Annotated in this window: 52 protein-coding genes and 1 pseudogene (1 of these 53 cut by a window edge); 11 read left to right on the forward strand and 42 right to left on the reverse strand. The window is 72.6% G+C overall.

Annotated elements, in window-relative coordinates; genetic code table 11:
- The 3 genes in view from IEZ20_RS09545 to IEZ20_RS09555 are tightly spaced (each overlapping or abutting the next) and all read right to left on the reverse strand, a layout consistent with a single transcriptional unit that may run on beyond the window.
- Nucleotides 1–573, reverse strand: partial view of a TrmH family RNA methyltransferase gene (locus IEZ20_RS09545; protein WP_189296462.1) — the 5' portion only. 168 nt of this gene lie to the left of the window's left edge; the window shows 573 of its 741 coding nt (coding positions 1–573); the start codon lies at nt 571–573; its stop codon lies beyond the left edge, outside the window.
- Nucleotides 570–1,781: an HTTM domain-containing protein gene (locus IEZ20_RS09550; protein WP_189296464.1), complete on the reverse strand. Its 1,212-nt coding sequence runs from the start codon at nt 1,779–1,781 to the stop codon at nt 570–572. Before IEZ20_RS09550 ends, IEZ20_RS09545 begins: the two co-directional genes overlap by 4 nt.
- Nucleotides 1,778–2,602 (reverse strand): DUF5819 family protein, encoded by an 825-nt coding sequence (locus tag IEZ20_RS09555; protein WP_189297006.1) that lies wholly within the window; start codon nt 2,600–2,602, stop codon nt 1,778–1,780. Before IEZ20_RS09555 ends, IEZ20_RS09550 begins: the two co-directional genes overlap by 4 nt.
- A 410-nt stretch (nt 2,603–3,012) precedes the next feature.
- Between IEZ20_RS09555 and paaA the strand changes: the two genes are divergently transcribed.
- The 6 genes from paaA (at nt 3,013) to IEZ20_RS09585 (ending at nt 7,986) form a co-directional block, all read left to right on the forward strand.
- The gene (gene paaA, locus IEZ20_RS09560; RefSeq protein ID WP_189296466.1) at nt 3,013–4,029 is read left to right on the forward strand and encodes a 1,2-phenylacetyl-CoA epoxidase subunit PaaA; all 1,017 of its coding nucleotides are present in this window, start codon (nt 3,013–3,015) and stop codon (nt 4,027–4,029) included.
- Nucleotides 4,026–4,313: a 1,2-phenylacetyl-CoA epoxidase subunit PaaB gene (gene paaB, locus IEZ20_RS09565; RefSeq protein ID WP_014673816.1), complete on the forward strand. Its 288-nt coding sequence runs from the start codon at nt 4,026–4,028 to the stop codon at nt 4,311–4,313. Before paaA ends, paaB begins: the two co-directional genes overlap by 4 nt.
- A 47-nt stretch (nt 4,314–4,360) precedes the next feature.
- Complete coding sequence (paaC, locus tag IEZ20_RS09570) at nt 4,361–5,062, forward strand: 1,2-phenylacetyl-CoA epoxidase subunit PaaC (protein WP_189297008.1); 702 nt, start codon at nt 4,361–4,363, stop codon at nt 5,060–5,062.
- Entirely contained in the window at nt 5,056–5,589 is a 534-nt protein-coding gene (gene paaD / locus IEZ20_RS09575; RefSeq protein ID WP_189296468.1) for a 1,2-phenylacetyl-CoA epoxidase subunit PaaD, read from the forward strand. Before paaC ends, paaD begins: the two co-directional genes overlap by 7 nt.
- The gene (locus IEZ20_RS09580) at nt 5,589–6,653 is read left to right on the forward strand and encodes a 2Fe-2S iron-sulfur cluster-binding protein (protein ID WP_189296470.1); all 1,065 of its coding nucleotides are present in this window, start codon (nt 5,589–5,591) and stop codon (nt 6,651–6,653) included. Before paaD ends, IEZ20_RS09580 begins: the two co-directional genes overlap by 1 nt.
- Nucleotides 6,654–6,843: 190 nt before the next feature.
- Nucleotides 6,844–7,986 carry an acyl-CoA dehydrogenase family protein gene (locus IEZ20_RS09585; RefSeq protein ID WP_189296472.1) on the forward strand — a complete coding sequence of 381 codons (1,143 nt, stop codon included), beginning with the start codon at nt 6,844–6,846 and terminating at the stop codon, nt 7,984–7,986.
- A 19-nt stretch (nt 7,987–8,005) separates the two neighbouring features.
- Here the strand turns inward: IEZ20_RS09585 and IEZ20_RS09590 are convergent, their stop codons facing one another.
- The 22 genes from IEZ20_RS09590 to IEZ20_RS09695 form a co-directional block, all read right to left on the reverse strand.
- Complete coding sequence (locus IEZ20_RS09590; RefSeq protein ID WP_189297010.1) at nt 8,006–8,335, reverse strand: rhodanese-like domain-containing protein; 330 nt, start codon at nt 8,333–8,335, stop codon at nt 8,006–8,008.
- 48 nt (nt 8,336–8,383) lie between these two features.
- Nucleotides 8,384–9,196: a hypothetical protein gene (locus IEZ20_RS09595; protein ID WP_189296474.1), complete on the reverse strand. Its 813-nt coding sequence runs from the start codon at nt 9,194–9,196 to the stop codon at nt 8,384–8,386.
- Nucleotides 9,197–9,365: 169 nt separating this feature from the next.
- Nucleotides 9,366–10,862: a DUF2252 domain-containing protein gene (locus IEZ20_RS09600; RefSeq protein ID WP_373303917.1), complete on the reverse strand. Its 1,497-nt coding sequence runs from the start codon at nt 10,860–10,862 to the stop codon at nt 9,366–9,368.
- Nucleotides 10,863–10,998: 136 nt separating this feature from the next.
- Nucleotides 10,999–11,700: a 2-hydroxychromene-2-carboxylate isomerase gene (locus IEZ20_RS09605; RefSeq protein ID WP_189296484.1), complete on the reverse strand. Its 702-nt coding sequence runs from the start codon at nt 11,698–11,700 to the stop codon at nt 10,999–11,001.
- Between the two features lie 59 nt (nt 11,701–11,759).
- Nucleotides 11,760–12,503, reverse strand: coding sequence for a 3-oxoacyl-ACP reductase FabG (fabG, locus tag IEZ20_RS09610; protein ID WP_189296486.1), 744 nt, complete (start codon nt 12,501–12,503; stop codon nt 11,760–11,762).
- A complete protein-coding gene (locus IEZ20_RS09615; protein ID WP_189296488.1) occupies nt 12,500–13,441 on the reverse strand; it encodes a 3-hydroxyacyl-ACP dehydratase FabZ family protein in 942 nt (313 codons plus the stop codon). The genes fabG and IEZ20_RS09615 overlap by 4 nt, the downstream gene beginning before the upstream one ends.
- Nucleotides 13,441–13,698, reverse strand: a complete 258-nt coding sequence (locus IEZ20_RS09620) for an acyl carrier protein (protein ID WP_189296490.1) — start codon at nt 13,696–13,698, stop codon at nt 13,441–13,443. Before IEZ20_RS09620 ends, IEZ20_RS09615 begins: the two co-directional genes overlap by 1 nt.
- Nucleotides 13,699–13,773: 75 nt before the next feature.
- A complete protein-coding gene (locus tag IEZ20_RS09625) occupies nt 13,774–14,874 on the reverse strand; it encodes a beta-ketoacyl synthase N-terminal-like domain-containing protein (RefSeq protein WP_189296492.1) in 1,101 nt (366 codons plus the stop codon).
- Nucleotides 14,875–14,925: 51 nt separating this feature from the next.
- Nucleotides 14,926–15,321 carry a hypothetical protein gene (locus IEZ20_RS09630; protein WP_189296494.1) on the reverse strand — a complete coding sequence of 132 codons (396 nt, stop codon included), beginning with the start codon at nt 15,319–15,321 and terminating at the stop codon, nt 14,926–14,928.
- 3 nt (nt 15,322–15,324) lie between these two features.
- Nucleotides 15,325–15,732, reverse strand: coding sequence for a hypothetical protein (locus tag IEZ20_RS09635; protein WP_189296496.1), 408 nt, complete (start codon nt 15,730–15,732; stop codon nt 15,325–15,327).
- Nucleotides 15,732–16,055, reverse strand: a complete 324-nt coding sequence (locus IEZ20_RS09640; RefSeq protein WP_189296498.1) for a hypothetical protein — start codon at nt 16,053–16,055, stop codon at nt 15,732–15,734. The genes IEZ20_RS09635 and IEZ20_RS09640 overlap by 1 nt, the downstream gene beginning before the upstream one ends.
- Nucleotides 16,056–16,064: 9 nt before the next feature.
- Nucleotides 16,065–17,069, reverse strand: coding sequence for an acyl-CoA thioesterase family protein (locus tag IEZ20_RS09645; protein ID WP_189296500.1), 1,005 nt, complete (start codon nt 17,067–17,069; stop codon nt 16,065–16,067).
- Nucleotides 17,066–17,881 carry an alpha/beta fold hydrolase gene (locus IEZ20_RS09650; RefSeq protein ID WP_189296502.1) on the reverse strand — a complete coding sequence of 272 codons (816 nt, stop codon included), beginning with the start codon at nt 17,879–17,881 and terminating at the stop codon, nt 17,066–17,068. Before IEZ20_RS09650 ends, IEZ20_RS09645 begins: the two co-directional genes overlap by 4 nt.
- Nucleotides 17,878–18,876: a beta-ketoacyl synthase N-terminal-like domain-containing protein gene (locus IEZ20_RS09655; protein WP_189296503.1), complete on the reverse strand. Its 999-nt coding sequence runs from the start codon at nt 18,874–18,876 to the stop codon at nt 17,878–17,880. The genes IEZ20_RS09650 and IEZ20_RS09655 overlap by 4 nt, the downstream gene beginning before the upstream one ends.
- Nucleotides 18,876–20,051, reverse strand: coding sequence for a beta-ketoacyl-[acyl-carrier-protein] synthase family protein (locus IEZ20_RS09660; RefSeq protein WP_229895991.1), 1,176 nt, complete (start codon nt 20,049–20,051; stop codon nt 18,876–18,878). Before IEZ20_RS09660 ends, IEZ20_RS09655 begins: the two co-directional genes overlap by 1 nt.
- Complete coding sequence (locus IEZ20_RS09665) at nt 20,048–21,283, reverse strand: beta-ketoacyl-[acyl-carrier-protein] synthase family protein (RefSeq protein WP_189296505.1); 1,236 nt, start codon at nt 21,281–21,283, stop codon at nt 20,048–20,050. Before IEZ20_RS09665 ends, IEZ20_RS09660 begins: the two co-directional genes overlap by 4 nt.
- Before the next feature lie 33 nt (nt 21,284–21,316).
- A complete protein-coding gene (locus tag IEZ20_RS09670; protein ID WP_189296507.1) occupies nt 21,317–21,565 on the reverse strand; it encodes an acyl carrier protein in 249 nt (82 codons plus the stop codon).
- A gap of 133 nt (nt 21,566–21,698) precedes the next feature.
- Entirely contained in the window at nt 21,699–22,406 is a 708-nt protein-coding gene (locus IEZ20_RS09675) for a helix-turn-helix transcriptional regulator (protein WP_189296509.1), read from the reverse strand.
- A 231-nt stretch (nt 22,407–22,637) separates the two neighbouring features.
- A complete protein-coding gene (locus IEZ20_RS09680) occupies nt 22,638–24,131 on the reverse strand; it encodes a hypothetical protein (protein WP_189296511.1) in 1,494 nt (497 codons plus the stop codon).
- Between the two features lie 74 nt (nt 24,132–24,205).
- On the reverse strand, nt 24,206–27,937 hold the full coding sequence (locus IEZ20_RS09685; protein ID WP_229895992.1) for an ACP S-malonyltransferase: 3,732 nt from the start codon (nt 27,935–27,937) through the stop codon (nt 24,206–24,208).
- Between the two features lie 299 nt (nt 27,938–28,236).
- On the reverse strand, nt 28,237–28,863 hold the full coding sequence (locus IEZ20_RS09690; RefSeq protein ID WP_189296513.1) for a ScbR family autoregulator-binding transcription factor: 627 nt from the start codon (nt 28,861–28,863) through the stop codon (nt 28,237–28,239).
- 156 nt (nt 28,864–29,019) lie between these two features.
- Nucleotides 29,020–29,751: a response regulator transcription factor gene (locus IEZ20_RS09695; RefSeq protein WP_308434653.1), complete on the reverse strand. Its 732-nt coding sequence runs from the start codon at nt 29,749–29,751 to the stop codon at nt 29,020–29,022.
- Nucleotides 29,752–30,139: 388 nt separating this feature from the next.
- Here IEZ20_RS09695 and IEZ20_RS09700 point away from each other — a divergent pair, with 388 nt between their 5' ends.
- Nucleotides 30,140–31,099 (forward strand): ScbA/BarX family gamma-butyrolactone biosynthesis protein, encoded by a 960-nt coding sequence (locus tag IEZ20_RS09700; protein ID WP_189296515.1) that lies wholly within the window; start codon nt 30,140–30,142, stop codon nt 31,097–31,099.
- Nucleotides 31,100–31,148: 49 nt separating this feature from the next.
- Nucleotides 31,149–32,078, forward strand: coding sequence for an NAD-dependent epimerase/dehydratase family protein (locus IEZ20_RS09705; RefSeq protein ID WP_189296517.1), 930 nt, complete (start codon nt 31,149–31,151; stop codon nt 32,076–32,078).
- Between the two features lie 2 nt (nt 32,079–32,080).
- Here the strand turns inward: IEZ20_RS09705 and pqqE are convergent, their stop codons facing one another.
- The 7 genes from pqqE to IEZ20_RS09740 all read right to left on the reverse strand — a co-directional run bounded on the left by pqqE (nt 32,081) and on the right by IEZ20_RS09740 (nt 38,236).
- Nucleotides 32,081–33,259 carry a pyrroloquinoline quinone biosynthesis protein PqqE gene (pqqE, locus tag IEZ20_RS09710; protein ID WP_189296519.1) on the reverse strand — a complete coding sequence of 393 codons (1,179 nt, stop codon included), beginning with the start codon at nt 33,257–33,259 and terminating at the stop codon, nt 32,081–32,083.
- Nucleotides 33,256–33,534: a pyrroloquinoline quinone biosynthesis peptide chaperone PqqD gene (pqqD, locus tag IEZ20_RS09715; RefSeq protein WP_189296521.1), complete on the reverse strand. Its 279-nt coding sequence runs from the start codon at nt 33,532–33,534 to the stop codon at nt 33,256–33,258. The genes pqqE and pqqD overlap by 4 nt, the downstream gene beginning before the upstream one ends.
- Nucleotides 33,534–34,268, reverse strand: a complete 735-nt coding sequence (pqqC, locus tag IEZ20_RS09720) for a pyrroloquinoline-quinone synthase PqqC (protein ID WP_189296523.1) — start codon at nt 34,266–34,268, stop codon at nt 33,534–33,536. The genes pqqD and pqqC overlap by 1 nt, the downstream gene beginning before the upstream one ends.
- The gene (gene pqqB / locus IEZ20_RS09725) at nt 34,265–35,179 is read right to left on the reverse strand and encodes a pyrroloquinoline quinone biosynthesis protein PqqB (RefSeq protein ID WP_189296525.1); all 915 of its coding nucleotides are present in this window, start codon (nt 35,177–35,179) and stop codon (nt 34,265–34,267) included. The genes pqqC and pqqB overlap by 4 nt, the downstream gene beginning before the upstream one ends.
- Nucleotides 35,180–35,186: 7 nt before the next feature.
- Nucleotides 35,187–35,324: a pyrroloquinoline quinone precursor peptide PqqA gene (pqqA, locus tag IEZ20_RS09730; RefSeq protein ID WP_189296527.1), complete on the reverse strand. Its 138-nt coding sequence runs from the start codon at nt 35,322–35,324 to the stop codon at nt 35,187–35,189.
- A gap of 79 nt (nt 35,325–35,403) precedes the next feature.
- A complete protein-coding gene (locus IEZ20_RS09735) occupies nt 35,404–36,525 on the reverse strand; it encodes a PQQ-dependent sugar dehydrogenase (RefSeq protein WP_189296529.1) in 1,122 nt (373 codons plus the stop codon).
- Between the two features lie 172 nt (nt 36,526–36,697).
- A complete protein-coding gene (locus IEZ20_RS09740) occupies nt 36,698–38,236 on the reverse strand; it encodes a glycosyl hydrolase family 28-related protein (RefSeq protein WP_189296531.1) in 1,539 nt (512 codons plus the stop codon).
- Nucleotides 38,237–38,289: 53 nt separating this feature from the next.
- Between IEZ20_RS09740 and IEZ20_RS09745 the strand changes: the two genes are divergently transcribed.
- On the forward strand, nt 38,290–38,991 hold the full coding sequence (locus IEZ20_RS09745; protein ID WP_189296533.1) for a CDP-alcohol phosphatidyltransferase family protein: 702 nt from the start codon (nt 38,290–38,292) through the stop codon (nt 38,989–38,991).
- A 27-nt stretch (nt 38,992–39,018) separates the two neighbouring features.
- Here IEZ20_RS09745 and IEZ20_RS09750 read toward each other — a convergent pair.
- The 5 genes and pseudogenes from IEZ20_RS09750 to IEZ20_RS09770 form a co-directional block, all read right to left on the reverse strand.
- Nucleotides 39,019–39,429, reverse strand: a pseudogene (locus IEZ20_RS09750) (FAD synthase family protein); the annotation flags it as partial.
- Nucleotides 39,426–40,985 carry a fibronectin type III domain-containing protein gene (locus IEZ20_RS09755; protein ID WP_189296537.1) on the reverse strand — a complete coding sequence of 520 codons (1,560 nt, stop codon included), beginning with the start codon at nt 40,983–40,985 and terminating at the stop codon, nt 39,426–39,428. The gene IEZ20_RS09755 and the pseudogene IEZ20_RS09750, both read right to left, overlap by 4 nt.
- Before the next feature lie 85 nt (nt 40,986–41,070).
- Nucleotides 41,071–42,597 (reverse strand): oligosaccharide flippase family protein, encoded by a 1,527-nt coding sequence (locus tag IEZ20_RS09760; RefSeq protein ID WP_189296539.1) that lies wholly within the window; start codon nt 42,595–42,597, stop codon nt 41,071–41,073.
- A complete protein-coding gene (locus IEZ20_RS09765; RefSeq protein WP_189296541.1) occupies nt 42,594–44,189 on the reverse strand; it encodes a hypothetical protein in 1,596 nt (531 codons plus the stop codon). Before IEZ20_RS09765 ends, IEZ20_RS09760 begins: the two co-directional genes overlap by 4 nt.
- Nucleotides 44,186–45,712, reverse strand: a complete 1,527-nt coding sequence (locus tag IEZ20_RS09770) for a hypothetical protein (RefSeq protein WP_229895993.1) — start codon at nt 45,710–45,712, stop codon at nt 44,186–44,188. Before IEZ20_RS09770 ends, IEZ20_RS09765 begins: the two co-directional genes overlap by 4 nt.
- Before the next feature lie 164 nt (nt 45,713–45,876).
- On the opposite strand from IEZ20_RS09770, the gene IEZ20_RS09775 reads away from it, so the two are divergent.
- Nucleotides 45,877–46,857, forward strand: coding sequence for an NAD-dependent epimerase/dehydratase family protein (locus tag IEZ20_RS09775; protein WP_189296544.1), 981 nt, complete (start codon nt 45,877–45,879; stop codon nt 46,855–46,857).
- Nucleotides 46,858–46,862: 5 nt separating this feature from the next.
- Nucleotides 46,863–48,065, forward strand: a complete 1,203-nt coding sequence (locus IEZ20_RS09780) for a glycosyltransferase family 4 protein (RefSeq protein ID WP_189296546.1) — start codon at nt 46,863–46,865, stop codon at nt 48,063–48,065.
- Between the two features lie 113 nt (nt 48,066–48,178).
- Here the strand turns inward: IEZ20_RS09780 and IEZ20_RS09785 are convergent, their stop codons facing one another.
- The 5 genes from IEZ20_RS09785 to IEZ20_RS09805 form a co-directional block, all read right to left on the reverse strand.
- A complete protein-coding gene (locus tag IEZ20_RS09785; RefSeq protein ID WP_229895994.1) occupies nt 48,179–49,423 on the reverse strand; it encodes a glycosyltransferase in 1,245 nt (414 codons plus the stop codon).
- Nucleotides 49,420–49,980, reverse strand: a complete 561-nt coding sequence (locus IEZ20_RS09790; RefSeq protein WP_189296549.1) for a DapH/DapD/GlmU-related protein — start codon at nt 49,978–49,980, stop codon at nt 49,420–49,422. Before IEZ20_RS09790 ends, IEZ20_RS09785 begins: the two co-directional genes overlap by 4 nt.
- Before the next feature lie 188 nt (nt 49,981–50,168).
- Nucleotides 50,169–51,530 carry a sugar transferase gene (locus IEZ20_RS09795; RefSeq protein ID WP_189297019.1) on the reverse strand — a complete coding sequence of 454 codons (1,362 nt, stop codon included), beginning with the start codon at nt 51,528–51,530 and terminating at the stop codon, nt 50,169–50,171.
- Nucleotides 51,531–51,793: 263 nt separating this feature from the next.
- Entirely contained in the window at nt 51,794–52,813 is a 1,020-nt protein-coding gene (locus IEZ20_RS09800) for a hypothetical protein (RefSeq protein WP_189296550.1), read from the reverse strand.
- A gap of 4 nt (nt 52,814–52,817) precedes the next feature.
- Nucleotides 52,818–56,111: a hypothetical protein gene (locus IEZ20_RS09805; RefSeq protein ID WP_189296552.1), complete on the reverse strand. Its 3,294-nt coding sequence runs from the start codon at nt 56,109–56,111 to the stop codon at nt 52,818–52,820.
- Nucleotides 56,112–56,161 lie beyond the last annotated feature (50 nt).

A 56,161-nucleotide genomic window follows, 5' to 3' on the forward strand; every position in this document is an offset into this window, starting at 1 on the left:
GGGCAGCGTGGTCCCGCGGATGTCCTCACCCTCCGGATCGAGGGCGAACAGCGGGCCGGCGGGCAGCTCGTCGACGCCGAGGCGCTCCACCGCGGTCGCGAAGTGCAGGCCCGCGCCGCCGCGCAGCACCGTGGGGTGCCAGGGATCGAGGGTGCCCGTGGTGACCACACCGGTCACCCCGAAACCGGCGGCCAGCCGGATCACCGCACCCGCGTTGCCGAGGTTGCGGGGATGGTCCAGCACGACGACGGGCGCGGTGCGCGGCGTGCGGGCGAGCACGCGCAGGTTCTCCTCCCGGGACGGCCGTACCGCGAGGGCGGCCACACCGGTCGGATGGGGGCGCGGGACGAGCGAGGCGTACGCCGCCCGGGGAACCTCCGTCAGGAGGGCGTCCAGGGTGTCGCGTACGTCCTCGGCCAGTTCCCCGGCGAGGGCGAGCGCGGCCTCCCGGTCGGTGGTGACCGCGACCGGCACCTCGGCCCCGAAGCGCAGCGCGTGCTTCAGGGCGTGGAAGCCGTCGAGCAGTACGGCGGAGTCCGCGTGCTCACTCCAACGGCTCAGCGGATCGGTCATGCCGTGAACCCTACGCGGTCCGTCGGGCTCTCCTCGGGCGAGCGCTGGGCGGGCACCGTACGGCCGACGCGCCGGGCGAGCCGCCCGCGCGCGCGTGCGGCCAGGTCGCCCAGCCGGCGCAGGAAGGACGTCGGCAGGAAGACCGCGTCCGCGGTGATCATCGCCAGCGAGAAGAACGGCAGGCCGAGGACGACCGCGATCACCGCGTGCTCGACCATCATCAGCGCCAGCAGCACGTTCTTGACCCGCCGGTTGAACAGCGTGAACGGGAAGGCGACCTGCACCATGACCGTCCCGTAGGCCACGAGCATCAGGATCGTGCCGCTGGACGACATCAGGTCGGCCAGGGCGGGCCAGGGCGAGAAGTAGTCCAGGTGGAGCGGGTAGTACACGGCGGTGCCGTCCTGCCAGCGCGAGCCCTGGACCTTGTACCAGCCGGCCGTGGCGTAGATCAGGCAGGCCTCCGCCATGATCACGGCCAGGGCGCCGTTGTGCAGGATGTTCGCGATGACGTCGAGCAGGATCCGCGGCTGCTCCCAGGCCGCCCGGCGGCCGACGGCCCACCACAGGCCGAGTCCGGCCCAGGCCGTCCACAGCAGCGCCGGGATCAGCCAGCCGTTGTCGAACCGGCCGGTCAGCGTCGCCGCGCCGAGCGCCAGGCCGGACACCGCCCACAGCAGCGGTCCCGTCCGGTCGGCGGGCACCCGCTCCCCGCGCGCGCGTGCCGCCGCGCCGTGGGCCGCGCGCCGGGCGTCCAGGGACCACACCTGCCCGCAGCGCGTGAACACCAGGTAGATGGCCATCAGGTGCAGGACGTTGTCGCCGCCGTCACCGATGAAGACGCTGCGGTTCTGCAGCGACAGCACGCCCACCATGAACAGCACGGACGCGGTCCGGGTGCGCCAGCCGAGCAGCAGGGCGGCGCTGGCGAGGATCGCCAGCGCGTAGCAGCACTCGAACCACAGCCGGCCGTCGGACCACAGCAGTGCCGTGAAGGCGTGGTTGTCGGCGGTCAGCTCCTTGGCGAGGTTCCAGCCCCACGGCCCGGTGGGGCCGTACAGCTCCTGGCGGTGCGGGAACTCGCGCAGCAGGAACAGCATCCAGGTCCCCGCGAAGCCGATCCGGATCACGGCGCTCTGGTACGGCCCGAGAGCCGCCTCGGTGACCCGGGCGACACCCCGCGACAGGGTCAGGGAGAGACGGTTCACCGCACACCTCCCGCGGCCTCGTCGGACGACAGGGACCACCAGGGAAGCAGGCGGTAGACGGGCTTGTCGGACACCCGCTCACGGCTCCACGGCGGCGGCTGCACATTGGTGGTGCTGGAACGGATCTGCACGCGCTGGATCACGCCTTCCCGGCTCGTCGGGTCGTCCTGGTAGAGGCGCATCACCACGATCCGGCGCAGGTACTGCTCGGACAGGGAGCCGCGCAGGCCGACGGGACGGTTGTCGGTGCCGTGCGTGGCACTGAAGAAGTCCCAGGCCCGGCGCAGCAGGTTCTGCTGGGTGTGGCTGGGGGCCAGGTTGCCGTCGATGGCGGCGCCGTCCTGGGCGGACAGGTCGGTCCAGCCGGTGGTGCGCAGCCCGCCGTCCCGCATCCGCACCTCGGCGCGTACCTGGACGGCGATGTTCTGCTGGAGCGGGTTCGGGGCGAACAGCTTCCAGTTCTGCTCGAACTCCGGGTACACCCATTCCTCTATCGCCTTGCCGTGCTGCTTCGTCACCGTGTTGGCGGGGGCGAGGCTGAGGAACACCATCAGCAGGTGCACACAGGCGGCCACGGCGACCACCGCGAGCGCCAGCGCCGCGCCGACCTGATAGCGCGGGGAGAGCGCGGCGACGCCGGTACGGGGCGCGGGCGCGGCTTCCGGTGCGGGCGCGGCTTCCGGTGCGGGCGCGGCTTCGGTTGCCGGTGCGGCCGTGGGGCCGGGCGGCGGGGGCGGCGCCGGGGGTTCTTCCGGGAGACGCGTCCCGGCCGACCCGTCCGGGCCCTGCGGGCCCCGCGGATCCTCGTCGTACGCGTCCATTCCGTCCCGTCCCCCGTTTCGGCTCATGCGGTCAGCTCGGTGCCTTCGACTCGGTCGTCCGGCCCGTCGGCCGGCTCGGAGGCTGACGAACGGGGCGGACCGTGGCGCGGTGCCCGTCACGGGCGCCGCACACGGCACGAGCGCCACGTCTCGGCGCTCGCACGGAACGGTACTCAGCCCCGGGCCCCGGGCGCAGCCCCGGGTACGGACGGATGCGGTGGTCCTCGCCACGCGGAGCGGGGATGCGGCCCGCCCGCTCCCCGTTGTCCACAGCCGACGCGAGGAGTTTTCCACAGCGGTTGACACCCGCGGCGGCCCCCCACACCATGGACTACGCACGGACCGAACGATCGGTCGGGACGCATCGCTCGGACAGAGTTCACCGCAGAGCCCGAGGTCAGGGGGACCGCATGGCCACAGCAGCCGCGCAGCCAACCGCCCGCACGGAGGCGGACGGCGCACCGGACACCGCCCGGACGGCGGCCTACCAGCGCGCCTTCGACGCGGCCGTGGCCGCCGACGAACGCATCGAACCGCGCGACTGGATGCCCGACGCCTACCGCGCCACCCTGGTCCGGCAGATCGCCCAGCACGCGCACTCCGAGATCATCGGCATGCAGCCGGAGGCCAACTGGATCACCCGCGCGCCCTCCCTGCGCCGCAAGGCGATCCTGATGGCCAAGGTCCAGGACGAGGCCGGCCACGGCCTGTACCTCTACAGCGCGGCCGAGACCCTCGGCACCAGCCGCGACGAACTGCTCGACAAGCTGCACACCGGCCGCCAGAAGTACTCCTCGATCTTCAACTACCCCACCCTGACCTGGGCCGACGTCGGTGCGATCGGCTGGCTGGTGGACGGCGCCGCGATCACCAACCAGGTCCCGCTGTGCCGCTGCTCCTACGGCCCGTACGCCCGGGCGATGGTGCGGATCTGCAAGGAGGAGTCCTTCCACCAGCGCCAGGGGTACGAGCTGCTGCTGGCCCTCAGCAAGGGCACCCCGGAGCAGCACGCCATGGCCCAGGACGCGGTGAACCGCTGGTGGTGGCCGTCGCTGATGATGTTCGGCCCGCCCGACGACGAGTCCCAGCACTCGGCGCAGTCCATGGAGTGGAAGATCAAGCGCCACTCCAACGACGAACTGCGCCAGCGCTTCGTGGACATCTGCGTCCCGCAGGCCGAGTCCCTGGGCCTCACCCTCCCCGACCCGGAGCTGCGGTGGAACGAGGAGCGGGAGCACTACGACTTCGGCCCGATCGACTGGAGCGAGTTCCGGGACGTCCTCAAGGGCAACGGCCCGTGCAACGAAGAGCGGATCACCCAACGCAGACGAGCCCACGACGAGGGCGCATGGGTGAGGGAAGCAGCCGCGGCCTACGCGGCCAAGCACGCCGGCGACACCGGCGGGACGGGAGCGACGCGAGCATGAGCACCACCGACTGGCCCCTGTGGGAGGTCTTCGTGCGCTCCCGGCGCGGCCTCTCCCACACCCACGCCGGCAGCCTGCACGCGCCCGACGCCGAACTGGCCCTGCGCAACGCCCGCGACCTGTACACCCGGCGCGGCGAGGGGGTCTCCATCTGGGTCGTCCCGGCCGCCGCGATCACCGCGTCCTCGCCGGACGAGAAGGACCCGTTCTTCGAGCCGGCCGCCGACAAGCCCTACCGGCACCCGACCTTCTACGAGATCCCGGAAGGGGTGAAGCACCTGTGACCGCCACCGGCCCCACGGCCCGCACCGCGGCCCCCGCCGCCGTCCCGGTGACCGCAGCCCTCGCTCTCGGCGACGACGCCCTGGTGCTCTCCCACCGTCTGGGGGAGTGGGCCGGGCACGCCCCCGTGCTGGAGGAGGAGGTCGCCCTCGCCAACATCGCCCTGGACCTGCTCGGCCAGGCCCGCGTGCTGCTGTCCCTGGCCGGCGACGAGGACGAGCTGGCCTTCCTGCGCGAGGAACGCGCCTTCCGCAACCTCCAGCTGGTCGAGCAGCCGAACGGCGACTTCGCCCACACCATCGCCCGCCAGCTGTACTTCTCCACCTACCAGCAGCTCCTCTACACCGAACTCGCCGGGACGGAGGGCCCGTTCGCGCCGCTCGCCGCGAAGGCGGTCAAGGAGGTCGCCTACCACCGCGACCACGCCGAGCAGTGGACGCTGCGGCTCGGTGACGGCACGGAGACCAGCCACGAGCGGATGCAGCGGGCCTGCGACGCGCTGTGGCGGTTCACCGGCGAGATGTTCCAGCCGGTGGAGGGCCTGGAGGCCGACTGGCGCGGGATGGAGGACCGCTGGCTGGAGTCCGTCACCGACGTGCTCGGCCGGGCCTCCCTGACCGTCCCGCAGGGCCCGCGCACCGGCGCCTGGTCGGCGGGCGCCGGCCGGCAGGGCCTGCACACCGAGCCGTTCGGCCGGATGCTCGCCGAGATGCAGCACCTGCACCGCAGCCACCCGGGGGCGGCATGGTGACCGCCACCGCCCTGGAGGCGGAGCTGCTGGAGCTGGCCGGCGCGGTGCCCGACCCCGAGCTGCCCGTGCTCACCCTGCGCGAGCTGGGCGTGCTCCGCGCGGTGCGCCTCCACGGCGGTGACACGGTGGAGGTCGACCTGACCCCCACCTACACCGGCTGCCCGGCCGTCGAGGCGATGAGCCTGGACATCGAGCGGGTGCTGCGCGCCCACGGCATGCGCGAGGTCACCGTCCGCACGGTGCTCACGCCCGCCTGGTCGACCGACGACATCACCCCCGAAGGCCGTCAGAAGCTCGCGGAGTTCGGCATCGCTCCGCCGCGCGTGGGCCACGACAGCGGCCCGGTGCCGCTGGCCCTGGGCCCGACCCGCACCCGGGAGCCGCAGTCCCCGGCCGAACCGGTCCGGTGCCCGCACTGCGGCTCGGCCGAGACCGAGCTGCTGAGCCGGTTCTCCTCCACCGCGTGCAAGGCGCTGCGCCGCTGCCTGGCCTGCCGTGAACCGTTCGACCACTTCAAGGAGTTGTGATGGCCCGCTTCCACCCGCTCCCGGTGGCCGCGGTCGACCGGCTCACCGACGACTCCGTCGCCCTCACCCTCACCGTCCCGCCGGAGCTGCGCGAGGAGTACCGGCACGCACCCGGCCAGCACCTCGCGCTGCGTCGCCGGATCGACGGCACGGAGATCCGCCGCACCTACTCGATCTGCTCCCCCGCCCCCGACCCGGCCGGCGAGGGCCCGGAGAGCCTGCGGGTGGGGGTGCGGCTGGTCGAGGGCGGGGCCTTCTCGGCGTACGCGCTGAAGGAGATCAACATCGGGGACGAGCTGGACGTGATGACCCCGGCGGGCCGCTTCACGCTGGAGCCGGCCCCTGGTCTGTACGCGGCGGTCGTCGGCGGCAGCGGCATCACCCCGGTGCTGTCCATCGTCGCCACGCTGCTGGCGCGTGAGCCGTCGGCCCGGTTCTGCCTGATACGCAGTGACCGCACGGCCGCCTCCACCATGTTCCTGGAGGAGGTCGCCGACCTGAAGGACCGCTATCCGGAGCGGCTTCAGCTGGTGACCGTGCTCTCCCGGGAGGAGCAGCAGGCGGGACTGCCGTCGGGCCGGCTCGACCGGGAACGGCTCACGGGGCTGCTGCCCGCGCTGCTGCCGGTGGAGCGGGTGGCGGGCTGGTTCCTGTGCGGGCCCTACGGGCTGGTGCAGGGCGCGGAGCGGGCGCTGCGCGAACTGGGCGTGGACCGGGCGCGGATGCACCAGGAGATCTTCCACGTGGACGCGGGCTCCGCCCCGGCGGCCTCCGCTTCGGCGCCGGCGCACAGCACGGTCACCGCGCGGCTCGACGGCCGCGGCGGCACCTGGCCGGTGCGGGAGGGGGAGTCGCTGCTGGAGACGGTGCTGCGCAACCGGCCCGACGCGCCCTACGCCTGCAAGGGCGGGGTGTGCGGGACCTGCCGGGCCTTCCTGGTCGCGGGCGAGGTGCGCATGGACCGCAACTTCGCGCTGGAGACGGAGGAGACGGAGGCCGGGTATGTGCTGGCCTGCCAGTCGCATCCGCTGACAGAGAGGGTGGAGCTGGACTTCGACCGCTGAGGGCCACCCGACCGCCCCCTCCCCGGCCGCCCCCTCCCCGACCGTCCCTTTCCGGACCGCCTCCTTCCCGACCGCGCTCTTCCCGGCCGTTCCCTTCTCCTAGAACCTGTTCTATCTTGACGGCCCGTCAGATACGGGCAGTCGCACTCGGTGCGCTGCCGGACGACCGGACCCGCCAGGAGGACAGGCCGTGGACTTCACCTTCACCGAGGAGCAGCGGGCGGCGGCCGAGGCGGCGCGGGGGGTGTTCGCCGGGGTCGTGCCGGACGCGGTGCCCAGCCCGGCGCTCACCCCCGGCGCCGTGGCCGAGGGCTTCGACCGGGCGCTGTGGTCCCGGCTGGCCGACGCGGACCTGCTGAGCCTGCTGCTGGCCGAGGCGCACGGCGGGGCGGGCCTGGACGCGATCGCGCTGTGCCTGGTGCTCCGCGAGGCCGGCCGGGTGCTCGCGCGGGTGCCGCTGCTGGAACACAGCGCCGCCGCGTCGGCCGTGCAGGTTCACGGCGGAGCGGAGCAGGCGGACCGGCTGCTGGCCCGGGCCGCCCGGGGCGAGCTGGTGCTGACGGTCGCGGCCCAGGGACGTACCGGCCATGACCCGGCCCAGCTGGCCGTCACCGCGCGCCGTGAGGGGCCGGTGTGGCTGCTGGACGGGGTGCAGACGGCGGTGCCGTGGGCGTACGACGCGGACCTGGTCGTCGTACCGGCGCATGTCGAGGGCCCGGGGGCCGAGCGGACCGTGCTGGCGCTGGTGCCGCGGGAGGCCGAGGGGCTGGTGCTCGCCGAGCAGGTCTCCACCAGCGGCGAGCGGCTGGCCGAGCTGCGGCTGCGGTCGGTGCGGCTCGGGCCGGACGAGGTGATCGAGGCCGACGGGGCCTGGGAGTGGCTGCACGGGCTGCTGGTGACGGGCACCTGCGCGCTGGCGCTCGGGCTGGGTGAGCGGGTGCTGCGGATGACCGGGGAGTACACCGGCAAGCGGGAGCAGTTCGGCCATCCGATCGCGACGTTCCAGGCGGTGGCCGTGCAGGCCGCGGACCGGTACATCGACCTGCGCGCCATGGAGGCCACGCTGTGGCAGGCCGCGTGGCGGATCGCCTCCGGGGCGTCGGGGGCGCTGCCGGTCGCCGGGGACATCGCCGTGGCGAAGATCTGGGCGGCGGAAGGGGTGCGGCGGGTGGTGCAGACGGCTCAGCATCTGCACGGCGGGTTCGGCGCCGACACCGACTACCCGCTGCACCGCTATCACGCCTGGGCCAAGCACCTGGAGCTGGCGCTCGGCCCGGCGGCGGCGTACGAGGAGCGGCTGGGCGACCTGCTGGCCGCCCACCCCCTCGGCTGACGGGGCGCGGAAGCCCGGGTCAGAGGACGAAGCCCGGCTTGCCCTCGTCGGTGACGACCGGGCGGCCGGCGGTCTGCCACTGCTGCATGCCGCCGTCGACGTTGACCGCGTCGACGCCCTGCTGGACCAGGTACATGGTGACCTGGGCGGAGCGGCCGCCCGAGCGGCAGATGACGTGGACGCGGCCGTCCTGCGGGGCGGCCTCGGTCAGCTCGCCGTAGCGGGCGACGAACTCGCTGACGGGAATGTGCAGGGCTCCCTCGGCGTGGCCCGCCTGCCACTCGTCGTCCTCGCGGACGTCCAGCAGGAAGTCGCCGTCCTTGAGGTCCGTGATCTGGACCGTGGGCACACCAGCTCCGAAATTCATGGCTCCGACGCTACCCGAAGCGCCGGTGGTTCAGTCCTGCCCCCGCAGGCCGGCCAGCTCCGCCTCCCGCTGGGCGATGTCGGCGCGCAGCCGTTCGGCGATCTCGTCGAGCAGCCCGTCGGGGTCGTCCGGGGCGAGGCGGAGCATGCCGGCGATCGCACCCTCCTCCAGTTCGCGGGCGACGAGGGTGAGCAGTTCCTTGCGCTGGGCGAGCCATTCGAGGCGGGCGTACAGCTCCTCGGCGGGGCTCGGCCGGCGCTCGGGCGGCACCGGACCGGCGGCCCATTCCGCGGCCAGCTCACCGAGCAGGGTCTCGTCGCCCCGGGCGTAGGCGGCGTTGACCCGGCTGAGGAACTCCTCGCGCCGCTTGCGCTCGTCCTCCTCCTGGGCGAGGTCGGGGTGGGCCTTGCGGGCCAGCTCGCGGTAGAGCTTGCGGGCCTGCTCGCTGGGCCGTACCCGCTGCGGGGGCCGTACCGGCTGGTCGGTGAGCATGGCGACGGCCTCGGGGAACAGGCCGTCGCCGTCCATCCAGCCGTGCAGCAGTTCCTCCACGCCGGGCATCGGCAGCACGCGGGCGCGGGCCTCCGCGGCACGGCGGATGTCCTCGGGGTCGCCGGTGCGGGCGGCCTTCGCCTCGGCGATCTCGGCGTCCAGCTCCTCGATGCGGAGGTAGAGCGGGCCGAGTCGCTGATCGTGGAGACGGGAGAAGTTCTCCACCTCGACGCGGAAGGTCTCCACGGCGATCTCGTACTCGATCAACGCCTGCTCGGCGGCCCGCACGGCCTGCTCCAGCCGTTCCTCGGGGCGGGGGGCCTGGGACTGGTCGGCTTCCGGGGTCGTCACCCGCCCAGGGTAGCCGCTGCCCCCGACGCTGCCCCCGGCCAAGACCGGGGCGCGGTTCCCCGCCCGGGGAAACCCCTCACGACACCCCCGGGGAAGCCCCTCACGACACCCCCGGGGAAATCCCTCACGTCGCCCCGGGGACATCCCTCACGACACCCCGTGAATCCCCTCACACCCCCGGCTCGGCCTCGATCCGCCCCGCCCGGATGCCCGCGAGCAGGTCGGCGTGGTCCGCCTCCGTGCGGTCGGCGTAGGCGACGGCGAAGGCGGCGAGGGCCTCGTCCAGTTCCTCGTTCTTGCCGCAGTAGCCGGCGATCAGGCGGGGGTCGGCGCTGTGGGAGTGGGCGCGGGCCAGCAGGGCGCCGGTCATGCGGGCGTAGTCGTCGACCTGGTCCGCGGCGAGGGCGGCCGGGTCGACGCTGCCCTTGCGGTTGCGGAACTGGCGCACCTGGTAGGGGCGCCCTTCGACGGTGGTCCAGCCGAGCAGGGTGTCGCTGACGACCTGCATCCGCTTCTGCCCGAGCACCACCCGGCGGCCCTCGTGCTCCGCCGGCGGGGCCGGGAAGCCGGCCGTGGCCAGGTGCGCGAGGAGCGCGGAGGGCCGGGCCTCCTTCACCTGGAGGACCAGGGGCTCGCCGCGGTGGTCGAGGAGCAGCACGACGTAGGACCGGGTGCCGACGCTGCCGGTGCCGACCACGCGGAAGGCGACGTCGTGCACGGCGTGCCGGGCGAGCAGGGGGTGGCGGTCCTCGCCGAGGGTGTCGGCGTACGGCTCCAGGGAGGCGGCGACCGCCGCGGCCTCGGCGTCGGGTATCCGGCGCAGCACCGGCGGGGCGGGCACGAACCGCCGTCCGCCGTCCGGCGCCGGCTCGGTCGACTTCGCGGCGAACCGGCCGCTGGTGTTGGCCCGGGCCTTCTCCGAGACCCGCTGGAGCGTGCCGAGCAGGTCGTGGGCGTCGGTGTGGGAGACGAGTTCCTCGTCCGCGATGGCGTTCCAGGCGTCGAGCGCGGGCAGCTTGGCGAGCAGCCGCATGGTGCGGCGGTAGGCACCGGCCGCGTCCCGGGCCGCGGCCCGGCAGGTGTCCTCGTCGGCGCCCGCCTCGCGGCCGGCGAGGACCAGCGAGGCGGCGAGCCGCTTGAGGTCCCATTCCCAGGGGCCGTGCACGGTCTCGTCGAAGTCGTTGAGGTCGATGACGAGACCGCCGCGGGCGTCGCCGTACAGACCGAAGTTGGCGGCGTGCGCGTCACCGCATATCTGGGTGCCGATCCCGGTGGTGGGGGTGCGGGCGAGGTCGTACGCCATGAGGCCGGCCGAGCCGCGCAGGAAGGCGAAGGGGGTGGCCGCCATCCGGCCCACGCGGAGCGGGGTCAGTTCGGGGATGCGGCCGGCGTTGGACTCGGCCACCGCGCTCACCGCGTCGGGGCGGGAAGCGTCCAGGTCGAGCGTGCGGTGGGCGGAACGCGGCACGCTCGTGCGCAGCGCCTTGCCCTCCTCCTTCGGCGAGCCCTGCGGCGGCCAGTCGGCGAACCCGCGCACCCGCGGCAGCCTGCGCGCACCGCCACCCGCTCCGTCCGCTCCGTGCGTCGCCCCCACACCGGTTCCGGTCACCGCGACCGCCTCCCCCGTACTGCCCGGACGCCGTCGGACAGGCGCCGGTACGAACATCGACTCGGAGACCGTACAACCGGTGGCCGAAACGCGTCAGACCCCGTGGACCGCGGTGGCGTGGGGCCGACGCGGGGACAGGGCCGGCCGGCGGAGGCAGGCCCGGCGGGCGCCGCCCGGCCCCGGCAGGTGCCGTTCAGCCGCAGCCGCCGGCGTGGCCCTGGTCACCCCCCGCGCCGAGGGCGACGACCGGTTCCTTCGGTGCCGGCGGCACGGAACCGGCAACGCTCCGGACGAACGCGTCGAACCGGTCCACACCCCAGAACTTCTCCCGGCCGTTGATGAAGAAGGGGATGCCGAACACGTCGTCGCCGTCCACGTCCAGCAGGGCCCGAACGCCCCGGGCGCGCAGCTCCTCGTCCTCCGACGCCCCGGCGAGCAGCTCGGAGGGCAGTCCGAGTTCGACGGCCAGCTCCCCCATCACCGCCCGGTCGCAGATGTCGCGGCCCTCCTCCCAGCGCAGCTGGTAGGCCCGGCGTACGAAGGCCCGCCCGAGGCCCGCGTCGTCCGCGGCGAGATAGGCGAGGTGGGGTACCTCCCAAACCGGGTCTCGGTCCGTCGGCCAGGCCGGCCGCAGACCGGCCTGATGAGCGAGCCTGCGCACGTCCTGGAGGATGTAGAGGTGCTTGGCCTTCGACATCGCGGTGTACGGGAAGGCCCCTCCCGCCTCGGCGAGCAGCGCGGAGCTGCGCGCGTCGGGCTCCCAGAACGGTCGCCACTCCAGGGCGTCGGCCAGTTCGGGGTGGTCCTCGGTGAGCCGGCGGTGGGCGAGCCACGAGTAGGGGCTGCGCAGGTTGAAGTACCAGCGGGGCCGTGCGGACCGCCGGGGTGCTGCCATGGTGGTGCTCCTCGTTTCCGGGCGACGACGGTGCCGTGCTGTCGATGGGCGGACGGACGTCAGATGACGATCCCTCCGTCGACGTGGAGCACCGCACCGGTGACGTATCCGGCCGTCGTCACGTAGCCGACCATGTCGGCGACTTCTTCGGGGCGGCCGAAGCGGCCGAGGGGGACCGAGCGCAGCGCCTCGTCGCGGGCGGCGTCGTTGAGGGAGGCGGTCATGTCGGTCTCGATGAAGCCGGGGGCGATCACGTTGACGCGGATGCCGTACCGGGCGACCTCTTTGGCGAGAGCCTTGCTGAAGCCGATGATCCCCGCCTTGGACGCGGAGTAGTTGGTCTGGCGCGCGTGGCCGTGGACGCCGGCGACGGAGGCGATGTTGATGACGCTGCCGCGCTTGCGTTTCATCATCTCGAAGACCACGGCACGGCAGACGTGGTAGGTGCCGCCGAGGTTGGTGTCGATGACGTCCTGCCAGTCCTCGTCGCTCATGATCACCAGCGGGTTGTCCCGCACGATGCCCGCGGAGGTGACCAGGGTGTCGATCGGCCCGAGGTCCCGCTGCACGGTCTCCACCAGGGCGCGCACCTCGTCGCGGCTGGTCACGTCGGCCTGGTGGGCGACGGCGTGCCCGCCCGCCTCACCCACCTCCTTCACCAGTTGCGCGGCGGCCTCGGCTCCGGACCGGGTGTGGCAGAAGGCGACACGGTGGTCCTCGGCGAGCCTGCGCACCACCGCCCGTCCGATGCCTCGCGATCCGCCGGTGACCAGCGCGACGGGGCGTGTCTCGTCCTGTGTCATGGATGACTCCTCACGTGTTCCGGTGTGCCGGCGCGGTGCGGCGCCGGTTCGGGTTCGCGTACGGCGATGACGACCTGGTCCACCTCCAGGACCCGTTCGCCGTCCACCGTGCTCTCCCCCTCGAAGGTGAAGGTGTCGCCGAACGACCTGCTCAGACGGACCTGGTGCCGCATGACGTCTCCCGGGCGCACGGGCCGCGGCAGCCGCACCCCCGACATGCCGCCGAAGAGCAGCAGCGCGCCGCCGGGGCCGGTGGGCTGCCCGCCGCTCAGCAGGAGGGAGGCGGCCTGGCACCAGGACTCGATGACGAGCGCGGCCGGGTAGTCGTACGCGCTGTCGTCGGCCTCGTCGGTGATCGCCTCGTACCAGGGCTCGTTGCAGGTCACCGCCTTCAGCGCGGTCAGTTCCCGCTCGGGCGCGAGGCCGACGACGCGGTCCACCAGCAGCATGGGATGGCGATGGGGGATGCGCTGCTTGACGGCGGCGGGGGTGATCGGCACGGCCAGGGGGGCACGCGTGCCGGCCGCCGTCTCGGGAGGCGCCTCGGAGGGCTTCTCCGTGGCCGCGTCGCCGAACAGGAGGGTCAGCCGGGCCGCCCGCCCCCGCTCGGTCGCGACGTCGGCCGTGCAGCGCCAGGAGGCCCCGTCCTCACGCCAGTTCAGCTGTGCGGTGAGCCGGTCGCCGGGGCGCACCGGGTCCAGGAAGCGGACCCTGTCGACACCGGTGACCCGCCGCGCGGATCCGGGTTCCGGGTGCGTCAGGAGGGCTCCGCGCCGGACGAAGTCGACGATGCAGACGCCGGGGAAGATCGGGTGCCCGGGGTAGTGGCCGCGGAACACCGGTTCGTCCGGCGCCACCTCCAGCGTGATCTCGCTCCGCGGCCCGGTGACGTGGGTGACCGCGACGGTCCCCCGGACGGGGCTGCACGCCTGCGGCATCACGCGCTCCCGAGCTTCACCGCGAGCAGGTCGTGGGTCTGCGAGAAGGTCGTGAACGTCTTCATCTCCTCCTCGCTGAACCGGACCCCGTACTTCTTCTCCAGCACGACGACGACCTCCAGGGCGAGCAGCGAGTCGCCGCCCACGTCCTGCAGCCGCGCCTCGTCGGTGAGTTGGGACGGGTCGATGTCGAGGATGTGGGCCACCGTGCGCCGGAGGTCCTCCCGGTCCAGTACCGTCCCTGCGGTGTTGGTCATGGCTGTGCGTCACCTTTCGTGTCCGTGCGAAGACGGCCGGCGACGCGCGGGGATCCACGCGTCGCGCCGGGGGGTTCAGCCCTGGGTGGCCAGGAGGGCGGCGCCGACGACGCCGTTGGCCTCCACCGAGGTCACCAGGGCGAGGCTTTCGGTGCCGGTCTCGGCGAGCGCGAGGACCGCGGCGATCTGGAAGGCCGCGGACGCGGCGTAGGTGTCGCCGATGAGCGTGGCGCAGTCGGGGCCGCGCCCGTCCGCCGCTCCGAAGACGTCGGTGAGGGCCGCCCGTTCGGCCTCGCCCTGGTCACCCTCCGCCCCCGACACGGCGATCGTCCGCACCTCGCCCGGCTCGGCTCCCGCCCGCCCCAGCAGCCGGCGCAGGCAGTCCGCGAGCACCGGCCTGATCTGCTCGGTGTCCCGGGCGAAGCCGAACTCCAGCCCCAGGGGGGCGGCCAGCGGACGCCTGCCGGACGCCCCGGCCGCGTCGGCTCGTTCCAGCAGCCACACGGCCGCGCCCTCACCGAGCACACCGGCCTGCTCCCCCTGGCCCCGGACGTGCCAGTCCAGCCAGGCGCGGGCCGGGGAGAACTCCTCGACGGCGCCGCACAGCAGCGTCTCGGCACGGCCGGCCCGCTGCAGCCGCAGCGCGTAGCGCAGCGCGAGGAGCCCGGTGGCACGGCCGCCGGCGAGGGTGGTGTTGGGGCCCTTGAGGCGATGCCAGATGGCGGACTGTCCGGCCGCGCAGTTCATCACCGTGTTGGGGAAGCGGGCGGGATCGACGAGGTAGGGCCGCTCGCCGACCAGGGAGTCGCGGGTGAAGCTCATCATGCTCTGGGCGCTGCCGGTGCTGGTGCCGAGCACCAGGCCGGTGTTCTCGCCGACGCCGGGGGGCCGGTTCCCGGTGCCGTCGTCGAGCACCTGGCCGACGGTGGCGACGGCCAGCGCGGTGGCCCGGTCCATGGACCGGGTGCCCTTGCGGCCGAGGACGGTGCGGATGTCGAAGTCCGGTATGAGGCACGCCTCGTCGAACGGCGTGTCCCACACGTCGCGGTCCAGCCGCGCGGCCGTGCTCTTGCCCGTGCTCAGGCCGGTGGTGAAGTCGGTGCTGTCCAGGCCCCAGGGCGAGATGGCGGCCCAGGCCGAGATGACGGGCGTCGCTGCGGTGAGGGTGGAGACCATGCGGGGGCTGCCCTTCGAAGGTGGAGATCAAAGACGGGTCGGCGACGGGCCTCAGAAGAACCAGACACGGTCGTAGGCGGACCAGTCCGGTCCGTCGTCGTCCCGCACGACCAGGCGGACGTCGGGAATCAGCCGTGTCGCCGCCGAGGCGCCGAACAGGGCCAGGCCCGCCTCCTCGGCCCAGACCGGGACGCCGTCGGCGAGCAGGGCCCGCAGGGAGCGGCGTGGATCCGCCAGCGGGAGGTCGGTGCCGTGCGCGCCCGGCGGTGCGGGCACGGGCCCGGTGTCGATCGCGTATCCCGTGGCGGGACCGCGGAGCAGGACGTCGACCGAGCCGCCCATCCGGTGCAGGGCGCGGACGAAGTAGAGCTCGTCGGAGAACTGCGTCTCGACCGCGCCGCGGTGGGCCCGTTCGACGATGAGAAGGGTGCTGCGGGAGTCGGCCACGGCTCAGCACACCCCCAGGGCGAGCACCTTGTCCGTGGCCCGCACGTGCTCCCAGAACCTGCTGGGCGGGCGGGTGCGGACGCCGGGTATCTGCTCGGGGGCGGCACGGTCGGCGGCGCAGAACCGGCACACGTACCAGTGCAGCCGCTCGGGGTGGGCCGCGAGCAGGTCACCGATGACCGCCGCCGTGGAGGGGTGCCGCGCACGGTGGTCCGCCGGGTCGAGCGGCTTGTCCGCGCCCAGGGCCGCGCTGGTCAGACGGGTGGCGTCGCCACACGTCCACACCTGGACGCGGGCGTCCTGGTCGAGCAGCGCCCGGGTCAGCCGCAGGGCGCTGGTGACCAGGTCGTCCTGGTGCGGGGCGCCGAGGATCTTGAGCATCACGTCGCTGTGCGGAACCGTCCACACCATCAGTGCCACACCGCCCGCAGGCCGGGCCGCAGCAGCCGCGCGGCGACGTCGTCCATGTCCACCAGCCGGGCCCGCGGCTCCACGTCCTCCTCGGCAACGCCCCGCCGGCGCAGGGAGAAGGCGTCGACCCACAGGGCGCCCCCCGCACCGAGGTAGTCGCCGAGGCGGGGGCTGGAGTCGGCCACGGCGCCCAGGACGCCGTCCTGGGTGAGCAGCAGGGTGACGTCACCGCCCTGCCGCACCAGTCGGCAGGCGTCGCCCACGAACCGGTCGCCGCCCGCGCCGGCGGGGCCGGCTGACTCGATGAGCAGGTATGCGTCCATGGCCGGTGGTCAGCCCACTGCCGGTCGGCCGTGGAACGCCTTCAGGACCCGCTCGTCGAAGCCGACCAGGCTCCAGTCACGCCGGTTCTCGATCACGGCGTAGCCGTGGGTGATGTGGCCCGTGGCGGTCTTGACGAGCTGCCCGTCGCGGACCACGTAGCAGTCCATGCGGGAGGTGTAGGTGTGCTCCTTGTACACCTCCTCGACCGTGTACACGGTGTACAGGTCCTCCTCCATCAGGGCGTGGTCGAGGATCCGCACGGAGGAGCGCGGTACGACGGGGATCCACCGGCGGTCGTCCAGGAGCTGCTTGATGGAGATCCCCCGGTCGGCGAGGAAGAGGTCGACCACCTCCTCCATCTGCCGCAGGTATCCGGACATCTGGATGCGCTCGGTGAAGTGGCAGTACGGGTAGGGGATGCGCCACTTCCATCCGAACGCGTTCTCCCCGGCGGTCAGCTGCTCCAGCACCGGGTCGCCGGCGCTGGTGCCGCGGCCCTCCGCGAGGCTGGTGTTGACCACCGGTGCGGGCGCCGGGCCGGCCGGCTCGGGCTCGGGGGCGCGGGCGGTGAAGCGGGCGAGTTCGGCGGCCGGCGCGGCGGCGTCGAGGTACTCGTCGGGCACCAGCAGCACCCGCACCTTGGACGTGGCGGCACGCAGCCGTTCGCCGTCGCGTACGACGGTGAGCGTGACGCGGAAGCGCAGCGCGTCGTCGTCGTCCTTGGTGGCCGGGGCGACGGTGGCCTCCACCAGGTCGTCCATGTGCAGCGCATGGGCGATCCGGGTGTCCAGCTCGACGAGGTCGAGTCCGAGGCCGTACTCCTCGAACAGCTCCCGGGCGGGCAGCTCGGCGGTGCGGAAGTGGTCGAGGACGGCCTCCTCCACGAGGTAGTTGACGTGCTTGAAGCCGATCCAGGTGCAGATGTTGGAGCCCTCGTAGCGGGGGCGCAGGGCGACCGTCGTCTCGTCGCCGAGGAGCCGCTTCAGTCGTACGGCCAGGGTCTGGGTGCTCATCGCGGGGATGCGCTCCGTTCTGTCAGGTATGCGTTGACCAGGTCGGCGAAGGTCTCGGGTGCCGACGTCATCGGGAAGTGCGAAGTGTCCGGGAGGATGTGCACGGACGCGTCCTCGACGGCCGATCCGAACGCCGTGGCGTCGGAGGGGAAGGCCACGAGGTCCTCGGCGCCGCCGATGACGAGGAACGGCATCCGCAGTCGGTCGGTGCGCACGTGGGGCATGCGCAGGTAGGTCTCGAAGAAGCGCATCCAGCCGTAGGGCCCGATGCAGTCGCGGATCTTGTACGCGATGGCCTGCCGGCGCTCCTCGGAGAGCTGTCGGCCCGAACGGGCGCGCATGCCCTCGATGAGGATCTGGAGGAAATTGTTCAGGTAGTACTCGATCGAGGACCAGTCGAAGCTCTGGGTGCCGGACCGGTACAGCGGCGAGACCAGGACGACGGCGCGCGGGGCGTCGTCGCCGTGGGCGCTGTCCAGCCAGCTGAGCGCGGCGCAGGTGCCGAAGGAGTGGGCGACGACGACGTCGGGACGGCCCGGCATCATGGCCACGGCCTCCTCGACCCAGTCCTCCACGGGGCGGGCGGTCCAGCCCTCGACTCCCGCGCCCCGCCAGGGCAGTTCGGCGGCCCACAGTTCACAGCGCTCGTCGGCCCGTGCGAGGTACGGGTCCCACACCGATGCGCCGCTGCACAGCCCGTGGAGGAGCAGGACCCGCAGCGGGTCCGGTCCGGTGGCCGCGCGCACCAGCGTCACGGTGACGGGCGGTTCGGCGAGCACGGTGGCCGCCGGCGCCCCCTGGACGTCCGTCATCGACGGGCCGCCTCGGCCGGACGCAGCGTCAGCGTGGCGACCGCGTCACCCTCGTGCTCGCCGGCCGTGACCAGGGCCGGGGCCGTGCCGCCCGAGGAGAACCAGCCGACCGCCGCGGCGCACTGCAGCACCCCGAGCGCACCCGAGGCCTGCCCGTGGACGGCGCCGAGGGCGTGCCGGGGGACGTTGCGCAGGGCACCGTCGAGCGGGACGTCGGCGGCTGCGGCGAGGGAGTCCTCGGCGAACCAGACGCCCCAGTCACCGGGCTGCGCGCCGTCCGTGCCGCTCAGGCACGCGGTGAGGTCGGCGTCGCGGGTGTAGTCGCCGAGTTCCGCCAGCGGCCGCGCCCCGCGGGCGGCGGCCTCCGCCGGGTCCTCCACCAGCAGGGCCACGGCTCCGTCGAGCAGGTCGCCCCGGGGGATGCCGGTGAGCCGTGCCACGACGTCGTTGGCCGGCTCGACACCGACCACCAGGGCGTGCCGGCAGCGTCCCGCACGGATGAGGGCCGCCGCCCAGTGCACGGCGTCGAGCCCGGAGGTCGGCCCGTTGCACAGCATCAGGTTGGGGCCCCGCAGGGAGAACCGCTGGGCCACCGCGGAGGCGACGACGTTGCTGGAGGCGTTGGGCAGCGCCATGGGACTGACGACGTCGGTGCTCGCCTCGGTGATGGCCGCGGACGTCTCGCACACGGTGTCGAGGTTGCCCAGGTTCGAACTGGCGACGACCGCCACGCGGGTGCCGTCGACGGCCAGCGTGTCGTCGTCGGCGCGCTGGGCGTCGGCGGGCAGGATCCCGGCGTCGGCGAGTGCGTCGCGGGCGGCGGTGAGGGCCAGCTGGGTCGCGCGGTCCTGGTAGCGCAGGCCGCGGCGGCCGAGGCGGGCGGCGGGGTCGACCGGGTCGGTGGAGCGGCGCGCGTCGAGCAGGTCGGCCGCCGCGGCCACACCGGGCAGGGCGAGCCCCACGCCGGTGACGAGGGCCGCGGTACGTGCGGGCATCAGGCAATCCCTTCCAGTACGGCGACGGCGTTGACCCCGCCGAATCCGAACGCGTTGATCTGCGCGAGCCGCAGCGGCGACGCGGCGGGCCGTGCCTGCCCCGGAAGGACGAAGCGGAACGGCTCGGCGCCCGGGACGCGGTGGTCGAGGCCGACGGTGGGCGGGACCCGGCCGGTCGACAGGGACCGCGCGGCGACGATCAGGCTGAGCAGGCCGGAGCCGCCGGAGGTGTGCCCGGTCATGCCCTTCAGCGCCGTCATCAGCGGGTGGGAGGCGTGCGGTCCGAACACCTCGCCGACGGCCGTGGTCTCGGCCTCGTCGTTGAGCAGGGTGCCGGTGCCGTGCAGCACGACGAGGTCGATGTCGTCGGGTTTCACCCCGGCCCGTTCGTGCGCCGAGCGGATGGCCGCCGAGATGCCCTGCGGGTCCGGGGCGGTGGGGTGGCCGGCGTCGCAGTTCATGGCCACGCCGCGCAGCAGGCCGTGCGCCCGCTCACCCGCGCTGCCGTCCTGACGGGTCAGGACGATCGCGGCGGCGCCGTCGCCCATGAGGGTGCCGCGCCGTTCCCGGTCGAAGGGGCGCACCCGGTCGGGGACCGTCATCTGGACCCGGTCGAGCAGCCCGAACATGCTGGCGGTGATGGTGTCGACGCCGGCGACCACGACGGTGTCCGCCTCGCCCGCGGCGATCAGGTCCTGTGCCATGGCCAGGGTGTGCAGCGAGGCGGAGCAGGCGTTGGAGAGGGTGTACGTCCGGGTGGCGCCGAACCGCTCCCGCAGGGCGGTGCCGAAGTGCAGCCGGCCGAGGTCGAAGTCCTCGCCGCCCGGGCCCTTCTGCCAGGCCGTCTCGACGGAGCGCAGTTCGCGCAGGCCCGTGCCGACGAGGACCGGGACCGATCCCAGGTCGTCCCTCAGACCGGCGTCGGCGAGGGCTTCCTCGACGGCGCGCAGCAGCCAGGAGGTGGCGCGCAGCGGCATGCCCTTCCCGCTCCCGCGGTCATCGATCTCGTAGGCGTGCCGGGCGCGGAAGCGTGTGCTGTCGAACTCCTTCAGCGGGGCGCGTCCGCTGCGGCCCGCGCACAGCGCCTCGAAGATCTCCTCGACGTCGTCGCCGACGCCGGCGACCGCTCCCATGCCGGTGACGACCATGCCCACGGGTGCCTCGGTCCACGTCATCGCCGCTCCTCGGGGTAGGCGCCGAAGACGACGACGGCGTTGTTGCCCCCGAACGCCAGGCCGTTGTTCTGCACGATGCGGGGCCGGCTGTCGACCGCCTCGTTGGGTACGCAGTCGAGTCCGCATTCCGGGTCGGTCTCGACGTGGTTGATGGTGGGCGGGATGAAACCCTCCGTGATGGCGAGGACGCAGCCGATGGACGCGAGGGCGCTGGCCGCCCCCATGGTGTGACCGAGCATCGACTTCATCGAGATGGTGGGCGGGGCGGTGTCCGCGCCGTAGACGCGCCGGACCGCGGCGGCCTCGGTGACGTCGTTGGCCTTGGTGCCCGTGCCGTGGGCGGAGATGAAGTCCACGTCTGCGGGTGTGACGCCCGCGTCGGCCAGGGCGAGCCGCATGCAGTCGGCGATGCTGTCCTCGTCCGGGGCGACCGGATGGTGGGCGTCGCAGTTGAGGCCGGCGCCCAGGACCTCGGCATGGATGCGTGCGCCGCGGGCGAGCGCGGACTCGAGGCTCTCCAGGACGAGCATCCCGGCGCCCTCACCGGTGAGGATGCCCTTGCGGTTCTTGTCGAAGGGCTGGCAGCGCTCCGGTGCGATCGTCCCGATGCGGTAGAAGCCGGTGAACGTCTTGCGGCACATGGCGTCGGCCCCGCCGCACAGGGCGATGTCGACGTCACCGGCCCTGATGGCGTCGAAGGCGTACCCGATGGCGTAGTTGCCCGCGGCGCACGCGGTGGGCAGGGTGACCGCCTCGACCCTGCTCAGCCCGAGCTCGTAGGCCACCGCCGCCGACAGGCGTCCCGCGGGGATCCTGGCGGCGACGTGCGGCGCCATCGCGGCCGGGCCCTGCCGCAGTTCCGTCTCGACGAGGGCATCGAGGTCACGTGCCTCACCGTCGGTGGTGCCGACGGTGACCAGGGTGTCGCGCAGGCCCAGTTCGCCGGGTGTCAGCCCGGCGTCGTCGAGGGCCATCCGGGCGGCCGACACCGAGAACTGGCTCGCCCTGCCGAGGGTGTCCAGGTCGGTCTCACGGATCCACTCGGAGGGGTCGAAGCCGACGACCTCGCATCCCAGGGCCTGGGCGAAACCCGTCGTGTCGAAAGCGCTGATGGGCCTGACCTCGCTGCGGCCCGAGCGCAGTCCCGCCAGGAAGTCGGCGGTGCCCACGCCGATGCTCGACACGACTCCCGTACCGGTGATGACCACGCGGTGGCTCGTGGAGTCCTCCATGCTGCTGTCCTGCCTCCCGTAGTGGCCGGCCGGCTACTTGGCCGCGTCCTCGACGACGCTGTACACCCCTTCGAGATTCACCATCCGGGCGAGCTCCGCCTGGTCGATCTCGACCCCGAAGTTCTTCTCCAGTGCGGCGAGAACCTCGATCGAACGCAGCGAGTCCGCACCGTATTCCTCCTTGAAGAGAGAGGAATCCTTGACGTCGTCCGGATCGATTTCCAGAATGTCGCAGACGATTTCCTTGATCTCCGCACGACGTTCCTGTACCGAGCTCATCATTCTCCTCGAATTATTTCCGTCACCGAATGTCGGTCCTGCAATCATCGCGTGCTGCGCCGTTACGCAGAAGGGGAATGGCACCTTGGTGCCAGAACGGCCGGCAGCGATGAAATTCGTTTGCGCGGAAAGGCGTTCAGAGCCAGCCGCGCCGGGCTGCCTGGACGCCCGCCTGGAATCTGCTGCGCGCGTCGAGCCGCTGCATCAGGTCGGCCACGAGCCGGCGTACCGTGCGCAGCGAGACACCGAGCCTGCGGCTGATCGACTCGTCGGTGTGCCCCTCGCACAACAGCAGCAGCAGCGCGTGGTCGCGACCGCGGCGGCTGTCCCCCTCGTGCCCGCCGGGCGCCTTCCAGGGGGTCGCGGCCGTCCAGAGCTGCTCGAACATCAGGTGCAGGACGCGCACCGTGCCGGCATCGCGCACCTCCACCGCGCCGCCGAGCGGGTCGCTCGGGTCGAGCGGGAGGAGCCCCACCTCCTTGTCCACGATGACGACGGGGGTGGGGACGACGGGCACGGTCCGGGTCTCGCCCCCCAGCAGGGCGAGGTCGCGCGCGCACCGCAGCAGCGCCGGCTCGTTGCGGAAGCTCTCCCGGTAGATGGACCGCAGGGCCACGCCGCGCTGAAGGACGTACGCCTCCAAGGGCGCCGCGTCCTGGAGCGTTCCCCGGCGCAGCCCGGCGCTGCCCGGCCCCAGGGCCAGCCATTCCCTCTCCGCCCGCCTGCTGAGCGCGGTCAGCCGGGCCCGCACCGCGTCGGCGCCCAGCAGGCGTTCCCCGTCGCGCGCCAGGTGGCTTCCCAGCTCGCGCAGTTCCGCCACGGCCCGCTGTGGCGTCCGCTTCACGTCCGACGCGGTCACCGGTGTGCGCTCACGCGTGTGCGTCTTCCGCAGACACGACCCGCCGTGCGCCCCACATGCCACAGGCATGAACTCCCCCGTTCCTCGCCGCACCGATAAAGGACTGGCCGGACTTTTCACTGCGTGCGCCCCGGGGTGCGCCCGGGCAGAAAGGGATGCCGTGCCCGAAGGACAGCCGGCCGCGTGCGTCCCGGTGCTCGGCTCACGGGTTCTCCGTCACTTCGAGAAGGGGAACTCGAAGTTCTTGAACAGCTCGGTCTCCTCCGTGTCGGCACCACGCATCCGCAGGGCGTAGCTGACCAGGGCGTGGTCGAGCATCGAGATGCGGTCGCCCTCTTCCCTGGCGCCTTCGGAGATGTTCTCGACCATCCAGGCGATGGCCGAGCGGCCCTCGTAGCGGTCCCGCGGAGTGAACATCAGCTGCTCCGCGGCGCCGATCTCACCGAGGACGTTGAGCACGTAGCTGACCGGGAACGCGCGGTTCGCCCGGTTGTCGTCGATGGCGTTCGTCCACTCGCCGGTGCGGTCCAGATCGGGGAACGAGTCGGCCATGCGCACCAGCGCCTCGTCCGGGATCAGGTCCATCCGGCCGGTCATCATCGACAGCTCGATGATGTAGGGGTAGGCGTTGCCGCGGGGGGAGAAGTTCTCCCCGGGGTCGACGATGTCCAGGACCGCCGTGACGTCCTTCATGAAGGTGTCCAGGTCGGGCAGTTCGTCCGCCAGGCGTCCCAGGTTGTGCAGGGCGATGACGTAGTACTGGGCCATGTGGACCCGGGTGGTCCAGGGGATCTGGCCCATCAGGTCCCTGGCCTCGGCCAGGGCGTCGATCGGCCGGGTCAGGTACTCCGCCCTGCCGCACATGGCGACGGCGTTGAGCATCGTCAGCAGCGGGTAGACCTTCAGCCACGGCTTCGGCATGGGGTTGGGGAAGGCCGGCCAGTTGCCCACCTCGTCGGCCCGCGTCAGGTAGGCGAGGACTTCCTGCATGTAGTCGCGCTCACCGTCGAAGATGTGCTCGGTGTGGCCGATCAGCGCGATCACGGACATCAGCATTCCGCCCGCTCGCCCGCAGAAGTAGGGGATCGGGATGCGGTCCAGCAGGTTCAGCGCCTCGACGACGTGGTTCCGCTCGGCGGTGACCAGGCGGTCCTGCAGGCCCAGCTGCCCCAGGGCGAGGAAGACCGAGGCGCTGGCGGACACCCGCTCGTACTCCCCGTGCCGTCCCTGGTTCTCGTCCGGGATGGCGTCCGGAGCGATCTCGTCGAGCATGCCGAGCACCTCGGCCGGGACGTCCCGTTCGTCGTTGACCAGCAGCGACAGGTCGAGGCCCAGCTTGGCGAAGGCGTCCAGGAGGATGCTGCCGGCCATGGCCCGGTAGTAGGGGTTGGCCACGGACCGGACGGCTTCCAGCAGCGGCCCCACGGCCGGTTCTATCCAGGCGCGGTCGCGGCCGGGCTCGACGGCCCGCAGCGTGAAGTCGGTCATCTCGCGGCAGAACAGGGTGTAGCCGTCGGACGGCGACACCTTCTTCGCCAACTGGTCGAAGGTGTCACGGAGGTGGCCGGCGATCGCCGGGTCGTAGTCGATGGGGTACTGGCCGAGGCCGATGCCGCGGAGCATGCGGCTCCACGGGGTCGCGATCATCCGGGACTCGTTGGACATGTCGTCCAGTCCGGAGATGGGGAGGGAGCGCGGAACAGAGTTCATGAATTCAGTCCTCCAGTAGGGACGGTCGTACGTCTGGGCCAGGCAGGCTTTTTCGTCGGGAACCAGGCGTGCCCTCAGTTGTCCAGGTAGGGCAGCGGGGGTACCGGGAGGCCCAGGAACTCGGTCCTGTTTCCTTCCAGCATCTGCAGTGACCAGTTCAGCCACTTGATGCCCTCGCAGTAGATGGCGACCGGACGACGCTGCGTCTGGTAGGTGTCCACGAGCGTGCCGTCCAGCTCCTTCTGGAAATGGAAGGGGGGCATCGCCGTGAAGTGCTGGCCCATCATGAACACGAACCGGACCAGCCAGTACGGGTCGTCCTTCAGGTAGGGCGAGTCGGGGTCGTCCAGCCCCAGCGCGGCCGTCATGACCGGGGCGAAGTAGTCCTCCATGCCCTGGGGGGACTCGCTGTCGACGCCGCCCCCGTTCGCGATCACGTCCCGTACCCGGTACGCCTTCTGGTACGGGTTGCCGCTCCGGAACGCGATGTCGACGCTGGGCGTCCGGCCCTCCGCGACATCGACGCTCATGGCGAACTGCTCGAAGTGGATCTCGTCGTAGTGGCCGATGGAGTTGTGCCAGGGCTTGTTGTCGTACATCGCGTCGTCGCGGGTGTCCTTGCCCTCGCTCTTGAAGCCGATGGCCCGGGGATCGAGGAACCTGATGCCCAGCGTGGCGGGGGTGATGGCCGCCAGTGCCGCGTCGATCTCCTCCTGCGGCGCCCCGGTCTCGATCAGCCGCTGGGCGTGCCGCAGCGGTTCGCTGTCGGAGATCTTGATGTTCTCGGTGTTCGTGTCGCCCATCACGAGGGAGTGGAAGGCCGGTTCGAGGATCTCCGCGAACTCCGGGGTGTCACGGAACCGCTTCAGCAGAGCCTTGTGGTTGAGGTAGGAGACGCCGTTGATGACGATCCGGTCGGTGTCCAGCAGGTGTGCGCAGAAGGTGCGCGGTGCCGTGCGGCGGCACAGGTCCAGGCGGTCCTCGATCTTCCTGAAGTAGGAGGTGTCGAGCGTGGCGCCCGGTGCCGGCACGCGGCCTATGCTGTGCACCTCGTCGTTGAGCACCCGGATGATCTGCTCGTAGAGCCGGGCGACCACGGCGGGCGGCGGGGTGTGCTTCTCGACGTAGCGGCTGACCTCCTCGCCGGCGACGTAGCTCATCTCGTAGATGACCTCGCGGTCGACCGTGCGGTCGCCGGACCGCAGATGGGCCGGGACGGGGGTCTCCCGCTCCAGGACGGAGAACACCTCCGGGAAGTAGCCGCGCACCGGTTCGGGCAGGGACTGCAGGAACTCGGCCTGCTTCCTGGCCTTGGTGAACGGCGGGAGCATCACGCCGTGTCCGTCCGGGTTCCACCGGGCGGTCGTCAGCGCCTCGCTGAGGACCTTGCGGACGGTGATGTGCTCCTCCCCCTCCTTCCGGACGAAGACGGTCATGGACTCGCTTCCGCCCTGGCCGAAGCCGACGATCGTCTCGTCGCTGTTGATGTAGGCGCAGACCGTGCTGGAGAGGACCCGGCGGCTGCGCGCGCTGGCCAGGACCCGCTCGTTCTCCTCGGTCAGGGCGAGGACACAGGCGTACTCGACCTCGTCGAGGGCGGGGTTGACGCGCTTCTTCCAGACCTCGGCCGGCTCGGAGACGGCGACGATGTGGGTCGCGTACGGCCCGGCGTCCACGTCGGTCGCGGCCGGCTGCGAGCCGAGGGCGACGATCTGGCAGTTGCCGTTCAGGTGGATCCGCCGTACCCGGCTGTCGAGGGCGCCGCCTGCGAGCACGGCGCGGGTGGCGTCCTCCAGGTCCTTGCGGGACTGGATCGGCACACCCTCGGGGGAGACGACGGGGATCCCGGCCGCGGTGAGGCTGTTCAGGATCCGGTCCGTCACGTCCCCGCGCGCCTGCTCGGCGCTCAGGGTGACCGCGTCGGCCAGGGAGACGGCCCCGGAGACCGCCAGGGCGGCCAGCCAGCCGGGGACGTCGTCGCCTTCGAGGTAGTGGTCGCTCTGCGCGAACAGGGCGGGACGGTGCTGGGCGAGCGTGTGGAACAGCAGGTACTGGTAGACGATGCGCTGTCCCGCCGGGTGGAGGTCACCGTCGAGGCGCAGGCCTCCGAGCATCCGGTCGTGGATCTCGTACGCCGTCGGCTGGGTGTCGAGCAGCAGGCGCGTCCTGCGGGCCGGCGCCTCGTCGTCGAGGCCGGCCGGTCCGCCGAAGTGGAAGACGACGACCTCCGGACGCGTGGTGTGCAGGGTCCGCGTGCGGGTGGCGCCGGTCGCGTCCCGGACGGTGAGTTCCGCGTAGGCCTTGCCCAGCTGCGTGGAGTCCCCCGCGGTGATCCTCTTCTTCGTGCGTGCCCTGACGACCAGTTCGCCCTGGTCGACGGCGATGTGCTCGCGGTGGGCGCGGGTGTGCTGGAAGATCTCCAGGAACCGGTAGAACGTGGGCGAGCCCTCCCGGTCGGGACGCAGCATCTCCGCGGTGATGACGCGCCCGAGGGTGCGGGAGAAGTAGTCGTCGCAGAAGGTGTTCTCGGCGGCGAGGCGGAACAGCTCGTGCAGGAGGTGGTGGTCCTCGCGCGTCAGCTCCTGCTCCGAGCCGTACAGCTCCTCCAGCCGGGACATCAGGGCGCTGACCGCGTTGACCGCGCGCAGGAAGGTGGCGGTGTCCTCGTGGCTTCCGGTGTAGGCCATGACGGGGGCGGCGACGTCGTTGTCCTGCAGCAGCTTGACGGACTTCGCTCCCAGCCCCAGCTCCAGCACGACGTCCACGTCGAGGCTGTTCAGGCTCTCGCAGGTGTCGCGGGAGGCCATGACCCGGTCCGTCATGGCCAGGACGCCCTCGCGGACGGCGTCCGCGGTGGTCAGCAGGGACATGTCGTGGTTCGACACCACGGGGACGCGCGGACTGCCGAAGCGGATCCGATGGGTGACGAAGAACCTCTCCATGCCCTCCCGGGCGGGGCGCATCCGCGCGGAGTGGGCGAGGAAGACGGTCGGTTCCTTCAGCTCCCAGGTGGTCGCGTCGGCGAGGGGAGCGACGAACGCGTCGAACGCGGGCTTGGCCCCGGCGCGGACGTAGAGGTTCGCCTGCGTCGGCGCGTACGTCTTGTGCAGTTCGACGTCCGTGAGCGGGAAGGCCTCGCGCAGCCGGTCCAGGACCACCGCGAGGGCGTCCGGGCTCGGCGCCTTCACGGCGACCACGTGGTACGGCTCCCCGACCAGGGGCACCTGCCGTACGGACTCGTCCAGGTAGGAGGCGATGTCCCGGGCGAAGGCCTCGTCCGTGCTCTGCGCGCCGGCGGCCTGGAGCATCAGCGGCGTGAACAGCTGGGCGATCTTGGTGCCGTCGAAGACGGAGAGGGAGCCGCTCGCCACCGCGGCCGTCAGGACGCCGAAGCTCTCGCCGGTGTAGGCGATGACGTCGACCGGGGTGCCGTTCTTCGCGATCCGGTCGCGGAGGTAGGCGTCCAGGGCGAGGCTGTGCACCAGCAGGGACGCCCCGATGAAGCCCTGGCGTTCCATCTTGCCCTCAGGGAGGTTCTCCGGGTCCAGGAGGAGCAGGTCGGGACGGCCGGGGAAGCCGAGGGCGCGGGCGGCTTCCCGGTAGATGTGGGTGACCTGCGGGATGCCGGAGTCGAGGAGCAGCCGGCCGAGGCTGCGGTAGAAGGCCCGGCTGCCCAGGCCGGGGAAGAACCCGGCCACGCGGATGCGGTCCTTGGTGCTGAGGACGTCCTCGACGAGCGCGGGTCGTGCGGCAGTGGCCAGCGGGGAATGGGCGGGAGAAGGAGCAGCGGACAGAGAGCGGGACACAAGCATCGCCTCTCGGGTTCTTCTGGGCGGTAACATCGCACGCTCGCCTTTGGGCGCGGAGGAATCCTCGATCGCGAGTGGAAATTAATTCTTTCCGTTCGCCCGAACCCGTTTCAACACATTCCGATACAGGGTTGTACAGGCCTCTGTGAGGCACTGTAAACCTCTGTAAACGTCTGTCAGGGAATGTCAGGGAAGTTAAAAGACGCTGGCCGGCGGGGCCGCGGAGACCAATTTTCGGCAAAATAAAAATCGGGGCCGAGAGCTACTTGGCTCTCGGCCCCGATTTCTTTTGACGATCACTCACCCGGTGGCTCGGGCGGCAGACTCGTCCGCAGGCGCGGCAGCATGCCCGGCGCCGCGAGTCCGGGCAGCAGGAGCCGCCACAGCGCGGAGATCCGGGCGGGCAGGTCCTGTCGGCTGCTGTAGACCTCCGACATCACCTGCAGGCCGGTGTACGCACCGACGATGGTCGACGCCACCTCCGACAGATCGGTTCCCGGCAGCAGTTCGCCCTGCTTGTCCGCCTGGCACAGGAGATCCTCCACCAGCGTGATCGACTGGTTGTACGGAGTCTGCGACGACATCGAGAAGGACGACCGTTCCACGGCCAGCCGCACACTGGCCCGCAGCACCATGTCCGTCTGGAGCCGGAGCGAGAAGGCCAGGGTGAGGTCGATGACCGACTGGAGCTTCACCGGCTGGTCCGGGTCCGGCACCACCAGGGCCTCGCCGTGCGCCTGCGCAAGCGCCGCGGCGATGGCTTCCTTCGAGGGAAAGTGGTGGTACAGCGCGCCGCGGGTGAGACCGGCTCTGGCGAGGATCTCGTTCGTGCTCGCCGCGTCGTATCCGCGCTCGCCGAACACCACCGCTGCGGCCTCCAGGATTGAGCGTCTGGACCTGATGCCTCGCTCCTGTTGGGCCATCCGTGGATCCTCGCATCTCAGGTTCAAAGAAATACAAACGTGCCTGCGCCATTATTCCACCGGCGCGGTGTCCTCATTTGCCGGAATCGGTGCCGGAATCGGTACCGGAATCGGTGCCGAAGTCGTGGCCGGAATCGGTGCCGGCGGCCTCCTGGATCACACATGCCCGATCCGGAAACCGACGCCGCGCACCGTGACGATCCAGCGGCTCGATCCCAGCTTGCTCCGGAGGCTGCTGACGTGCGTGTCGATGGTGCGGCTGCTCTGCGACCACTCGTCGTCCCACACCCGGCTCAGCAGCTGACGGCGGGAGAGGGTGGTGCCCGGCTGCGAGGCGAGCTGGTACAGCAGGTCGAACTCCTTGGGCGTGAGGTCCACCCGCCGTCCGTCCAGGAGCAGTTCACGCGCCGCCGCGTCGATCCGCAGCGGACCGTGCGTGACGACCTGCGCCTGCGGTGTGTGCGGACGGACCCGGCGCAGCACCGCTTCCATCCGGGCGAGCAGTTCCCGCAGGCCGTAGGGCTTGGTGATGTAGTCGTCGGCGCCGGCCTGCAGCCCGAGCACGCAGTCGAGTTCGGCGCCGCGTGAGGTCATGGAGATGATCGGCACGTTACCGACCACCCGGATCCGCCGGCACACTTCGAGGCCGTCGAGGTCGGGGAGGTCGAGGTCCAGCAGGACCATGTCGACACCGCTGTGGGCCTGCAGTGCCTCGGCACCGGTGGACACGCTGGTGGCCAGATATCCGTTCCTGCGCAGCTCCTGCGTCAGGTCCTCAGCGGCCGGGGCGTCGTTCTCGACGACGAGCACCTGCAACGCCTGTCCGCCCGCCGGCGGGTGCCCTGACCCGCTGTGTGGTGGCGCCAGATCCATGACCTGCCGATTCACCTGCACGCTCCTTCCCCCAAGGGCGCAACTTCGAACTGTTGACCGTCACGGTACCAGGCGCAGTTGTCTGTTTGTCAACGCGATTCATCAACGGCATGGTCGAGGTGCCGCCCCGTCAAGAACCCGTCAGGGAAGACCCTCACGGGTGAGGAGAGGGGCATATCCGCCCCAACTCCCCTTCGGCAGTCCTGATCTGTGCGGTGACTGGCGCGTTAGGCGCGTATGGCCATCGTGTTAACCAGCCGAGGCCGACCCTGCTTGGTAGATCTTTTACTTTAGAATCAAGCCGACCTGTCTGTATGTTCGAGGCGTGCGCCTTCCGTTGGGGGACGGGGGGGAGGGGCGCACGTCTGGTTGGCCCCTGTCCATGAGCAGAGCAGGACTCCGCATGCTGACCACGGCCCGAACTACCGCGACCGACCGCGCTCCGGCCCAGGAACCGCTTCTCACCACCACCGTTCCGCGCGAGTTCGTCCACCGCGCCTCCGTGGCGGAGGTGTTCCTCACCGGCTGGGCGGCCGAGAAGACCGACTCGGGCGAATCCGACGCCTTCGTGGTGCGGGCCCAGTGGCCGCGCAACCACGCCCTCTTCGCCCCGGTGGGCGGCTACCAGGACCCGCTGCTGATGGTCGAGTCGATACGCCAGATCGGAAGTCTGCTGGCCCACGCCGAGTACGCGGTCCCCTTCGGCCACCAGTTCCTGATGCGGGACATGTCCTTCACCGCCGCCGCCTCGGCGTTCGAGGTGGAACCCGTCCCGACCGAGGTGGAACTCCACGCGGTGTGCCGTGAACTCGTCCGCCGGGGCAGGACCATCGCCGGCATGCGCTACGAGGTCTGCGTCCGGCGCGGCGACCTGACCGTCGCCACCGGTGGCGCCAGCTACAGCTGCACCAGCCCGGCCGCCTACCGACGGCTGCGCGGTGAGCGGCCCACCCGCACCTTCCGTGACGTCCCGGCGCCGGCCGACCCGGCCGAGGTGGGCCGCACCGACCCGGACCACGTGGTGCTCGCCGACCGTGCCGTGCCCGGTGAGAACCGGTGGGAGCTGCGGGTCGACACCGGGCACCCCTGCTTCTTCGACCACCCGGTGGACCACGTCCCCGGCATGGTCCTGATCGAGGCCGCCCGGCAGGCCGCCCGTGCCGCGACGGGGCAGCCCGGGGCCCTTCTCGTCGCCCTGGACACCGAGTTCACGCGCTACGCCGAACTCGACGCCCCGTGCTGGATCGAGGCCCGGGCCGGCGACCTCGACGCCGCCGGCAACCTGCGGGTCCGTGTGAGCGGCATCCAGGAGGGAGAGCAGGTCTTCGCCGCGGACCTGACCCTGCGTTGCCCGGCCGCCTGACCCGCACCGTCGTGGGGAGAGACCCGACGCGCGGAGGGAGAGGCCCGGCGTGCCCACCGTTCTGATCACCGGCGCCGCGGGCTTCGTGGGCGGTCACGTGGTCCATGAGGCCGCGCGGCGGGGCGCGGCCCTCGCCCTGCTGTCGCACAGCCGTCCGGTGGCCGCCGCCGGGAGGGGGCACCGGATCGTGCCGGCCGACCTCACCGACCCGGGCTCGCTGCGGGGCGTGTGCGAGGGGGTGGACGTCGTGCTGCACTGCGCGTCGTACATCGGCTCGGAACCCGGCGGCAACGAGGCCGTCAACGCCCGGGGCACGCGGAACCTGGTCGCCGAGGCCCGTCGCTCCGGGGTGTCCCGCATCGTGTACGTGAGCACGGCGTCCGTCTACGGCCGGGGCACCTTCCGGGACGCCGCCCCCGGGCAACTCCTCAGGAGCCCGGGTTCGCCCACATCGGCGAGCCGGGTCGCGGCCGAGGACGCCGTTCTCGGAGCCGGCGGGGTCGTCCTGCGTCCCCATCTGGTGCACGGGCCGGGGGACAGATGGGTCGTCCCGGGTATCGCCCGGCTCCTGCGCGCGCTGCCCGGCACGGTGGAGGGCTGGACCGCCCGTGTCTCGCTGGTCTCGGCGCGGGACCTCGCCCGCCTCGTGGTCGGTGCCGGCCTCGCGCCCGCGGCCGGTCTGACGTCCACGGCGTACCACGCGACCCACCCGGAGCCCGTCCGCGCGCGGACGCTGCTGCGCGCGGTCGCCGCGTGCGCCTCGCTCCCCTGGCCGCGGCGGGACCTCTCCGTCTCCCAGGCGCGGGCGCACCTGGCGGCGGACGACCGGTCGTTGCACGCGCTCGACCTGCTGAGGACCGACCACTGGTTCGACGGTGTCCCGCTCTGGCGCGATCTGCGTCTGGCGCCCGGCCCCGGTTTCGGGGCCGGGTTCGCGGAGTCGGCCGACTGGTACCGCCGGACCCTGCTCGCCGCCTGAGGTCAGAGGGGGTCACGGCCCCCGGCGGCGGGTGTCGGTGCTGGTGTCAGTGCCGGTGCAGGTGCCGGTACAGGTGCCGCGCCGGGGCGGCGGTAGACGTACGGGGGCGGCTCGGCACGGCCGGCGTCGGCCGGGTCGCGGACGAGATGGTGGTCGGGGGAGAGGGCGCAGGCAGGGTCGGTGCGGGTGGCGTCGCCGGTGAGGGCGAAGGCCTGGCAGCGGCAGCCGCCGAAGTCCTCCTCCCGGCGCGGGCAGCCGCGGCAGGGGCCGGTCATCCAGTCCGTGCCGCGGTAGCGGCCGAAGGCCGGGGAGTGTTCCCAGATCCAGGCGAGGGGGTGGTCGCGGACGCTGGGCGGGTCGAGGTCCGGCAGGGAGGCGGCCGCGGGGCACGGCAGGACGGTTCCGTCCGGTGTGACGGTGAGCGAGACCGCGCCCCAGCCGCCCATGCAGGGCTTGGCCACGCCGTCGAAGTAGTCGGGGACGACCCAGACCAGGTCGATCCGGTCGCCCAGTTGCTCCCGGCGGCGCTCCACCGTCTCCCGGGCGCGGGACAGCTGGTCGCGGGTGGGCAGCAGCGCGGACCGGTTGAGCAGGCCCCAGCCGTAGAACTGGGTGTTGGCCAGCTCGACGCGGTCCGCTCCCCAGGCCACGCCCAGGTCGATGAGGGCGTCGACGGCGTCGAGGTTGTCGCGGTGCAGGACGACGTTCAGCCCCAGCGGGAGCCCGGCCCGGCGGACGAGGGCCGCCGCCCGTTCCTTCGCGGCGAAGGAGGAGGGGCGTCCGGCGATACGGTCGCCGGCCCGCGGGTCGGCGTGCTGCACGGACAGTTGGACGCTGCGCAGCCCGGCCGCGGTGAGCGCGGCCAGCCGGGCCTCGTCCAGACCGGTGCCGCTCGTGACCAACTGGGTGTAGATCCCGGCGGTTTCGGCGGCGGCCACGATCTGTTCCAGGTCGGGCCGGAGCAGCGGCTCGCCGCCGGAGAGGTGGGTGTGCACGACGCCCAGCGCACCGGCCTGCCGCAGGACGTCCGTCCACTCCTCGGTGCTCAGCTCGGCGGAGCGGCGGGCCAGTTCCAGGGGGTTCGAGCAGTACGGGCAGTGCAGCGGGCAGGCGTGGGTGAGTTCGGCGAGCAGGGCCCACGGGGGTGCCACGGCGGATCCGGGGGGCGCGGGAGCGGTCACGTCAGCCAGCCCTCCCGGCGCAGGCTGTCCAGGAACGCGGGGACGGTGCCGGCCACCGGCGCGCCGGGGAAGCGCTCGGACAGCTCGCCAATGATCCCGGGCACGGTGCGGGTGCCGTCGCACAGGCCGACGACGGTGCCGGCCCGCCCGGTGAGGACGACCACGCGTTCCGGCAGGACCAGCAGGTCCGTGTCGCGCACGGGGTCGTGCCGCAGCATCAGCGCGGGGGCGAGCGCGGGGCGCCACTGGTCCGCCGGGGCCGCGGGGCGGGGCATCACACCGGCTCCGGCAGGCTGTGCCGACCGGCGTGCTGCTGTACGGCGTCGAGCAGGGACCACAGCACGTCGCACTTGAAGGAGAGCGCGGCCACGGCCTTCTCCTGCTCCTCCGGGGTACGGGCCCACTCCAGGACGAGGTCCAGCGCCTCGGCGCTGTCGCGCCGGCCCTGGTCGACGCGGGCGCGGAAGTAGGCGAGTCCGTCGGGGGCGATCCAGGGGTAGTGGCGCTCGAACGCCTCGATGCGCAGGCGCATCAGGTCGGGCGCGGTCAGCTCGGTCAGCGAGGCGGCGACGGCCTCCAGGGGGGAGCGCAGCCGGCAGAAGTTGACGTAGCCCTCCACGGCGAGCCGGACGCCCGGCAGCACGGTGCCGCCCGACAGCAGGGTCGCGCGGTCCAGGCCGGCCGCCTCGCCGAGCCGCAGCCAGCGCTCGATGCCGCCCTCGCCCTCGCCGCGCCCGTCGTGGTCCTCGATCCGCCGCAGCCACATGCGCCGCAGGCGGGACGAGTCCAGCTTCGCGAGGATCAGCGCGTCCTTGACCGGGATGTGGCGCTGGTAGTGGAAGCGGTTGGTGATCCAGCAGCGCACCTCGTGCGGGGTGAGGTCGCCCTCGTGCATGCGGAGGTTGAAGGGGTGGCGGTCGTGGTACCGGTCCTGGCCCACCGCGCGCAGGCGGGACTCGAACTCGGCGCGGCTCCAGGGCTTCGCCGGCGGGGCGAGTGTCGTGGTCACAGCTCGATCACCATTCCGTCTTCGGCCACCCCGAGACCCAGCCGGGCGAGCCGCTTGTGCTGCGGCGCCGCGGGGTCGACGAGGGGATTCGTGTTGTTGAGGTGGGTGTAGAGGCAGCGGGCGGGCAGCGTGGCGAGGATGCGGGCGGTGCCGCCCGGCCCGTCGATGGGCAGGTGGCCCATGCCGGTGGCGGTGCGGGGGGAGATGCCGGCGCTGCGGGGCTCCTCCTCGTCCCAGAAGGTGCCGTCGAGGATGACGCAGTCGGCTTCGGCGGCGGCCTGGTGCAGCGCGTCGGACCAGGCGGCCACGGCCGGGGCGTACAGGACGGTCCGGCCGGTGGCCGGTTCGTACAGGCGCAGCGCGACGACCCAGGCGCCGTCGGCGGGGGCGTCGACGGCGTAGCGCGGTCGCTTGCCGGAGACGGGTACGGCGCTGACCAGCAGGCCGGAGCCGGCCGGGCCGCCGGTGTCGCCGAGCAGCGGCTGGGTGCCGGGGCACCGCAGTTCCCGCCAGGTCAGGGTGGTGTACGGGGTGAGGACCGGGCCGAGGCGCAGGCGGTGGTCGACCGCCTGGCGGACGGGGGCGGTGGCGAGGATCTCCAGGCGGTCCGCCTCGCGCAGCCGCCAGATTCCCAGCGTGTGGTCGAGTTCGGCGTCGGTGAGGACGACCCCGGCGACCGGCGTCTGCCGGGGCCTGGGCCCGGGGTGAAGCACCGGGTGGTCCTCGATCTGGTCGCCGAGGTCGGGGGTGGCGTTGACGAGGTACCAGCGGCCCTCGTCGGCACGGACGGCCAGTGAGGCGTGCAGGCGGCGCCGCCCGGGGTGGGCACGTGCCCCGGAGCACCCGGGGCACGCGCAGTTCCACTGGGGGATGCCGCCGCCGGCCGCGGTACCGAGCACCTGCAGCAGCATGACGGGGCTAGCGGACGCTGAGGGAGTAGGCGGTGACCTCCAGCGCGGTGTCGACGACCACGTATCCGGGGGTCTGCCAGGCGGTCCGCTCCGTCTCCTCGGGGGCGCGGGCGGGCTGCTCGGCCCGTTCTACGGCTTCGGTCATGATGCGTGCCTTCCTTTCTGCACAGGGGTGTGCGGGGTGTTGCCCTCCCGGGCGGGAGGGAGCCTGGGGCCGGCCGTCCCTACTTGATCGTCACCTTGAGGAGGAGGTCCTTGGCGATGCCGCGGTCGCTGGTGCCCATCCACAGCTGGTCGGCGCCGGGGACCTTGGCCAGGGCCCGCAGCCGGCCGTAGGCGCCGTTGTAGTAGGCGGTCGCGCGGCCGACGTCCTGGCCGGTGGCGTCGATCGGGATGCGCCACAGCCGGCGGCCGCTCAGCGTGGTGGCGTAGATGACGTTGTTCACGACCGCGACCTGGGCGGGCACGCCCCCCTCGTCCGGCTTCCAGACCAGCTTCGGGTTCGTCATCCCCGCGCGGGAGCAGGAGCCCTCACAGGCCGGCCAGCCGTAGTTCCGGCCCGGCTTGACGAGGTTGAGTTCGTCCCAGGTCTCCAGGCCGATCTCGGTCGACCACAGCCGCCCGGCACGGTCCCAGGCCAGTCCCTGGGGATTGCGGTGGCCGTAGCTGTAGACGCGGGTGCCGAAGGGGTTCCCGGGAGCCGCGGCACCGGTCTTCGTGATCCGCAGGATCTTTCCGTTGAGGGACTTCTTGTCCTGGGCCAGTGCGCCCTGCTGGGCGTCGCCGGTGGCGACGTACAGGTATCCGTCGGGCCCGAAGGCGATCTTCCCGCCGTTGTGCTGGGTGTCCCTGACGATCCCGGTCAGGACGGGGGTGTACCCGCTCAGCTTCTTGCCGTCGAAACGCATCCTGACCACACGGTTGTCCGTGCGCGTGGTCTCCATGAAGAACACGTCCTGGTCGGACGTCCCGTTCCAGGTCGGGGACACGGCGACACCGAGCAGTCCGCCCTTGTCCTGCGTCTGCTGGTTCCACACCGCGTTCGGCACCGTGCCGACCTTCTTCTTGGCGCCGTCCAGGGCGACCTTCCAGACCACGGCGGTGTCGCGTTCGGTCACCAGCGCCGCTTTGTCCGTCCGGAGGAAGGAGATTCCCCAGGGCGTCGTCAGGGTGCGGTTCAGCGTGCTGACCGAGGACGGTGCGCCGCCCGCGCGGGCGGCGGCGGGCGTTTCCGCGGCCGTCGAGGGCGGTCCGGACAGGCCTACGGCCAGGACGGCGGCGGCAGCGGTGAGCGCGGCCGTTCCCAGCCGGGCCCTGTGCAGCGCCGAATGCGCCAAGCGTGACATCGTGATGCCTTTCCTTCGGTGTTTCCGGAGTATCGGGCGCCCCCTCCGCATAGCAGTGAGCTTGCGCGCCGACCGGTCCGCCACCGGATCACCGGCGCCGAGAAGTCCCTCCCAGGAGTGACCGCCGTTCCGCAGGGGGGCAGGTGGCCGGTGCCGGACGGAGTACGCCGGGTCAGGGGGCCTTCCGCGGCGGGGAGGAGCAGTCCGTCCGACCGGTGTCGGGCAGCGGGGCGTCCGGGGTGCCGGGGGCCGCCGCGGGGCCGGCCGCAGGGGTCGTCGCCGGCTGCGGCACGGGTGCCGAGGCGGGGCTCGGCTCCGGTGTCGGCTCCGGGCTGGGAGTCGGGGTACCGGGGGTCGGGTTCGGGGCCGGGCTGGGGCTCGGGGACTGGCCGGGCGCGAGGCACGGCGGCGGGGTGGAGGGGGAGGAGGGGGTGGCCGGGCGGGACGCCTCGCTCGTGTTGCCCTCGTCGACACAGTCGACGAACTGGACGAAGGGCACCGGGTCCGTGCCGGCGGCGACCACGAAGTCCCGGGCCGTGTGGCTGCGCAGCAGGCACATGTCGTAGCGGGCGAGCACCGGGAGGGGGTCCGGGGCGGCGGCCGGGCGGTACTCGTGGCGGCCCACCAGCTGGCAGGAGTCGTAGCGGACGAGGGGCCCGCGCGGGCCCACGGTGTAGCGGTGCGGGCGGACGTCGGCGGAGAAGTCCCGGTAGGCGAAGGCGGTGTCGTCGCAGTCGCTGAAGTGGACCGTGCCGCTGTTCCACACGCAGTCGATGACGACGACGTCCGGGTTGCGCACCTCGAAGCGGATGTCCTGGGCGTGGAACCGCTGCACGGAGTCGTGGTGCCGGGCGACGGGGAAGCGGAAGAACGTGCTGGTGGTGCCGTACTCCGGGCTCTGGGGGCGTCTGTCGGTGATGATGTACGAGCCGCCCCGGCAGGCGATGGAGCCCCCGTAGGGGAACTCCAGGAAGTTCCCCCACTCGTACTCCACCTTCATGTCGGTGAACCAGTAGTTGAGGAACTGGTCCTGGTCGTTCGGGTCCTGCTGTCCCTCCCGGGTCAGCCCCGAGTACAGGAACGCCCTGCGGTAGCGGCCGCCGACCCGGCACGCCTCCCACCGCATCTCCGAGTTGGTGTCCGTACCGCTCAGGGCGAGGCCGTACTCCCACTCCCCCATCCACTCGCACTCGGAGAACCGGTAGTCCTGCGCCTGCCCGGTCGAGTACGAGTCGAAGAAGGAGGCTCCGGGCGTGGCCGAGCGGAACTGCAGGCGTTCGAAGGAGAGGTTGGACCACACGTCCTGGTTCCGGCACAGGAAGGACCCCGGGCCGGAATCGGGCCGGAAGACGAGGCTGGTCATGCGGCGGCCCGCGCCGGAGAAGCGCAGGCCGCTCGCGGGCCGCGGCGGTGCGACCCCGTTCAGCAGCGCGTGCGGTCGGGTGATGAGGTACTCGCCGGCGGGGATCTCGATCACCACGCGGCCGACCCCGCCGGAGACGCGCGCGGCGGCGTACGAGTAGGCGGCCTCGAAGGCCCCGCTGTCGTCGGCCCGCCCGTCGCCCACCGCGCCCAGGTCGACGACGTTGACCACGGTGTCCGGCGTGCCCGCCATGCGGCCGAGGGCGGACGCGCTGCGGGTGGACAGGGCCGTGGCGGCCAGCACGGAGGCGCCACCACGCAGAAGGTGCCGACGGCTGACACGGGACATCGGTCCATCCCTTTCTGTCATAATTCCCTCCTTTCCAGCCTGTAAGGAGCTGAATGACCGGGTTCATCGAGGCGCTCAGGCATATGTCGGCGGCACAGAAGCCGGCGAGGGGGGTGTCGGCCTACACCCTGTACGTCAACCGGCCGGCCGGCCGCCTTCTGGCCGTGCTGGCCCACCGCGTCGGTGCGACCCCCAATCAGGTGACGGTGCTCGGTGCCCTGTTCACCTTTCCCGCCCTGGCCACCGTGGCGCTGGTGCGGCCCGGCACGGGGATGTCGGTCGGTGTCTGTGCCGCCCTGGCCGTCGGGTTCGCCCTGGATGCGGCGGACGGACAGCTCGCCCGCACGCAGCGCTCGGGAAGTCCGTCCGGCGAATGGCTGGACCATGTGCTGGACTGCTTCAAGCTGGTCTCGGTGCACCTGGTCGTACTGGTGTCGTTCTACCGCTTCTTCTCGCTGCCCAGCCCGGCCTTCCTGCTGGCCCCGATGCTGTTCGAGCTGGCGGCCGTGGTGATCTTCTTCGCCGGGATCCTGACCGAGCAGCTCAAACGGCGGGCGGCCGCCCCGGCGACGGCGGGGCCCACGCCGGTGCTGCGGGCCGTGCTGCTCCTGCCGGTGGACTACGGCATCACCTGCATCAGCTTCCTATTCCTGGGCAGTCAGCACGTCTTCCTTTCCGTTTACTGCGCATTGCTGCTGGCCCACCTCCTGTTCATGGCCGCCTGCCTGGTCAAGTGGTTCCGCGAGCTGCGCTGAGATGATCTCCGGCGCCCTCTTCCGGGAGAGCAGCTCCAGCGATGCGCGCAGCAGGGTGCTGGAGGTGTGCACGGTGTAGGGGAAGTAGACGACCTCCACACCGACCGGTGCGAAACGCCGTTCCAGCTCGAGCCACTTGGGCGTACCCCGCCAGTCGTCGCCCTTGAAGATGACGTGGAAGCCGAGCCGCTTCCACGTCTCCATCTTGTCCTCCTCCGCCTCCACGACGGCGACGTCGACGCAGCGCAGGCTGGCGACGATCTCCAGTCGCTCGGAGAGCGGGATGACCGGACGCCGGCCCTTGAGCCGCTCGGCCAGATCGTCCGAGGTGACCCCGGCGATCAGGCGGTCGCAGTGCCGGCGCGCCCGGCGCAGGATGTTGAGGTGGCCGATGTGGAACAGGTCGTAGACACCCGGGGCGAACCCGATGCGGGTCATCTCCACGGGCCACCCGCCGTCGTCCGGGCCGTCGCCGCCCCGGCGGGTACGTCCACGCGCGTCGCCGGGGACTTCGGCGAGGTGTTCACCCCGTCCGACACCTGGATCCGGTACTCGTGCCGGGAGCCGGGGGCCACGGAGTCGGTGTGGCTCATCCACGGGCGGTTCCAGTAGGTGGACGCCTGCTTCTTCTCCGCGATCAGCCTGCCGTCCCGGTAGAGCCGGTAGGTGAGCGTCGCGTCCTCCCGGTCCCAGGAGGCCTGCCAGTGCAGGACGACGTGTCCGGTGCGCGCGGCGGAGAGCGAGAGGGCGGGCACCTCCGGTGCCCCGGTGTCGGGGCCGGCCCCGAAACGGGTCAGGCCCTGCTGGGGGCCGCCGTTGACCCGGGTGAACTCGCCGCCCACCCAGAGGACGCCCCGGGCGACCGTCAGCGCACGGGGTCCCACCTGCTCCCCCGTCCCTTCGTCGGTGTCGGGGAACCAGTGCAGGATCCGGCTGGTCGTGGGCGACTGGGCCAGCAGGTGCTGCCGGTCGTGCCGCTCGGGGAAGCCGCCCGGGGTCTCGCTGCAGTCGTGGGCGTGGGAGGCGCTGTAGAGGACGCCCCGGTAGGGCAGGACCACCTGGGTGGCGCCGTAGCAGGTGTCCTTCCACACCATCCGGTCGTCGTCCAGCCGGCCCGCGATACGGCCGTCGAAGACGCCCTCGCCGTGCCCTTCGGCGCCCACGTAGAAGCGGGTGCCGTCCTGCGCGATCGACTTCACCGACGAGCGGGGCGGCAGCCAGTCGGGGAAGGTGCGCTCGGTCGCTCCGCTGGTGGCGTCCAGGGCGACCAGCGAGTGGGCCCACCGGCCGTTGACCCACTCGAAGTCGCCGCCGGCGTACAGCTTTCCGCGGGAGGGCACCGCGGACAGCGCGCGGACCGGCGCGTCGACGTCCGCCCGGAAGGGACGCAGGGCGCCCTCGGGGGTGAGGGCGGCGATGTGCTGCCTGGTCCGGCCGTCGACCTGGCTGAAGTCACCGCCGAGGTAGACGGTCCGGCCGGTGGTCTCGATCGCCCGGACGGTCGCGGACACCGCCGGCCTGAAGTCCCGGCGCAGGGTGCAGTCGGCCGTGTCCAGGGCGACGGCGCTGGCCACACCCGTGGATCCGACATGGCTGAAGGAGCCGCCCACGTACAGCACCCGGCCGTCCGGGGAGGTCTTGAGGGCCCGGACGGTTCCCTCGCCCCCCGTGAACGACGGCGCGCACGGCAGCAGGTCACCGGTCGCCGCGTCGAGCGCGGCGAAGTTGCGGCGCGGGACCTCCCGTTGGCCGGGTTGCGCGCCGGGCGGCCGTACCGAGTCGAAGGTGCCGCCGACGTAGACGACGCCGTGCGCGGAGGCCAGCGACCAGACGACGCCGTTCGTCTGCCATGTGGTCAGCGGGTCGGCGGTGAAGGACGCCTTGGGTTCGGCGGCGGCCGTGGCGGCGGGGGGATGGAACTGTGCGGCGGAGCACAGGAGGGCGACGGCGACAGCCCTGGTGGCCGCCCTCGACGGGAGCTTTCTCAGGCGCAATGGAGACCCCGGATGGCAGTGGTGTGGGCGGCGCGCGGGGAATGACAGGGGCCTGCCGGACCCGTCCGTACGCCCCTGCCTGGGCTCACGCAGCGCGACGGCGCAGAACTCCGACCAGCTCACTCACTCCCAGCGGCCTGCGATACCACCACAAAGTAGTACCAAATACACACATTCCCAAGGTCATCCCGGCGGCGAGTCCTGACAGCGTGTCACCTTCCAGGAGGCGCAGGGCGGCCAGCACCACCGAGACGGACAGCCCGGTACCGAGGGCGGTGGTGTAGCCGCGGTCCACGGTCGTGAAGCCGAGGCGCAGCCGGATGAGCAGGGCGGCCGAGAGGTTCTCCACGACGATGGCCGCGCCCCAGGACACCGCGGCCCCCACGACGCCCCACCGCGGTACGGCGATCACACCCACCACCAGCTGCACCGCGAACGCGGCCGCGGTGACGGCGAGATGCCAGGAACTCCTGCCGGACATCAGCAGCACGGTCTGGGCGTTGCCGACCGCGACGTTGACCATCGAGGCCACGCACAGCACGACCAGGGCGGGCGCTCCGCGGACGAACTCCGGGCCGAAGACCGACAGTACGGTGCCGGGGAAGGCGGCGACGAGGACGAACAGCGGCCAGGAGAAGAGCACGATCCAGCAGGTCGAGACGCGGTGCAGATGGCGCGCCTCGGCGACCTGGTCGACGGCGAGCAGCCGGCTGATCTGGGGGGCCACGGCGAGCCGGACGGCCAGTTGCAGCAGGGTGCCGGCGGTGACGACGCGGCCGATGGCGGTGTAGACACCCGCATCGACGCCGGTGGCCAGCGCGGACAGCAGGATGACGCCGACCCAGACCGCGCTGATGTCGAAGACGGACGAGATCGCGCGGGGGGCGGAGAAGCTCCAGAAGGCGCGCCAAGGAACGTTTCCGCGCATGGCCGGGTGCGTGGTGCCGTGGGCGGCGCGGCAGCGGCGCAGGGCCAGCCAGGCGGCCACCGTGCCGGCCAGCGCGGGCAGCAGCCAGGCCGCGGCCAGGGGGAGCATGCCCGGGGCGCACGCGGCCACCGGGACGGCGATCAGCACGCGCAGCACGGGCTTGCCGATCTGCTCCACGCCGACGAACCCCGTGACGGTGCCGTGGCCCTGGTGGGCGCTGAGCAGGAGCAGCCCCACGGTGGCGACGGGCAGGAACAGCCCGAAGAGCCGTACCAGGGTGACCGCGTCGGCGGGCCGCAGGTGCGGCAGGAGCGTGGTGGCCACCGCGGGGCTGAGCAGCAGGGGCAGCGCGGCCGCCGTACTGGCCGCGACCGCGGGGACGAGGGCCGCGCGCAGCAGGCCGCCCACCGAACGGCCGCCGCCCACGGCGAGGTCCCGGGAGACGAAGCGGACGAGCCCGGTGTCGGAGCCGAGCTTGCAGGTGTTGCTGAGGATGGTGAACAGGGCCACGCCGGTGAAGACGGCGCCCGCCCCCCGCGCTCCGAGGGCGCGGGTGATCAGTCCGACGAAGACGAAGGCGAAGACGGCGTTGGTCGCCGAGCCCGCCACCCCCCACCACCCGCCCCGCGCGGCGGCGGCGATGCTGGTCCGGGCGGCGGGGGCGGGCGCTTCCGGGGCGGTCATCCGCGGGAGACCGAGAGGGTGTCGTCCTGCGCCGGCAGCTCCACGACCGGTGCGGCCGGCTCGGCCTCGGGGCGGCGCCCGGGTCGGCGGCGCAGGACGGCACGGAGGCGTCCGCGCCGGCGGCCGGTGTCGAGCACGGCGCCGAGGAGGGCGCCGCCCGAGCAGCCGATCAGCTCGTGCACCCGTCTGAGGTCGTCCCGCCGGGTGGTGTCGAGGCCCGCCACGACCAGGACGCCGTCGACGCGCTGGGCGAGGGCCAGTGCGTCGGCGTGTTCCAGCAGCGGCCGGGTGACGACGACCGTGGTGCGGGAGTCGGACCCGGCCGGGATCCGCTGGACGGCGGAGGTCCCGCCCGCCCGGTCGGGCGAGCCCGTGCCCCCGGCGCAGCAGGCGAACCGCCCGGCGCTCCCGGCGTCGACCAGGCGGCTGCCCTCGGGCAGGGAGGAGGCCTCCTCGGGGCCGCGGGCGTCGTCCGGGAGCAGCGGCAGCCGGGCGGTGAGGGCGGGCGTGCCGGGGTCGGCGTCCACCAGCAGCACCTCGTCGCCGCACTCCGCGAGGGCCGCCGCCAGGTTCACGGCGACCTCCTCGGTGGCGGCACCGTGCCGGGGGGACACGACGAGGACGCGGCCGGGGCCGGCGGGCAGCACGGTCCGGCGCAGCCGGTAGGCGAGGGCGCGCAGGGTCTCCGCGCGGTCACCGCCACGGCGGCCGACGGCCAGCAGGCCCTCGTCCTCGTCGTCGCCGGGGGGCAGCAGGCCGAGCACCGGGGTGCGCAGCGCGGCCCGGGCCTCGTCGGCCGAGCGGACCCGGGTGTCGAGGGCGGAGCGCAGCCAGGCCAGCAGGACGCCGAGGGCCAGCCCGCTCGCCAGGCCGAGCGCGAGCAGGGTCGGCCAGCCGGGGACCGAGGGGCGGCGGGGGGCCTCGCCGCGGCGGACGATGTCACCGCCGTCGGTGTCGCGGGACCTGATGTCGACGATGCGCTTGTGCAGGGTGTCCAGCTCGCCCTGCGCGGCCTTCGCGGTGTCGTCCTCCGTGTCCTTCTCGGCCTCCTTCTTCCTGGCCGCCTCCACCGTCTTGATCTGCTGCTCCACGCTGCGGGTGGCCCGCTGTGCGGCGGCTTCGTTGCGGGCCTTGCGGTCGGCCAGGTAGGCCTCGGCGAAGGCGTTGGCGCCGCGCGCCGCGCGCCCCGGGGTGCGGGCGGTGAACTCGAAGCGCAGCACCTGGGACTTGGCCTGGTTGGTGATCCGCAGGTCGTCCTCCAGCGCGGCCGCCCTGCTGTCGGCCTGGCCCATGAGGCGCGCCGCGCGGACGGCGACCGCGGTGCTGGCCGCGATCTGCTGCTCGGTGCCCATGCTGACCAGGTTGTCGGCGGCCACGCTGACCGCGCCGAACGGGTCGGCGGTGGAGCGTACGAGGACTTCGCTGGTGGAGGTGTAGGTGTGGGCGCGGGTGAGCGCCAGTGCGGCCCCGCCGAGCAGTCCCAGGGCGATGCCCAGGGCGATGAGGGCGCGATGGCGCAGGATCCGGCGGAGTTGGTCGCGTAGCTGGTCCGGCTCGTCGTACCGGTCGGGGAGGTGGAGGGGGGCGGTCACGGACGGCCTCCTGTTCCGGGGAGGGGTGCGGGGCGGGTGGGTGCGGCCGGCGGCGCCGACGTGACGGGCCGGGGCTGGCGGGCCGGGCGGGTGGTGACGAGCAGCGGAACGGCCATCAGCAGCGTCAGCGGGCCGACGATCCCGAGCAGGCTGCCGCGCAGGAAGACCATCTGGTAGAAGGCGAAGGCCGGGACCAGCAGGGCCGCGAGGGTGCCGGTCCGGCCGCGGAGCCGGTGGCGTACGTCGTCCATGCGCCGTCCGGCCGCGCCGAGCAGGAGGAACACGGCGGCCACGGCGGGCGGGCCGGCCCACAGGTAGCTCTCGATCCACAGCGGGGCGGAGAGGTTGAGGAAGTCGTAGCCCGCGTAGTGGGCCAGGGCGATCCCGGTGTCGTCCGGTTTGTCCGGCCACACCGAGCGCGGGACCCAGAACAGCACGGGACCCAGCGCGTTCAGCGGGGCGAACCCCTCGTCCCGCGCGAGGTCGACACCGGTCTGCACCTGCTGGAAGGCGTCGTAGTCGCCGTTGGCGGTGAACTGCGCGGAGAGGGAGACGACGGTGAACTGTTCGCGGTCGTCGTAGCGGAAGTAGTCGCTGTACGGGAAGACCAGCAGCACGGTCGCCATGAGGGTGGCGGCGATGGCGCGGAAGGCGCGGGGCCGGCACATCCGGGGCACGGAGAACAGCAGGGCCATCAGGACCGTGCCGAACCAGAACCGGGGTTTGCTGACCGGGTTGTTGACGACGACGTTCAGTGCGAGGAGGAGCGGCAGCAGCAGTCGGCGGACCCCGCGCAGCACCCGGTCGCCGCCGGGGGCGCGCGGTACGTGCAGCAGGCCCAGCAGGGCCCAGAACGCGGGTACGGACAGAGACCAGCTGCGCAGGGCCGCCACGAAGGCGTCGCCGGACCCGTCCATGAGGCCCGCCTCGTGCAGTGCCTGGCGGCTGGTGAAGTAGGCGCGGGCGCCGCCGGGTTGGCCGGGGATGAGCAGGGCGGCCAGGGCCAGGGCGAGCCCGCACAGGGAGAGCAGGCGCCAGGGGGCGAGGCGGCGGGACAGCAGGCGTTCCACCGGCCCCGGCGAGGAGGCGGACGCGCGGGTGCGGTCCCGGCGGGCGGCGACGGCGGTTCCCGCGGTGTGGGCGAGGAGCCCCAGTTCGACGACGGCCACGGCGGTGAGGGCGGTGGCCTGGCCGGTCCGGTAGGGCCACGGGTAGGCGTCGGCAGCGAGCTGCGCCAGGGGCGCGAGACCGAGCCAGATGTAGGCGAACACCCAGAAGCCGAGGGCGACGAGCCGCACCGTCGTCGCGGTGAGCACGCGGATGAGGGCCACCGCGGTGTGCGCCACCACCACGGCCTGCGCGGCGAGCGCGACCGACAGGCGGGTGCCGCCCGACGGCAGGAGCAGCCCCGGCAGCAGGACCAGCAGCGCCAGCGCCCAGAGGGAGACCGCGACCGCGCTGCGGACGGGTGCCTCGCCTCCCGGCAGCTCCCTCACCATCGGGTATTTCATCTGAAAGCTCATCAACAGGTTTATAACGCCCATGAGCTGCCGAGTCGGTCAGGCGCGCAAGGCGCCGTCATCGGGTGACGCGAGAGGACGCGCGGCGTGCCATAAGCCGAAAATAAGGACAAATATGCATTCCTTGGTCCGTCAGGTCATCAGATCTTCGGACAGAGGAGTTGCCCATGGGCAAGCAGGTCGACGTCGTCGTTGCCGGGGGCGGGGGATTCATCGGGGGCCATCTCGTGGGCTCGCTGCTGGCCCAGGGGCTCACCGTCCGCTCCATCGACATCAAGCCCCGGCAGGAGTGGTACCAGGTCCACGACGCCGCGGAGAACGTGATCGCCGACCTGTCGCTGCTGGAGAACGCGCGCGCGGGCGTCCGGGGAGCGCGGCAGGTGTACATGCTCGCCGCCGACATGGGCGGCATGGGCTTCATCGAGAACAACAAGGCCGCCTGCATGATGTCCGTGCTGACCAGCACCCACATGCTCCAGGCCGCGCACGAGGCGGGCGTGGAACGGTACTTCTACTCCTCCTCCGCCTGCGTCTACGCCGCCGGAAAGCAGACCGACCCGGACGTCACCGCGCTGCGCGAGGAGGACGCCTACCCGGCGCAGCCGGAGGACGGCTACGGCTGGGAGAAGCTCTTCTCCGAGCGCATGTGCCGCCACTACACGGAGGACTACGGCTTCACCACCCGCGTCGCCCGCTACCACAACGTGTACGGCCCGCACGGCACCTGGGCGGGCGGCCGGGAGAAGGCGCCCGCCGCGGTGTGCCGGAAGGTGGCCGAGGCGGTGCTCTCCGGGGACCACCGGATCGAGATCTGGGGCGACGGCCTGCAGACCCGTTCCTTCATGTACATCGACGACTGCCTGCACGGCACGCAGATGATCATGGCGGGGGACAGCGGCGAACCGGTCAACCTCGGCTCCTCGGAGCTGGTGACCATCAACCAGCTGGTCGACATCGTGGAGCGGATCGCGGGCATCCGCTGCGAGCGCAGCCACCGGCTGGACGCCCCCCAGGGAGTGCGCGGCCGCAACTCCGACAACACCCTGATCCGCGAGATCTACGGCTGGGAGCCGTCGGTCTCCCTGGCCGACGGACTGGAGAAGACCTACGCGTGGGTCTACGACCAGGTCAAGCGCTCCCACCAGTGACGCCGATGAGAATCCTCGTCCACGACTACAGCGGCCACCCCTTCCAGGCCCAGCTGAGCCGGGAGCTGGCGCGCCGCGGCCACCAGGTCGTCCACTCGACGTGCACGGCCTACGTCTCCGGCAAGGGCGACCTCGCCTCCGACGTCCCCGGCCTGCGCTTCGCCACCATCGGGGACGGCGTCCGGCTGCGCAAGGAGGCCTACGTCCGCCGGCTCGGCCAGGAGACCCGGCTGGGCCTCGAACTCGCCCGGCAGGTCCGCCGTGAGAGACCCGACGTGGCGCTGCTGTCCAACCTGCCCGTCCCGGTGCTGGTGGCGACCGCGGCCGTGCTGCGGCGGCTGCGCATCCCCTGGGTGCTGTGGCACCAGGACGTGACCGCGGTCGCGCTGGAGAGCTTCGCCGCCGGCGGTGTCGCCCGGTCGATGGGACTGGCGGCCAAGGTCTTCGGGGCGGGCGAGAAGTGGTCCGCGCGGCAGGCCGCGGCCGTCGTGGTGATCGCCGACTCGTTCGTGCGGGTCCACGAGCGGTGGGGCACCGCCGGCAAGGTCACCGTCATCCCCAACTGGGCGCCGCTGGACGAGATCGTGCCGGTGGAGCGGGCCAACGCCTGGTCGGCGGAGCACGGTCTGGACGGCGTGCGGACGGTGCTGTACTCGGGCACGCTCGGGCTGAAGCACAATCCCGAGCTGCTGGTGCGGCTGGCCGAGCGGCTGCGCGACCAGGGGAGTCCGGTACGGCTCGTGGTCGTCAACGACGGCCCCGCCGTACCCGTGCTCCGGGACGCCGCCGCCGCGCGGGGCGTCGAGCTGACCCTGCTGCCCTTCCAGCCCTACGAGCGGCTGTCCGAGGTGCTCGGCACGGGTGACGTCCTCGTCGTCCTGCTGGACCCGGACGCCGGGCAGTTCTCGGTGCCGTCCAAGACGCTGTCCTACCTGTGCGCCGGGCGGCCGGTGCTCGGCCTGATGCCCGCCGACAACCTCGCCGCGCGGCTGCTCCGGCAGGCCGGCTCGGCGGTCTTCCCGCCCGGCGAGCAGGCCCTGGGAGCCGCGGCCACCTGGGTCCGGGACCTCCTGGCCGACCCGGCCAGGGCCGAGCGGCTGGGCAAGGAGAGCCGCGCCCTGGCCGAGCGCGAGTTCGCCCTGGAGTCCTGCGCCTCCCGCTTCGAGACCATCCTCCAGGACGCGGCCGGACACCGCCGCCGGCCCTGACCGACCCCAGCCCGTGGCCGACCGCGACCCGCCGTCGGCCACGGGCTCGCGCACGCCCCGCCCACTGCGGTGACCGGGGCACCCTGCGGTGACCGGGGCGCCGGCCTGGTCGGTCAGTCGGCCGGGCCGGCTGGGGCCGCCGGGGCCGCTGGGCCCGCCGGAACGGGCTCCTGCCCCGGGTGGCCGTCGGCCGGGTGTGCCGCCTGGTGCCTGCCGGTCCTGGTCCCGGTACCGGTCCCGGTGTCCGTGCCGGTCCGGTAGATCTCCTCCAGGCGGTCCGTCACCGCGCCGATGGAGTAGACGTTCTCGACGACGCGGCGGCCGGCTTCTGCCATCCGGGTCCACAGCGCCGGGTCGGTGAGCAGGCGGTGGACCGCTGCCGCCATGGACGCGGGGGTGCCGTCGGTGACCAGGGCGGCGCCGTGGCGGGCCAGTTCGTCGGCGATGCCGCAGGTGTCGGTGCACACCACGGGCGTCCCGGCGGCCAGCGCCTCGATCACGGTCATCCCGAACGGCTCGTTCACACTGGCCAGCACATGGACGGCCGCCGACCGGTAGGCCTCACGCGCCTCCGCCGGGTCGAGCGCACCGCCGTAGCGGACCACACCCGCGGGCCCCTCCTCGATGAGCCGGCGCACGGCGGGCAGCGAGCCGTCGTCCGGGCCGTACAGCGTGAAGCGGGCCCCGGGCATCTTCCGGTGGACCAGCGCGGCCATCTCCACGAACGCCTCGGGCCGCTTCCGGGGATGCAGCCGGGCGAGGAACAGCACGTGCGGCTCGCGCGGCCGGCGCGGCTCCGGCTCGGGCGGCCCCGGGCGGATGCCGTTGGGCAGGATCCGCAGCGGCGGACCGTCCGGGCCCAGCACCCGCGCCACCAGCCCGCGCTCCTGCTCGGTCAGGACGCAGCAGGCGCGCACCCGGCGCAGCAGCGGCAGGTACAGCAGGTCGAACAGCCGCACGGGGAGCGCGGTGCGCGGCTCGACCATGCCGTGGGTCTGGGCCACGCACGGCACGCGGCGCAGGGCCGCCACCGCGAGGGCGGTCAGGGAGACCAGGTCGCGTCCCGCGTGGACGTGCACGACCTCGGCGTCGCCCATGGCCCGCCACAGGTCGCGGACGAGAAGGGGGTGCAGCAGGCCGATGAAGCCCCGCCCCGGCAGCAGCGTCCGGGCGGGGCGGGAGCGCAGCCGTACGGTGCCGACGCGGTCCGGTGCCCGGCCGCCGCCCCGCCACAGCGAGACCAGCGTGACGTCGTGGCCGCGCGCGGCCAGCTCCTCGCACTGGGCGACCGCGACGCTCGGCGGCCCGCCGAAGGCACCGTCGTCACTGACGAGCGTGACCACGTGCAGGAGTCTCATGCCGTGCGTCCCTTCGTGGTCAGGACCGCGCCGGGCGCGAGGTCCCGGTGGGCGACGGCGCCGGCGCCCACGACGGCGCCCCGGCCGACGGTCACCCCGCGCAGGACGACGGCACGGGCCGCGACCCAGCTGCCCGGCTCCAGCCGGACGGGTCCGTTGTCGAACTCGAACGTGGCGGACCGGGGGCGGTGGCTGCCGGTGCACAACAGCGCGCTCTGGGAGACACAGCAGTCGTGGCCGATCGTGACGGGTTCGAGGTTGAGGATCCAGGCGTCCTCGCCGATCCACACGTCGTCGCCGATCTCCAGCTTCCACGGCCAGTGCACCCGCACCCCGTGCCGGATCAGCACCCGCTGTCCGACGCGGGCGCCGAAGGCGCGCAGCAGCGCCGGCCGCCAGCGGTCCGGGCACCACCATTTGACGAAGACCAGGTGGAGGACGGCGAACCAGGCGGCCTGGACGAGCAGGGGGCGCCCCTTGTCGTATCCGGCGCCGGTGAAGCCGCGCAGGGATCTCTCCACGACGGGCCGGTGCGGGGCGGCGGCGGTCTGCGCCATGACGGTGTTCCTCCCGGTTCCTTCCTGGTTACCCGGCTCCTACCGGTATCTTCCGGTTCCTGCCCGGTTCCCTCCGGAGGTCCGAGGTGTTCGGCTCGGTGGTCCTCCGCGTGATCCTTCATGCCCCGGAAGGCGAACCCGCCGCGATCGGCGCGTGTTGGCAGCAGGCCTGCCCGGATGGAGGAACTTCAGTAGGCGCCCTGGCCGTTCAGCACCGCGCGCACGGTGCGGGCCATGACGTTGATGTCCATGGAGGGGGACCAGTTGTCGACGTAGCGCAGGTCGAGGGAGACCGTCTCGTGCCAGGACAGGTCCGACCGTCCGCTCACCTGCCACAGCCCGGTCAGGCCCGGCTTGACGTGCAGCCGGCGCTGTTCCACCGGGTTGTACTTGGCGACCTCCTCCGGCACGGGCGGGCGCGGGCCGACCAGGGACATGTGGCCGAGGAGCACGTTGAACAGCTGGGGCAGCTCGTCCAGCGAGTAGCGGCGCAGGACGCGGCCCACGGGGGTGACGCGGGGGTCGCGGCGCATCTTGAACATGTGGCCGTCGTTCTCGTTCGCCGCCTCCAGCTCCTCCTTGAGACGGTCCGCGTCGACCACCATCGTGCGGAACTTCCACATCGGGAACGTGGTGTTGCCCTGCCCGACCCGGATCTGACGGTAGAAGGCGGGACCGGGCGAGCCGAGCCGCACGGCCAGCGCCAGCAGGAGCAGCAGCGGCGAGAGCAGCACGATCAGCAGCAGCGCGCCCACGCGGTCCACGGCCGACTTCAGCAGGGCCGGCAGGCCACGGCACAGCGGCGGCGCGATGTGCAGCAGGGTGAGTCCGGACGCCGAGGTGAGCCGGACCCGGCGGCGGGCGACCTCGATGATGCCGGGCAGCACCACGATCGGGCGGCCCCGGTCGTGCACCGCCCAGGACAGCCGGCGCAGCCGCTCGCCCGACAGGTGTGGGCCCGACACCACGAAGACCATGTCGGCGCGGAGTTCGTCCGCCGCGCCGAGCACCGTCGCGGCGTCCTGCCCGGGCGCCTCGGGTTCCTCACGGGGCAGTCGGACGTACACCGGGACACCGGAGAGCACCTCCTCCTCCCCGACCGGGCAGCAGCCCACGATCACGTACTCGTGGTCGGTGCGCTGGGCCAGCTGCCCGACCACCGCGTCGATCGTCGGGCCCTCCCCGACCACCATGACGTGCCGCAGGCAGCGGCCGTCGCGGCGGGCGGCCAGGAGGTGACGGTGGACCACCTTGTGGCAGGCCGCGGTGAGCACCAGCGCGGGGAGCAGCGCGGTGAAGGCCTCGGCCGGCACGCTCTGCAGCCCGCACAGCACGCGCAGCGTCGCCAGCGCGCCGACCAGCAGCAGCCAGTCCCGCAGCACGGCCCGCACGCCCCCGCCGTCACCCCAGGTGGACGGCGTGTACCGCTTGCCGGCGACTCTGATGAGCGGCCACATGAGGGCGGCGGCGGCCGCCAGACGCAGCGGGTGGGGCTCGTGGACCTCCACGATCGCCGCCGCGACCGGCAGGGCCGCGCCGGCCAGGTCCACCCCGACCGACAGGGGGCCGTACCAGCGTGCCTGGGTGCCTTCCGGATGGGCGGGCCGGCGGGGCACGGAGAGCGGCGCCTGTCGGGATGCCGCAAGTCTGAAGGGCCGCATGCCTCTCCTTAGGGGGCTCCTATCGCAGACGACCGGCGTGACCGCTCCGTCCGCAAAAGGGCTGGTCACGCCCTGATGTGATCTTTATATCAAGTGATGGGAGGCTATGCCCGGTTTGCCGTCTCTCTCTCGGTGCCCGGCAGGCGCCGGGCTCAGCCGAAGTCCGGCTCGTAGCCGCCGTACCGCCGGCTCTCGGGGTCGAAGGTGAAGCCGAAGTAGTTCTTGTAGAAGGTGAAGTGCCGGGTGAAGGCACTGTTCACGTGCATCAGCGGGCGGGCACCGGTGTCGGGCTCGGCGTAGGTGCCGAGCAGGGCGCCGAAGGTCTTCCGCCGGGAGGCGACCGCGAGGGCGTGGCTGTAGGAGCCGAGGATCTCCCTGCGGACGAACTGCCTGATCTCGCCGAAGGTCACCTCGATCCTCCGGGGGTCGGGGAAGACCCGCCCCAGACCGATCCCCAGTACGGCGGCCGGGCCCGGTGGAAGGTCGCCGAGCACCAGGACCTGGCTGTCGGCGAGACCGGCGGAGCGGTAGTCGGGGTGGTGCTCCACCTTGGCCAGGACCTGGTTGAAGTCATGGCCGAACGCGCACCCCCAGCTCCAGTTGAACCCGTCGGGGTGGTAGGCCGCCTGGAGGGCGGCCAGTGCCGCGGGGTCCATGTTGGCGGGCTGGAAGTCCTTCGTCCGCGGGTCCCGGTCGTCGGGGTCCCGTCTCCCGCTGGGCACGACCTCGGCGTACCGGCTGCCGGGCGGCTGCCACTGGCCGTCGTCCCAGCTGTCGACCAGGACCGGGCCCCCGGCGAACCCGTGCGAGAAGAAGCTCAGCTCCCTCAGGGTGCCGGGGGCGCGGACCCCGATGGTGCTCACCGCCGCGTAGACGTCCATGGCCGACATCACGTCGAAGTGGCCGTCCCCGAAGGCGTTGCCGTTGTAGAGGGCGCGGGTGACCGGGCGGAAGGCGCGGACCGCGGCGACCGACTCGGTCCGGTTGCCCCCCGGATAGGTGAACGTCCGGACGACGACCTCCCCGCTGCCCACGTCCATGATCTGGAAGACCAGGTCCTCGCGCGCCTTGTTGGCCGCGACCAGCCGCCGCACCCGGTTCTCGCAGTACGCCCGGAACGGCAGGCTCTTGGGCGGCTGCGGATACCCGGCCACCAGGACGAAGTGCTTCATCCCCTCAGGCCTCGACCCAGTCGCCGTCCGCGTTCTGCACCCAGCGCGGCAGCCGGTCGTCCGGACGCAGCCGCACCAGGTTCGTGGGGATGCGTACGGTCCACTGCCCGCCCTGCGGGATCTCGTCGCCGGGGCGGTCGAGCCGTTCGGCGATCTCGTCGGCGATGGGCAGGTAGAGCGGGCTGGACACGGTCGGGAGGGGGCCGCCGCCCCACAACTCGCCGAAGTGCATGAAGTGGTCGATGGCACCCTCGAAACCGAGGCGGGCGGGGACCGTCACACGGCAGTAGCCGGCCTTGAGGAACTGGTTGAACAACGGGTCGGGATCGTCGTAGGCGAGCCGCTCGTCCCACTCGGACTTACGGCCCCAGAAGTACGGGTACGCCACCCACGTCATGTGCTCCCACTCGAAGGCCTGCTCGAAGAAGCGGACGTAGGCGCCCTCCGCCGCGGCCTCCTCGAAGTCCATCTGCGGGACCTCGTCGCTCGTGACGTGCATCGCGTCGAAGAGGTCGAAGTGCTGCTCGGTCATGATGCTGACGCAGCTCTTGCGCAGTTCGTGGGCGATCAGCTCCTCGTTGGCCCGCGGGTTGCGGCCCTCGATCGCGACACCGGCCTCCAGGGTGAGCGCTGCGAGCTTCTCCTCGTACTCCGAGAGGCGGGCGCGGTAGGCGGTGGTCAGCTTGGCGTGGGTCTCCGCCCGCCACTTCTCCATCGCGCGGTCGGTGCGCCTGCACTTGATCTCGACGGCGACGGCCACCTGGGCGAGCCGCAGGGTGTCCACGGCGACCGGGACGGAGCCCTGCTCCTCGTCCAGCATGGTGATCCACACCCAGCGGTCCCCCGGGCCGAACCGGTGGGTGCGCCGGCCCACCACCACGTCCAGGGAGTACGTCCCCTCCCAGATGTTGCCGATGTAGGCCACCGACGCCTGGAGCGCCTGGTAGCCCTCGTCGATGGTGACCTGGCCGGAGTGGTTGTAGTTGGTCTTGCTGTCCCCGCCGCCCGCCTTGAAGTCGAAGGACTTGGTCACGTACCGCTCGGGCGGCGGGGAGACGTCCGTCGCCTGGTACGCCTGCACCCAGTAGGGGTAGTTGGTCTCGTCGATCTGGTGCGGCATCAGGCCGAAGGCCTGCGGCTTGTCCAGCCGGACCGCCCCGGCGTGGGCCGACTGGAGGGTGTGGACGAGGAACGCGGCCGGCTCGGGGACCATGAAGTCGAACATGGTGCGCAGCCCGTAGTTGAACATCTGCGCCCGGTAGACCTTGGTCACCCACTGGTAGACCCCCGAGATGTGCCCGGTGCCGGGGCTGTTGTCGAGCGTGTGGGTGTTCTTCTCGGTGACCTCCGTGGTGACCCGCAGGGAGGTGCGCTCCAGCACCCGCTCGGAGATCTTGCCGGCGCTGCGCTGGGTGACGTCCTGGGAGAACGTGGACGCCGACTTCGTCGCCTCCTCCTTCGACCGGGAGACGGAGCCCTCCACCGAGGCCGAGAACTCCACCGTCGGCCCGTACTTCCCGGAGACCGTCAGGCCCGCCTTCAGCGCCGCGTCCTCCTTGATGACGGCACTGGCCTCCCGGCTCATCTCGAAACGGTCGGTCGACTCCAGCTCGCGTTCCTCGGAGGTGATCGTCTCCGTCTCGTGGACGGTGATCTGCTCGGTCTCCTCCCGCCGGGTGTGCTCCCGCAGCTTGGTCTCGCCCTTGAGCACGTTCTCGATGTGGGCGACGTCGGCTCCCTCGTAACCGACCAGCTGCTGGCGGACCACCAGGAGGTCGGCCACACCGGACGGCTTCACGCTGCCCCGGCTGACCGGGACGGAGCCGGTCTCCAGCGGGATCTTCTCGACCGGGTCCAGGTCCCCGATGGTGATCGCGTTCCAGACGGACGGCAGCGGGGTGACGGTGGTGACCAGCGTGTCGCCGATCCGCCGCACGCTGCGCCTGACGGGCTTGCCGAACAGTTTCTCCAGCTCCGCGGCCGTCCGGTCGACCTCGCCCTGGAGCAGGGCGACGATCCGGTCCAGCGGCTGGGCCGTCACGTCGATGCCGCGGGCCGTCAGCAGGGCCCGGGTGGGCTCCGACAGCTGCTGCGGGGCGTTCGGCCCGAGCCGGAAGCCGAGGTCCTTCAGGATCGCCGGGACGAACTCCGGGCTGCCGGCGAGCAGGTCCGGCTTGGCACCGAAGACCTGCCCGGCCAGCTGAGCGGCTCCGGCCACGACACCGGGCTGCGGGGGCTCGGGCGGGGGTTCCTCGGCCGCGGCGGGAGAGGGGGCGCCACCACCGGCCCCGCCACCGATCCCGCCACCGGCCCCGCCACCGGCCCCGCCACCGGCCCCGCCACCGGCCCCGCCGCCGGCCCCCGCGGCCAGGGCCCGCAGGTTGGCCTCCGCGAGGCGGCCGTGGAAGCTGATCTGGCGGGCCAGTTCGGCGGCCGGGGTGGCGTCGGCGGGCGGCAGCACCTCCGCCCTCCCGGCCTGCGCGCTGATGCTGAAGTGCTCCCCGCCGAGGCCCGCGAGCTCCTCGATCGCCGTACGCAACTGCCGGTACTCGGTGAGCAGTTGCTCGGCCCGCTCGCGCCGCACCCGGGCCGCCTCCGCCTCCTTCTCCCGCTGCCGGCGCTCGGCCTCGACGGTGGACAGCACGGGTTCGAGACCCGTGGCACCGGGCAGCCGCAGAGGCAGCCGGCGGGCGCGCCTGAGGTCCTGCGCGCCGGCGGGGAAGGCGGGACGCGCCACGAGCCGGGCGACGATCTCCAAGTGGCGCAGCAGCCGCACCAGTTCGTCCAGGGGGCGGGTGTGCTCGGCGGGCAGGTACTTGACGGCGAGCACGCTGTCCCGGAGCCGCGCCACGGCGTCCTTGTACGGCGCGCTCTGCACGACGTCCGCCGGGGCCGCGCCGAACGCCTCACGGACGGCGGTGATCACGGCGTCCCGCGGGGAGGGCGGGGGCGGGGGAGGCGCGGAGGGACCGGGGTGCGGCGCGGCAGCCGGAGCCGCGGCAGCCGGAAGGGGTCCGGCCGCCGCCCGGGACACGGCCTGACCCGTCAGCCGGTCCAGCGCCGCCGCGAACCTGGCCGTCTCCTTGCCCAGTGGGGCCTGCTCGGGCCTGGCGATGTACAGCGGCCCGGCGACGTACTCGCCCACCACCCGCCTGAGTTCGGTGCGGGGGTCCGGCGCGCCGGAGGCGGCGGACAGCGCCCGCTGGAAGTCGGTCTGCTGGGCCAGCTCGACGCTGGGCTGGTCGGGATCCTGCGCGATCGCGGGCCGCAGCAGGGCAAGACGGAAGAGAGGCTCCACGGGGACCTCCGGTGGGGGCGACGGAGGCACGGCTCCACGTCCCGGCCCCC

The organism is Streptomyces cinerochromogenes, from assembly GCF_014648635.1.
Lineage (GTDB): Bacteria > Actinomycetota > Actinomycetes > Streptomycetales > Streptomycetaceae > Streptomyces > Streptomyces cinerochromogenes.

Excerpts from the sequence above, each read along its gene's own strand:
- pqqD (WP_189296521.1), bottom strand. The coding sequence starts at position 33,534 with ATGCCCCGCCCCGCGGCCCCGGCGGACCAGTGGCGCCCCGCGCTCGCC.
- IEZ20_RS09660 (WP_229895991.1), bottom strand. The coding sequence starts at position 20,051 with ATGACGTGGACCGAGGCACCCGTGGGCATGGTCGTCACCGGCATGGGA.
- paaA (WP_189296466.1), top strand. The coding sequence starts at position 3,013 with ATGGCCACAGCAGCCGCGCAGCCAACCGCCCGCACGGAGGCGGACGGC.
- IEZ20_RS09600 (WP_373303917.1), bottom strand. The coding sequence starts at position 10,862 with ATGTTCGTACCGGCGCCTGTCCGACGGCGTCCGGGCAGTACGGGGGAG.
- IEZ20_RS09785 (WP_229895994.1), bottom strand. The coding sequence starts at position 49,423 with ATGAGACTCCTGCACGTGGTCACGCTCGTCAGTGACGACGGTGCCTTC.
- IEZ20_RS09680 (WP_189296511.1), bottom strand. The coding sequence starts at position 24,131 with ATGAACTCTGTTCCGCGCTCCCTCCCCATCTCCGGACTGGACGACATG.
- IEZ20_RS09770 (WP_229895993.1), bottom strand. The coding sequence starts at position 45,712 with ATGAGCTTTCAGATGAAATACCCGATGGTGAGGGAGCTGCCGGGAGGC.
- IEZ20_RS09690 (WP_189296513.1), bottom strand. The coding sequence starts at position 28,863 with ATGGCCCAACAGGAGCGAGGCATCAGGTCCAGACGCTCAATCCTGGAG.
- IEZ20_RS09800 (WP_189296550.1), bottom strand. The coding sequence starts at position 52,813 with ATGAAGCACTTCGTCCTGGTGGCCGGGTATCCGCAGCCGCCCAAGAGC.
- pqqA (WP_189296527.1), bottom strand. The coding sequence starts at position 35,324 with ATGACCGAAGCCGTAGAACGGGCCGAGCAGCCCGCCCGCGCCCCCGAG.
- IEZ20_RS09775 (WP_189296544.1), top strand. The coding sequence starts at position 45,877 with ATGGGCAAGCAGGTCGACGTCGTCGTTGCCGGGGGCGGGGGATTCATC.
- IEZ20_RS09740 (WP_189296531.1), bottom strand. The coding sequence starts at position 38,236 with ATGTCCCGTGTCAGCCGTCGGCACCTTCTGCGTGGTGGCGCCTCCGTG.
- IEZ20_RS09615 (WP_189296488.1), bottom strand. The coding sequence starts at position 13,441 with ATGCCGCAGGCGTGCAGCCCCGTCCGGGGGACCGTCGCGGTCACCCAC.
- IEZ20_RS09620 (WP_189296490.1), bottom strand. The coding sequence starts at position 13,698 with ATGACCAACACCGCAGGGACGGTACTGGACCGGGAGGACCTCCGGCGC.
- IEZ20_RS09665 (WP_189296505.1), bottom strand. The coding sequence starts at position 21,283 with ATGGAGGACTCCACGAGCCACCGCGTGGTCATCACCGGTACGGGAGTC.
- IEZ20_RS09700 (WP_189296515.1), top strand. The coding sequence starts at position 30,140 with ATGCTGACCACGGCCCGAACTACCGCGACCGACCGCGCTCCGGCCCAG.
- IEZ20_RS09555 (WP_189297006.1), bottom strand. The coding sequence starts at position 2,602 with ATGGACGCGTACGACGAGGATCCGCGGGGCCCGCAGGGCCCGGACGGG.
- IEZ20_RS09655 (WP_189296503.1), bottom strand. The coding sequence starts at position 18,876 with ATGCCCGCACGTACCGCGGCCCTCGTCACCGGCGTGGGGCTCGCCCTG.
- IEZ20_RS09760 (WP_189296539.1), bottom strand. The coding sequence starts at position 42,597 with ATGACCGCCCCGGAAGCGCCCGCCCCCGCCGCCCGGACCAGCATCGCC.
- IEZ20_RS09645 (WP_189296500.1), bottom strand. The coding sequence starts at position 17,069 with ATGAGCACCCAGACCCTGGCCGTACGACTGAAGCGGCTCCTCGGCGAC.
- IEZ20_RS09790 (WP_189296549.1), bottom strand. The coding sequence starts at position 49,980 with ATGGCGCAGACCGCCGCCGCCCCGCACCGGCCCGTCGTGGAGAGATCC.
- fabG (WP_189296486.1), bottom strand. The coding sequence starts at position 12,503 with ATGACACAGGACGAGACACGCCCCGTCGCGCTGGTCACCGGCGGATCG.
- IEZ20_RS09625 (WP_189296492.1), bottom strand. The coding sequence starts at position 14,874 with ATGGTCTCCACCCTCACCGCAGCGACGCCCGTCATCTCGGCCTGGGCC.
- pqqB (WP_189296525.1), bottom strand. The coding sequence starts at position 35,179 with ATGCTGCTGCAGGTGCTCGGTACCGCGGCCGGCGGCGGCATCCCCCAG.
- IEZ20_RS09580 (WP_189296470.1), top strand. The coding sequence starts at position 5,589 with ATGGCCCGCTTCCACCCGCTCCCGGTGGCCGCGGTCGACCGGCTCACC.
- IEZ20_RS09605 (WP_189296484.1), bottom strand. The coding sequence starts at position 11,700 with ATGGCAGCACCCCGGCGGTCCGCACGGCCCCGCTGGTACTTCAACCTG.
- IEZ20_RS09735 (WP_189296529.1), bottom strand. The coding sequence starts at position 36,525 with ATGTCACGCTTGGCGCATTCGGCGCTGCACAGGGCCCGGCTGGGAACG.
- IEZ20_RS09745 (WP_189296533.1), top strand. The coding sequence starts at position 38,290 with ATGACCGGGTTCATCGAGGCGCTCAGGCATATGTCGGCGGCACAGAAG.
- IEZ20_RS09650 (WP_189296502.1), bottom strand. The coding sequence starts at position 17,881 with ATGACGGACGTCCAGGGGGCGCCGGCGGCCACCGTGCTCGCCGAACCG.
- IEZ20_RS09780 (WP_189296546.1), top strand. The coding sequence starts at position 46,863 with ATGAGAATCCTCGTCCACGACTACAGCGGCCACCCCTTCCAGGCCCAG.
- IEZ20_RS09640 (WP_189296498.1), bottom strand. The coding sequence starts at position 16,055 with ATGGACGCATACCTGCTCATCGAGTCAGCCGGCCCCGCCGGCGCGGGC.
- paaD (WP_189296468.1), top strand. The coding sequence starts at position 5,056 with ATGGTGACCGCCACCGCCCTGGAGGCGGAGCTGCTGGAGCTGGCCGGC.
- paaB (WP_014673816.1), top strand. The coding sequence starts at position 4,026 with ATGAGCACCACCGACTGGCCCCTGTGGGAGGTCTTCGTGCGCTCCCGG.
- IEZ20_RS09670 (WP_189296507.1), bottom strand. The coding sequence starts at position 21,565 with ATGATGAGCTCGGTACAGGAACGTCGTGCGGAGATCAAGGAAATCGTC.
- IEZ20_RS09635 (WP_189296496.1), bottom strand. The coding sequence starts at position 15,732 with ATGGTGTGGACGGTTCCGCACAGCGACGTGATGCTCAAGATCCTCGGC.